Annotated in this window: 61 protein-coding genes and 2 tRNA genes (1 of these 63 running past the window's edge); 36 read left to right on the top strand and 27 right to left on the bottom strand. The window is 65.1% G+C overall.

Features of this window, described 5'->3' with window-relative positions; translation table 11 throughout:
- Window positions 1-763, bottom strand: partial view of a sensor histidine kinase gene (locus RAD04_RS29165; RefSeq protein ID WP_461626564.1) — the 5' portion only. It extends 608 nt beyond the left edge of the window; 763 of the gene's 1371 nt are visible here — the first part of the coding sequence; it begins with the start codon at window positions 761-763; the stop codon falls past the left edge of the window.
- 199 nt (window positions 764-962) lie between these two features.
- On the opposite strand from RAD04_RS29165, the gene RAD04_RS29160 reads away from it, so the two are divergent.
- From RAD04_RS29160 to RAD04_RS29140, 5 genes are all read left to right on the top strand, one after another.
- On the top strand, window positions 963-1760 hold the full coding sequence (locus RAD04_RS29160; protein ID WP_461626563.1) for a MotA/TolQ/ExbB proton channel family protein: 798 nt from the start codon (window positions 963-965) through the stop codon (window positions 1758-1760).
- On the top strand, window positions 1757-2443 hold the full coding sequence (locus RAD04_RS29155; protein ID WP_091965919.1) for a hypothetical protein: 687 nt from the start codon (window positions 1757-1759) through the stop codon (window positions 2441-2443). Before RAD04_RS29160 ends, RAD04_RS29155 begins: the two co-directional genes overlap by 4 nt.
- Complete coding sequence (locus RAD04_RS29150; RefSeq protein ID WP_461626562.1) at window positions 2436-3041, top strand: hypothetical protein; 606 nt, start codon at window positions 2436-2438, stop codon at window positions 3039-3041. Before RAD04_RS29155 ends, RAD04_RS29150 begins: the two co-directional genes overlap by 8 nt.
- Before the next feature lie 131 nt (window positions 3042-3172).
- Window positions 3173-3913, top strand: a complete 741-nt coding sequence (locus RAD04_RS29145; protein WP_461626561.1) for a metallophosphoesterase family protein — start codon at window positions 3173-3175, stop codon at window positions 3911-3913.
- A 5-nt stretch (window positions 3914-3918) separates the two neighbouring features.
- Complete coding sequence (locus RAD04_RS29140; protein WP_461626560.1) at window positions 3919-5358, top strand: serine/threonine protein kinase; 1440 nt, start codon at window positions 3919-3921, stop codon at window positions 5356-5358.
- A gap of 24 nt (window positions 5359-5382) precedes the next feature.
- On the opposite strand, the gene RAD04_RS29135 is transcribed toward RAD04_RS29140, so the two are convergent.
- The 4 genes from RAD04_RS29135 to rpe form a co-directional block, all read right to left on the bottom strand.
- The gene (locus tag RAD04_RS29135) at window positions 5383-5574 is read right to left on the bottom strand and encodes a hypothetical protein (RefSeq protein WP_461626559.1); all 192 of its coding nucleotides are present in this window, start codon (window positions 5572-5574) and stop codon (window positions 5383-5385) included.
- 25 nt (window positions 5575-5599) lie between these two features.
- Window positions 5600-5776 (bottom strand): hypothetical protein, encoded by a 177-nt coding sequence (locus RAD04_RS29130; protein ID WP_461626558.1) that lies wholly within the window; start codon window positions 5774-5776, stop codon window positions 5600-5602.
- 5 nt (window positions 5777-5781) lie between these two features.
- The gene (locus tag RAD04_RS29125) at window positions 5782-5925 is read right to left on the bottom strand and encodes a hypothetical protein (RefSeq protein ID WP_461626557.1); all 144 of its coding nucleotides are present in this window, start codon (window positions 5923-5925) and stop codon (window positions 5782-5784) included.
- Between the two features lie 165 nt (window positions 5926-6090).
- The gene (gene rpe / locus RAD04_RS29120; RefSeq protein ID WP_461626556.1) at window positions 6091-6792 is read right to left on the bottom strand and encodes a ribulose-phosphate 3-epimerase; all 702 of its coding nucleotides are present in this window, start codon (window positions 6790-6792) and stop codon (window positions 6091-6093) included.
- A 255-nt stretch (window positions 6793-7047) separates the two neighbouring features.
- Here rpe and RAD04_RS29115 point away from each other — a divergent pair, with 255 nt between their 5' ends.
- On the top strand, window positions 7048-7845 hold the full coding sequence (locus RAD04_RS29115; protein ID WP_461626555.1) for an EF-hand domain-containing protein: 798 nt from the start codon (window positions 7048-7050) through the stop codon (window positions 7843-7845).
- A gap of 13 nt (window positions 7846-7858) precedes the next feature.
- On the opposite strand, the gene RAD04_RS29110 is transcribed toward RAD04_RS29115, so the two are convergent.
- From RAD04_RS29110 to RAD04_RS29100, 3 genes are read right to left on the bottom strand one after another with little or no spacing between them, the layout of a single operon-like run.
- Window positions 7859-8071 (bottom strand): KTSC domain-containing protein, encoded by a 213-nt coding sequence (locus RAD04_RS29110; RefSeq protein ID WP_461626554.1) that lies wholly within the window; start codon window positions 8069-8071, stop codon window positions 7859-7861.
- 50 nt (window positions 8072-8121) lie between these two features.
- On the bottom strand, window positions 8122-9117 hold the full coding sequence (locus RAD04_RS29105) for a P1 family peptidase (RefSeq protein WP_461626553.1): 996 nt from the start codon (window positions 9115-9117) through the stop codon (window positions 8122-8124).
- Between the two features lie 58 nt (window positions 9118-9175).
- Window positions 9176-11983 (bottom strand): PAS domain S-box protein, encoded by a 2808-nt coding sequence (locus tag RAD04_RS29100; protein WP_461626552.1) that lies wholly within the window; start codon window positions 11981-11983, stop codon window positions 9176-9178.
- Between the two features lie 243 nt (window positions 11984-12226).
- On the opposite strand from RAD04_RS29100, the gene RAD04_RS29095 reads away from it, so the two are divergent.
- Complete coding sequence (locus tag RAD04_RS29095; protein WP_461620392.1) at window positions 12227-12613, top strand: response regulator; 387 nt, start codon at window positions 12227-12229, stop codon at window positions 12611-12613.
- A gap of 81 nt (window positions 12614-12694) precedes the next feature.
- Here the strand turns inward: RAD04_RS29095 and RAD04_RS29090 are convergent, their stop codons facing one another.
- The 5 genes from RAD04_RS29090 to RAD04_RS29070 all read right to left on the bottom strand — a co-directional run bounded on the left by RAD04_RS29090 (window position 12695) and on the right by RAD04_RS29070 (window position 17794).
- Entirely contained in the window at window positions 12695-13813 is a 1119-nt protein-coding gene (locus tag RAD04_RS29090) for a branched-chain amino acid ABC transporter substrate-binding protein (protein ID WP_461620391.1), read from the bottom strand.
- Between the two features lie 162 nt (window positions 13814-13975).
- Complete coding sequence (locus RAD04_RS29085) at window positions 13976-14719, bottom strand: ABC transporter ATP-binding protein (protein WP_461626551.1); 744 nt, start codon at window positions 14717-14719, stop codon at window positions 13976-13978.
- Entirely contained in the window at window positions 14716-15549 is an 834-nt protein-coding gene (locus tag RAD04_RS29080; protein ID WP_461626550.1) for an ABC transporter ATP-binding protein, read from the bottom strand. Before RAD04_RS29080 ends, RAD04_RS29085 begins: the two co-directional genes overlap by 4 nt.
- Window positions 15546-16865, bottom strand: coding sequence for a high-affinity branched-chain amino acid ABC transporter permease LivM (gene livM, locus RAD04_RS29075; RefSeq protein WP_461626549.1), 1320 nt, complete (start codon window positions 16863-16865; stop codon window positions 15546-15548). Before livM ends, RAD04_RS29080 begins: the two co-directional genes overlap by 4 nt.
- Window positions 16866-16876: 11 nt before the next feature.
- On the bottom strand, window positions 16877-17794 hold the full coding sequence (locus RAD04_RS29070) for an ABC transporter permease subunit (protein WP_028142895.1): 918 nt from the start codon (window positions 17792-17794) through the stop codon (window positions 16877-16879).
- Window positions 17795-18071: 277 nt separating this feature from the next.
- Between RAD04_RS29070 and RAD04_RS29065 the strand changes: the two genes are divergently transcribed.
- Both RAD04_RS29065 and RAD04_RS29060 read left to right on the top strand, forming a co-directional pair.
- The gene (locus tag RAD04_RS29065; RefSeq protein ID WP_461620388.1) at window positions 18072-18251 is read left to right on the top strand and encodes a hypothetical protein; all 180 of its coding nucleotides are present in this window, start codon (window positions 18072-18074) and stop codon (window positions 18249-18251) included.
- Window positions 18252-18547: 296 nt separating this feature from the next.
- Window positions 18548-19084, top strand: coding sequence for a hypothetical protein (locus tag RAD04_RS29060; RefSeq protein ID WP_461626548.1), 537 nt, complete (start codon window positions 18548-18550; stop codon window positions 19082-19084).
- Here the strand turns inward: RAD04_RS29060 and RAD04_RS29055 are convergent.
- From RAD04_RS29055 to RAD04_RS29045, 3 genes are all read right to left on the bottom strand, one after another.
- Window positions 19046-19438, bottom strand: a complete 393-nt coding sequence (locus RAD04_RS29055; RefSeq protein ID WP_028142897.1) for a carboxymuconolactone decarboxylase family protein — start codon at window positions 19436-19438, stop codon at window positions 19046-19048. The genes RAD04_RS29060 and RAD04_RS29055 overlap by 39 nt on opposite strands.
- Window positions 19439-19585: 147 nt before the next feature.
- Entirely contained in the window at window positions 19586-20368 is a 783-nt protein-coding gene (gene pcaD / locus RAD04_RS29050) for a 3-oxoadipate enol-lactonase (protein WP_461626547.1), read from the bottom strand.
- Window positions 20369-20396: 28 nt separating this feature from the next.
- Window positions 20397-21752 (bottom strand): 3-carboxy-cis,cis-muconate cycloisomerase, encoded by a 1356-nt coding sequence (locus RAD04_RS29045; protein ID WP_461626546.1) that lies wholly within the window; start codon window positions 21750-21752, stop codon window positions 20397-20399.
- A 173-nt stretch (window positions 21753-21925) separates the two neighbouring features.
- Here RAD04_RS29045 and RAD04_RS29040 point away from each other — a divergent pair, with 173 nt between their 5' ends.
- From RAD04_RS29040 to adhP, 11 genes are all read left to right on the top strand, one after another.
- Window positions 21926-22372: an SRPBCC family protein gene (locus RAD04_RS29040; RefSeq protein WP_461626545.1), complete on the top strand. Its 447-nt coding sequence runs from the start codon at window positions 21926-21928 to the stop codon at window positions 22370-22372.
- A 134-nt stretch (window positions 22373-22506) separates the two neighbouring features.
- Window positions 22507-22992, top strand: coding sequence for a (2Fe-2S)-binding protein (locus RAD04_RS29035; RefSeq protein WP_026201687.1), 486 nt, complete (start codon window positions 22507-22509; stop codon window positions 22990-22992).
- Between the two features lie 27 nt (window positions 22993-23019).
- Entirely contained in the window at window positions 23020-23826 is an 807-nt protein-coding gene (locus RAD04_RS29030; RefSeq protein WP_461626544.1) for an FAD binding domain-containing protein, read from the top strand.
- 62 nt (window positions 23827-23888) lie between these two features.
- Window positions 23889-24812 carry an AAA family ATPase gene (locus tag RAD04_RS29025; protein ID WP_461626543.1) on the top strand — a complete coding sequence of 308 codons (924 nt, stop codon included), beginning with the start codon at window positions 23889-23891 and terminating at the stop codon, window positions 24810-24812.
- A gap of 144 nt (window positions 24813-24956) precedes the next feature.
- Complete coding sequence (locus RAD04_RS29020; protein ID WP_461626542.1) at window positions 24957-26159, top strand: vWA domain-containing protein; 1203 nt, start codon at window positions 24957-24959, stop codon at window positions 26157-26159.
- A 10-nt stretch (window positions 26160-26169) separates the two neighbouring features.
- Complete coding sequence (locus RAD04_RS29015) at window positions 26170-26493, top strand: XdhC family protein (protein ID WP_007602422.1); 324 nt, start codon at window positions 26170-26172, stop codon at window positions 26491-26493.
- A 2-nt stretch (window positions 26494-26495) separates the two neighbouring features.
- Window positions 26496-27197, top strand: a complete 702-nt coding sequence (locus tag RAD04_RS29010) for an XdhC family protein (protein ID WP_461626541.1) — start codon at window positions 26496-26498, stop codon at window positions 27195-27197.
- Window positions 27194-28798: an NTP transferase domain-containing protein gene (locus RAD04_RS29005; RefSeq protein WP_461626540.1), complete on the top strand. Its 1605-nt coding sequence runs from the start codon at window positions 27194-27196 to the stop codon at window positions 28796-28798. Before RAD04_RS29010 ends, RAD04_RS29005 begins: the two co-directional genes overlap by 4 nt.
- Before the next feature lie 195 nt (window positions 28799-28993).
- Window positions 28994-29383, top strand: a complete 390-nt coding sequence (locus RAD04_RS29000; protein ID WP_028142907.1) for a DUF4189 domain-containing protein — start codon at window positions 28994-28996, stop codon at window positions 29381-29383.
- Between the two features lie 72 nt (window positions 29384-29455).
- The gene (locus tag RAD04_RS28995; protein WP_461626539.1) at window positions 29456-29866 is read left to right on the top strand and encodes a DUF2000 family protein; all 411 of its coding nucleotides are present in this window, start codon (window positions 29456-29458) and stop codon (window positions 29864-29866) included.
- 136 nt (window positions 29867-30002) lie between these two features.
- Window positions 30003-31028, top strand: coding sequence for an alcohol dehydrogenase AdhP (adhP, locus tag RAD04_RS28990; protein WP_461626538.1), 1026 nt, complete (start codon window positions 30003-30005; stop codon window positions 31026-31028).
- A gap of 4 nt (window positions 31029-31032) precedes the next feature.
- Here the strand turns inward: adhP and RAD04_RS28985 are convergent, their stop codons facing one another.
- From RAD04_RS28985 to RAD04_RS28975, 3 genes are read right to left on the bottom strand one after another with little or no spacing between them, the layout of a single operon-like run.
- On the bottom strand, window positions 31033-31446 hold the full coding sequence (locus tag RAD04_RS28985) for a GFA family protein (protein ID WP_461626537.1): 414 nt from the start codon (window positions 31444-31446) through the stop codon (window positions 31033-31035).
- 11 nt (window positions 31447-31457) lie between these two features.
- Window positions 31458-31922, bottom strand: a complete 465-nt coding sequence (locus RAD04_RS28980) for an SRPBCC family protein (RefSeq protein WP_461626536.1) — start codon at window positions 31920-31922, stop codon at window positions 31458-31460.
- Entirely contained in the window at window positions 31919-32254 is a 336-nt protein-coding gene (locus RAD04_RS28975) for an ArsR/SmtB family transcription factor (protein WP_461626535.1), read from the bottom strand. The genes RAD04_RS28980 and RAD04_RS28975 overlap by 4 nt, the downstream gene beginning before the upstream one ends.
- 107 nt (window positions 32255-32361) lie before the next feature.
- Between RAD04_RS28975 and RAD04_RS28970 the strand changes: the two genes are divergently transcribed.
- The 6 genes from RAD04_RS28970 to RAD04_RS28945 all read left to right on the top strand — a co-directional run bounded on the left by RAD04_RS28970 (window position 32362) and on the right by RAD04_RS28945 (window position 38331).
- Window positions 32362-33045, top strand: coding sequence for a TetR/AcrR family transcriptional regulator (locus tag RAD04_RS28970; protein WP_091965949.1), 684 nt, complete (start codon window positions 32362-32364; stop codon window positions 33043-33045).
- Window positions 33042-33830: an HlyD family secretion protein gene (locus tag RAD04_RS28965; protein ID WP_461626534.1), complete on the top strand. Its 789-nt coding sequence runs from the start codon at window positions 33042-33044 to the stop codon at window positions 33828-33830. The genes RAD04_RS28970 and RAD04_RS28965 overlap by 4 nt, the downstream gene beginning before the upstream one ends.
- The gene (locus RAD04_RS28960; RefSeq protein ID WP_461626533.1) at window positions 33827-34759 is read left to right on the top strand and encodes an ABC transporter ATP-binding protein; all 933 of its coding nucleotides are present in this window, start codon (window positions 33827-33829) and stop codon (window positions 34757-34759) included. Before RAD04_RS28965 ends, RAD04_RS28960 begins: the two co-directional genes overlap by 4 nt.
- Window positions 34756-35919, top strand: coding sequence for an ABC transporter permease (locus RAD04_RS28955; protein ID WP_461626532.1), 1164 nt, complete (start codon window positions 34756-34758; stop codon window positions 35917-35919). The genes RAD04_RS28960 and RAD04_RS28955 overlap by 4 nt, the downstream gene beginning before the upstream one ends.
- 30 nt (window positions 35920-35949) lie before the next feature.
- A complete protein-coding gene (locus RAD04_RS28950; RefSeq protein ID WP_461626531.1) occupies window positions 35950-37257 on the top strand; it encodes an adenylate/guanylate cyclase domain-containing protein in 1308 nt (435 codons plus the stop codon).
- Between the two features lie 159 nt (window positions 37258-37416).
- Complete coding sequence (locus RAD04_RS28945) at window positions 37417-38331, top strand: PhzF family phenazine biosynthesis protein (protein WP_461626530.1); 915 nt, start codon at window positions 37417-37419, stop codon at window positions 38329-38331.
- A gap of 150 nt (window positions 38332-38481) precedes the next feature.
- Here the strand turns inward: RAD04_RS28945 and RAD04_RS28940 are convergent, their stop codons facing one another.
- Together RAD04_RS28940 and RAD04_RS28935 are read right to left on the bottom strand one after the other, a co-directional pair.
- Window positions 38482-38943 carry a DUF488 domain-containing protein gene (locus RAD04_RS28940; RefSeq protein WP_461626529.1) on the bottom strand — a complete coding sequence of 154 codons (462 nt, stop codon included), beginning with the start codon at window positions 38941-38943 and terminating at the stop codon, window positions 38482-38484.
- Window positions 38944-38951: 8 nt separating this feature from the next.
- Window positions 38952-39788 (bottom strand): DUF72 domain-containing protein, encoded by an 837-nt coding sequence (locus RAD04_RS28935; RefSeq protein WP_461626528.1) that lies wholly within the window; start codon window positions 39786-39788, stop codon window positions 38952-38954.
- A gap of 103 nt (window positions 39789-39891) precedes the next feature.
- Here RAD04_RS28935 and RAD04_RS28930 point away from each other — a divergent pair, with 103 nt between their 5' ends.
- The 4 genes from RAD04_RS28930 (at window position 39892) to RAD04_RS28915 (ending at window position 43518) form a co-directional block, all read left to right on the top strand.
- The gene (locus tag RAD04_RS28930; RefSeq protein WP_461626527.1) at window positions 39892-40272 is read left to right on the top strand and encodes a hypothetical protein; all 381 of its coding nucleotides are present in this window, start codon (window positions 39892-39894) and stop codon (window positions 40270-40272) included.
- 137 nt (window positions 40273-40409) lie between these two features.
- Window positions 40410-40604 carry a hypothetical protein gene (locus RAD04_RS28925; protein WP_091965957.1) on the top strand — a complete coding sequence of 65 codons (195 nt, stop codon included), beginning with the start codon at window positions 40410-40412 and terminating at the stop codon, window positions 40602-40604.
- A gap of 271 nt (window positions 40605-40875) precedes the next feature.
- Complete coding sequence (locus tag RAD04_RS28920) at window positions 40876-42009, top strand: glycosyltransferase family 2 protein (protein WP_461626526.1); 1134 nt, start codon at window positions 40876-40878, stop codon at window positions 42007-42009.
- Between the two features lie 6 nt (window positions 42010-42015).
- Complete coding sequence (locus RAD04_RS28915; RefSeq protein WP_461626525.1) at window positions 42016-43518, top strand: glycosyltransferase family 39 protein; 1503 nt, start codon at window positions 42016-42018, stop codon at window positions 43516-43518.
- A 173-nt stretch (window positions 43519-43691) separates the two neighbouring features.
- Here the strand turns inward: RAD04_RS28915 and RAD04_RS28910 are convergent, their stop codons facing one another.
- Window positions 43692-45578 carry a CHASE2 domain-containing protein gene (locus RAD04_RS28910; RefSeq protein WP_461626524.1) on the bottom strand — a complete coding sequence of 629 codons (1887 nt, stop codon included), beginning with the start codon at window positions 45576-45578 and terminating at the stop codon, window positions 43692-43694.
- Window positions 45579-45654: 76 nt separating this feature from the next.
- Complete coding sequence (locus tag RAD04_RS28905) at window positions 45655-46173, bottom strand: FecR domain-containing protein (RefSeq protein ID WP_461626523.1); 519 nt, start codon at window positions 46171-46173, stop codon at window positions 45655-45657.
- 660 nt (window positions 46174-46833) lie between these two features.
- Between RAD04_RS28905 and RAD04_RS28900 the strand changes: the two genes are divergently transcribed.
- Window positions 46834-47925 (top strand): DUF2778 domain-containing protein, encoded by a 1092-nt coding sequence (locus RAD04_RS28900; protein WP_461626522.1) that lies wholly within the window; start codon window positions 46834-46836, stop codon window positions 47923-47925.
- 30 nt (window positions 47926-47955) lie between these two features.
- Here RAD04_RS28900 and RAD04_RS28895 read toward each other — a convergent pair whose 3' ends face one another.
- The 3 genes from RAD04_RS28895 to RAD04_RS28885 form a co-directional block, all read right to left on the bottom strand.
- Window positions 47956-49305 (bottom strand): caspase family protein, encoded by a 1350-nt coding sequence (locus RAD04_RS28895; protein WP_461626521.1) that lies wholly within the window; start codon window positions 49303-49305, stop codon window positions 47956-47958.
- A 111-nt stretch (window positions 49306-49416) separates the two neighbouring features.
- Window positions 49417-50046: a glutathione S-transferase N-terminal domain-containing protein gene (locus tag RAD04_RS28890; protein WP_461626520.1), complete on the bottom strand. Its 630-nt coding sequence runs from the start codon at window positions 50044-50046 to the stop codon at window positions 49417-49419.
- A gap of 11 nt (window positions 50047-50057) precedes the next feature.
- The gene (locus tag RAD04_RS28885; protein WP_461626519.1) at window positions 50058-50651 is read right to left on the bottom strand and encodes a cysteine hydrolase family protein; all 594 of its coding nucleotides are present in this window, start codon (window positions 50649-50651) and stop codon (window positions 50058-50060) included.
- 131 nt (window positions 50652-50782) lie between these two features.
- Between RAD04_RS28885 and RAD04_RS28880 the strand changes: the two genes are divergently transcribed.
- The 5 genes from RAD04_RS28880 (at window position 50783) to lepB (ending at window position 54363) form a co-directional block, all read left to right on the top strand.
- On the top strand, window positions 50783-51622 hold the full coding sequence (locus RAD04_RS28880) for a LysR family transcriptional regulator (RefSeq protein ID WP_461626518.1): 840 nt from the start codon (window positions 50783-50785) through the stop codon (window positions 51620-51622).
- Between the two features lie 188 nt (window positions 51623-51810).
- Window positions 51811-51882: transfer RNA gene (locus tag RAD04_RS28875), tRNA-Leu, on the top strand.
- 7 nt (window positions 51883-51889) lie between these two features.
- Window positions 51890-51956 (top strand) — tRNA-OTHER (locus tag RAD04_RS28870).
- A 333-nt stretch (window positions 51957-52289) separates the two neighbouring features.
- Window positions 52290-53453: a slipin family protein gene (locus RAD04_RS28865; RefSeq protein ID WP_461626517.1), complete on the top strand. Its 1164-nt coding sequence runs from the start codon at window positions 52290-52292 to the stop codon at window positions 53451-53453.
- A 160-nt stretch (window positions 53454-53613) separates the two neighbouring features.
- Complete coding sequence (gene lepB / locus RAD04_RS28860) at window positions 53614-54363, top strand: signal peptidase I (protein WP_461626516.1); 750 nt, start codon at window positions 53614-53616, stop codon at window positions 54361-54363.
- Window positions 54364-54557: 194 nt separating this feature from the next.
- Here lepB and RAD04_RS28855 read toward each other — a convergent pair.
- Window positions 54558-54860, bottom strand: a 303-nt coding sequence (locus tag RAD04_RS28855; protein ID WP_461626515.1) for a TCP-1/cpn60 chaperonin family protein, incomplete at its 5' end; no start/stop codon positions are given.

Below are 54860 nucleotides of genomic sequence, written 5' to 3'. Positions count from 1 at the left end.
CGCGGCGCTCGTCGTCGCGGATCTCGATCAGGCGCCGCGTCAGCGCGGCGCGCTGCTCGGTGGCTTCCTCCAGCCGGCCGCCGAGCTCGTCGACGGCGCCGCCGATCATCGCCAGCTCCATGGAGCGGAAGCGCGGCAGTTTGGTGCGATACTGCCCGCGCGCCATGCGCTGCAGGGCGGTCACGATCGTGCGCGCCGGTGCCAGCGCATGCGCGATCGCCAGCGAAGCCAGCAGCGCGATCGCCGTCGCCATCAATAGCGCGACGTCAATCACGTTGAGGATGTATTCCCAGGCGAGCGAGACGGCGGCCGCGGCATCCGGCGTCGCGACCACGGTGCCGGCGGTCGCGGCGCGGGGACTGACGGGCCGGACCACCTCGGCGTGGCTGCCGAGGAAGGTCGGCACGATCGCGGCGAACCAGCGCGGCGGGCTCTTGCCCAGCCCCTCGCTCTGGCCGCAGAGCGGCTTCTCGAATGCCGCGGCCGGCTGGAACTCGACGCAGACGCCGGGCGAGATTAGCTTCATGGTCTCCAGGGTGCGCCAGTCCGGAACGGGCAGGAGATGCTCGCGCGCTCTGCTGCTCCGCAACAAAAGCTCGCGCCAATACAGCGCCTGAAGCGCCTGCGCGACCCGCTGCGCCGAGGCCGCAGTCGACCGGTCGACGCTGCGATAGGCGTCGAATGTGGCCCATATGGTTGCTGCGCCAAGGCACAGGGCCACGATAAGCAGCAGACGGGCGACAAGCTGAAGCACGAGGCGCATGCGATCACCCTCGACGTTTGATAAGCTCAGCCTAACAATGCCGCCGCGCCTTGCCAATTGCGGGGTGTGGCGGGATTGCAGCTCGGGCAAATTTCCCAAGCCGGATTGGGCATGGGTCTTTGGACCTGATACGGCGACTTTGATCTAATCGACTGGAAATCTTTGCAGGCCAATCGTTGCGGGCCGGGAGCAATGCAGCATGAGTTCGATCACGATTGGACCGATCGCGGGAACCGCGACCGACCCATCCGAGCGCAGTGCGCTCCTGTTCTGGATGATCTTCACGGGGCTCTCGATCTTCGCCGTCGTGCTGCTGTGGCGGTTCGGCCTGATCCATCTGATGCTGACCTCGGACCGGACCTACATTTCGAGCGTCATCGCGGTGCTCTATGTCCTGACCTGCGGTCACTGCTTCCTGCGCACGCGGGCGATCGCGCGTGAAGGCGCAGCGGCGCGGCGCTGCCGCGAGGCGCTCGCGGCGCCTGACGGCGGCAAGGTGCTCGATGCGAGCGCGGCGGCGCTGCCGCGCGGGCTGGTGCGCGACCACATCCAGAGCCTGCTGACGAAAGCGGCCGCGCAGGGCTACCGCCCGGTCGACCAGACGCTGCTGCTGCGGACGCTCGCGGACCGGCTGCGCGGCTCCAATGGGTTCGGCGCCTTCGTCTCGGATACGCTGATGAAGCTCGGCCTGCTCGGCACCATCGTCGGCTTCATCATCATGCTGGCGCCGATCGCGGGGCTGGATGCCGCCGACAAGGTCGCGATGCGCTCTTCGATGGGGCTGATGAGCGACGGCATGGCGGTCGCGATGTACACGACGCTCGCCGGCCTCGTCGGCTCGATCCTGGTCCGCATCCAGTATTACATGCTGGATGCCGCGACCCAGCGTGTGTTCTCGGATGCGGTCGTGCTGACCGAGACCTATGTGACGCCCGTGCTGGAGCGCAAGGGGGCTGAAAAGGGGGCTGGAATCAAGGGTGCCGGAATCCCGTCATGATGGATGATTTCGGCCTCTATCCGCGCGAGGAGCCGTTCGATCCGCTGGGCGTGATGCTGTTCAAGGCGCTCCAGGTGATCGCGTTCCTATTCTTTCTTGCGCTGCTCGCGGTCTCTCCTGATGCCAAGGAGGGCAAGATCGATTCCAAGGCTGAGTTCATGATCACGCTGGACTGGCCGGACAGCCACCCAGACGATCTCGACCTGTTCGTGCAGGATCCCGCCGGCAACATCGCCTGGTATCGCCATCGTGAGGCCGGCTTCCTGACCCTCGATCGCGACGACCGCGGTGGGGCCAACGACTTCATCATGGTCGCCGGCAAGAAGATCGCCTCGCCGATCCGCGAGGAGATCGTCACGGTGCGCGGCATCGTCGCCGGCGAATACACCGTCAACGTCTCGCATTTCGTGGCGACGACCAGCGAACCCGTCACGGCCAATGTGAAGGTGCAGAAGCTCAATCCGACCGCGCAGGTGGTCTTCGACAACAAGTTCACGCTCGACCACACCGGCGACGAGAAGACCGCCGTGCGGTTCCGGCTCGATGCCGAGGGTAAGGTCATCGACGTGAGCCAGCGGCCGAAATCGCTGCTGGAGACGTTCCGCAGCAGCTGGCGCAACGGGGCCGATCTCGACCCGAGAACCGGTGTGAGCAGTAACGCCAAGAGGATACGCCGTGACTAATCTGCAAACGGTCATCCTCACGCTGTCGGTTGCCTATGCCGTGATCGGCGCGCTGCTGCTGATCGTGCTGGTCTATGGGCGGCTGCACTGGTCGTTCAAGGCGGTCGCGGTGGTGGTTACCAGCGCGTTCTACATCGTCAGCTTCAGCGAGATGCGCGGGCTGCTCGGCTGGGCCAGCACCGACCGGCTGCCGACGACCTTCAAGCTGCTGAAGTCCCGCATCGTCGAGCCGCATTCGCTTCAGGGTGATCCCGGCTCGATTTATCTGTGGGTCGAGCAGCTGGACGAGGACAATCGCCCGAGCGGTATCCCGCGCGCCTTCCGCGTGCCCTACGACGACAGGCTCGCCGACAAGACCCATGCCGCGGAGAACGAGATCGCGTTGGGACATCCGCAAGGTGGCCGCGCCGCGGATTTCGGCGGTGGTGATGGCAGCCTCATCGACATGGTCCGCGAATATGTGACGCCGAAGACCATTTTGGAGACCACCGGCGGCGATTCCTCGACCGGCGAATTCCTCGCCCCGCCGGCCGGCGCGCAAGGCGTGAGCTTCACCCCGCTGCCGCCGCCCCGGATGCCGCCAAAGGACGAGCAATAGGCTCTTCATCATCACCGCAAGATCATCACCGCAAGGCTGCGCTGGTAATCGGCGCGGCGCTGGCGCATGGTTTTGACCTCCCTCAATTTGGCCTTACCGGCCTTCAATAAGAATTGGAGGGTGGAGGGTGCGTGCTCCTAGCTGTCTTTTCGGATATCCATGGCAACAGGCAGGCCTTCGAGGCCTGCCTGAAGATTGCCCGTGCGAGGGGCGCGGAGCGGTTCGTCCTGCTCGGCGATTTCGTCGGCTATGGCGCCGATCCGGAATGGGTGGTGGATACCGCGATGGAGCTCGTTGCCCAGGGTGCGATCGCCGTGCGCGGCAATCACGACCAGGCGGTCAATTCCTCGACCGAGACCATGAACGCCGAGGCGCAAATCGCAATCGAATGGACCCGCGGCCGGCTTGATACCGCGCAGCGGCGGTTCCTGACCGAACTGCCGATGCTGGTGGCGGATAGCGATTGTCTCTTCGTGCATTCGGAAGCCTCCAGCCCGCAGCGCTGGCACTATGTCCGCTCGACGGTGGACGCCGCCAAGAGCCTGATTGCAACGCCCGCTCATGTTACGTTTTGCGGCCACATCCATCGTCCCGCGCTCTATTCGATGTCGGTGACGGCGAAGATGACGAGCTTCGTGCCGAAGACCGACGTTCCGGTACAGCTTCTGCGCGGCCGGCAATGGCTCGCCGTGCTTGGCTCGGTCGGCCAGCCCCGCGACGGCGATCCGTCTGCGGCCTTCGTATTGTTCGACACCGAGACGTGCCAGATCACCTACTGCCGCGCGCCCTATGACATCGGGACCGCGGCGGACAGGATTCGCGACAACGGCCTGCCGCACTGGCTCGCCGATCGGCTCTTGCAGGGGCGCTGAGGGCGATGCCGAAGCCCCTGGTCAAATCCGGCGCGTTGATCGATGGTTACACCATCGGTGAATGCGTTCATGCCGGCGGCATGGCGACGCTGTGGACGGTCACCCATCCCGGCATCGACGTGCCCTTGCTGATGAAGATCCCGCGGGTGTCGGAGGGCGAGGACCCCGCCGCGATCGTCTCCTTCGAGATGGAGATGATGATCCTGCCGCGGCTGGCGGGTCCGCACGTCCCGGCCTGTTTCGGCACCGGCGATTTCGCGCACCAGGCCTATGTCGTGATCGAGCGCATCGGCGGCACCACGCTCTACAAGCGGCTGCCCGACCTGCCGTTGCCTTACGACGAGGCGCGGCAGCTGGTCGCCAAGATCGCAACCGCGCTTGCCGATCTCCACCGCCAGAACGTGATCCATCACGACATCAAGCCGAGCAGCATCATGTTCCGCGATAGCGGCGAGGCGGTCCTGATCGACTACGGCCTGTCGCATCACAACCACCTGCCGGATCTCCTGCAGGAGGAATTCCGCCTGCCTTACGGCACCGCGCCCTACATGGCGCCCGAGCGGTTGTCAGGGGTGCGCGACGATCCGCGCAGCGATCTGTTTTCGCTCGGCGTGCTGCTCTATTTCTTCACGACTGGCGAGCGGCCTTTCGGCGAGGGCGAGACGATGCGCGCGATGCGGCGCCGGCTGTGGCGCGATCCGTATCCGCCGCGAAGCTTGCGCACCGACTACCCGCTCTGGCTTCAGGAAATAGTGTTGCGGTGTCTCGAGATCGAGCCGGTGTGGCGCTATCCGACGGCGTCGCAGCTTGCCTTCGATCTCGCCCATCCGGACCAGGTCAAGCTCACCGCGCGCTCGGAGCGGGTGAAGCGCGACCCCATCGGCGTCGCATGGCGTCGCCGCTTCAACCAGGGCGTCATGGCGCCGCGCGCGAAATCGGATGTTGCCGCCCAGATCGCATCGAGCCCCATCCTCGCCGTCGCGCTCGACACCGTGGAAGGCGCCCCGGAGCTGAACGAGGCGCTGCGCGTGACCACCGAGCGCATCCTTGCCACCTTGCCGTCAGCACGGCTCGCCTGCGTCAACGTGCTCAAGCTGAACCGGATCGCGATCGACCGTACCCTGGACGAGCAGGGGTCCAACAAGCATATCGACCGCCTGGTCGCGCTCAGGCATTGGGCGACGCCGCTCAAGCTGGATGAGAGCCGGCTGTCGGCTCATGTGCTGGAGGCGGTCGATCCCGCCGCCGCGATCCTGGAGTTCGCCGAGGTCAACCAGGTCGACCACCTCATCATCGGCGCGCGGCAGAGCTCGTTCAGGCGCACGCTGCTCGGCAGCGTCTCGGCCAAGGTGGCTTCGGAAGCGGCCTGCACGGTCACCGTGGTACGGCCGCCGCGGATGGCGGGGGAAGCCGGCGAGCCCAATGCCGGCGAAGTGCCGGGATAGGCCGCCTGCCGATTTGAGGCTGGCTCAGGCCGCGTGGGCGGAGTGAACGGTGCGCTTGCGGCGGATCGGCCAACAGAATTGCGGGCCGGGCTCGCCGTGATCCGGACTGCCGCCGAAATATTGGATGATCTCGCGGCAGGGCTCGCAATGGAACAGGTTACGCGACGCGGATGCCTTGGTCATTTCCTTCAGGCAGTTCGGGCAGTGCGGTTTCATGGGAGGTGGTCCGGAAAAGAGTGTCTCAGTGTCGGCGCGACGGAAACGAATGATCGAGGTCCGAATTGTCGAGCCCGGCATCGTCGCCGAGTGCGCCATCGGCACGCTCGAGGCGGCCGAAGAAATAATCGAGGCCCGGATGCGGGCGGCGGGGGATGCGGCACCTGCGCTTCGGCTGGCGCTTCACGAGTGCGATCTGCATGGCGCTCAGCCCCGGCGACGATGAAGGTGGATGATGCGGGCGGAAGCCGCGGTCTTCACCGGTCGTGCGACAAAGAGGCTGCGAGTTGCGATCGCCGCGTTGAACCCGAACCACAACGCTACGCCAGTCCAAACCAGGGTCGTCGTCATGATGTGCTCCCGTCAAAAGCAGGCAGGAGTCACTTGCGGTGATTTGCGCGAATCAGTGAAGTCCGGATGAGTACGGATCAAGAGCGCAATTTTAGGCATTGCGCGTTGCAACACCCGTAAAAGCCGCGGAATTTTCCGCCGTCCGCCTGTGCCGTTTGATCCAGCTCAAATCGCTTCGCCGCGAGCCCCTAGCGCCGCGTTGCGGATCGCGACGATGTTGGTCTTGTAGGCTTCCTGCGTGCCACCCTTGAATACGGATGTGCCGGCGACGAAGGCGTTGGCGCCCGCCGCGGCGAGCGCGCCCGCAACATCGGGACCGACGCCGCCATCAACCTCGATGTCGATCGGGCGTCCGGCCGTCATCGCGCGGATGTCGCGGATCTTGCCGATCGCGGAAGGGATGAAGGCCTGGCCGCCGAAGCCGGGATTGACCGACATCACCAGCACGAGGTCGACGAGGTCGAGGACATATTCGAGCGTGCTGATCGGGGTGCCGGGATTGAGCGAGACGCCGGCCTTCTTGCCGAGCGCGCGGATCGCCTGGAGCGAGCGGTGCAAATGCGGACCGGCCTCCGCATGCACGGTAATGTGGTCGCAGCCGGCTTTCGCAAAGGCCTCGAGATAGGGGTCACAGGGCGAGATCATCAGGTGCGCGTCGAACACCTTCTTCGTGTGCGGGCGCATCGCCTTGATGACGTCGGGGCCGTAGGAGATGTTGGGAACGAAGTGACCGTCCATCACGTCGAGATGGATCCAGTCCGCGCCGGCGGCGTCGACGCTGCGCACCTCCTCGCCGAGCCTGGAGAAGTCCGAGGCCAGGATCGAGGGCGCGATTGCCAGGGGGCGGGGGACGAAGGCTTGGGTCATGGCGCGGTTTCCCGTGGCGGCCGAAAGAAGATTGGGCCTCGCCTAACATGGGCCTCCGCGGTCGGCAATGCAGGGCAGGCGTGCTTCCTGTGGGCGGAAATTTCTGCCGCGACCGGCATGATTTGCCGGTGTTCCCGGGCCGTCGAAGGTGCGGTAGCGGCGGATTTCATTGAACTTTTTGCGCTGGCACGACGCTTGCTGACGTTACCCGACAGAATATTGGCCGCGGCATGCCGCGTCGGTTGGAGTTGTGCAATGCTGTTAGCCCTTGGCGCCGTGTCCAGCGCGCTCGATGCGATCCAGTCGCTGACGAACTCGAAGTCGTCCTCGTCGACGCAGAAGGCCGGGTCAACGCAGAAGGCCGGATCTTCGCAAGGCGCAACCAACCCGTTCGCGATCGACAGCAGCACGGGCAGCATGACGACCTCATTGGTCGGCTCAGGCAGTCCTCCACAGATCGCTCCGGAGACCATGAACGCGCTGCTCGCCGCGCAGAGCCAGTCGACCGACGGCGCGAGCAGTTCGGCGAGCTCGACCTCGTCGAGTTCATCGTCCGCGACGTCGAAGGGCCGTGAGGCTGCGCTCAAGGATCTGTTCTCGCAGATCGATGCGGACGGCGACGGCAGCATTACCAAGTCCGAGTTCGAGGACGCGCTGGGTTCCGGCGGCACCAACCTCGCGCAGGCCGACCATGTCTTCTCGAAGCTGGATGCGAACGCCGACGGCAACGTCAGCCTTGACGAGATGTCGAAGGCGCTGAAGGGCGGCCACGGGCACCATCACGCGCAAGGCGCCGGCGGCGCGGGCGATGGATCGGATTCCTCGTCGAAGTCCGGCGGCGGATCGACCTCGACCACGACGACCGCTGCCGACGGCTCGACCACGACGACCGTCACCTATGCCGACGGCTTCAAGATGTCGACGACGGTGCCGGGCGCCTCCAGCCCCCGCAACTCGGCTTACGATCTGTTCGCGCAGTTGATGCAGCAGCAAGGTGGGCAGGGGCAGGGTTCTTCGGCGGCTGCCGGTTCGTCGATGTCGATGAGCGTGTGAGCGGCATCCGAGATTAGCCGGCATATTCGTGCGTGATGTCACGGTAGGCATACCGGTCGCGGATTTCGTGGTTGAAGAACGCCCCCTTTGTGCGCGCTTCCCTGAACGCGGTGGCGACCTCGGGCGGAACATCCTCGTACACATAGAGCCGTCCGCTGACGAACGACACCGTCAGCTCGCGCGTATCTGGCGCATATCGAAAGAAGCGGATCACGGAAGACGGCATGGCGGTACACCTTGGCCCGCCATGATAACGCCGTATCCGCCGTTTCGTTTCTAGCCGAACCGGTCCATCCAGGCCGGCAGCGCTCCCGGGAACGGTAGCGCGGCTGCGCTATAGACGCCGCGGGCGATTGCGCGCGCGACCACGTTGGCTGCGACGGTGCCGAGTTCGGTGAGGCCGACCAGCGGATCGATCGGCTTCTCACCGGTGGCGGCCGCAAACAGCACGTCACCGTCGGTCGGTGCATGCACCGGATAGATCGCGCGGGCGAAACCGGTATGTGCGATCATCGCCAGCCGCTTGGCCTGGGGCTTGGTCAGCACCGCGTCAGTGACGACGGCGCCAATGGTGGTGTTCTCGCGCGCGTTCGCGGCAGGGCCGCCCTTGATGCGCATGCGGAGCATGTCGTCTGTGAATTTGTCCGGCAGGCCGCGTCCGCCGAACTCGCCGTTCACCTCGAACGGCGCCGCCCAGAACCAAAGTCCGTTGCCGACGGTGACGCTTCCCACCGCGTTGACGGCGACGATCGCGGCGACCTTGACGCCATCAGGCGTCACCGCCGAGGCCGAGCCGAGCCCGCCCTTGAACGTTGCGGTGGTGGCACCGAGGCCGGCGCCGACGCTGCCGATCGCGAAGTCGGTGCCGGCGGCGGCCGCCGCGGCGTAGCCGAGGTCGCGATAGGGCGAGAACCGTCCCCAGGCCTTGTCGCCTCCATTGAGCAGATCGAACAGGATCGCGCCGGGCACGATCGGGATCAGCGCTTCCCGCACCCGGTGGCCGCGGCCCTGCTCGGCGAGCCAGGCCTGCACCCCGCCGCCGGTATCGAGGCCAAACGCGGAACCGCCTGACAGCGCGATCGCGTCGACGCGCTCGACGGTGTTGGCGAGATCGAGCAGTGCGTCTTCGCGCGTGCCGGGACCGCCTCCGCGGACGTCGATCGCCGCGACCGCCGGCTGGTCGAAGATGATCGCGGTCGTGCCGGAGGCAACTTTGGCATCCTCGGCATGGCCGACGCGGACGCCGGCAATATCGGTGAGCAGATTTTTCAAGGCGGCCTCATCGTTGAGTGCAGTTCGCGATCTGCGATAGCGCAGAGAGGACGCAGGCTCAACTGGCGAGTGCCGTCCTGAGCATCTTGGCAAGCTCGGACTTGCGGTAGGGCTTTGCCAGCAGCAGCACGCCGGAATCGAGCCGGCCATGGTGGACGATGGCGTTCTCGGTGTAGCCCGAGGTGAACAGTGTCTTGAGGTCGGGGCGGCGGCGGGCGGCTTCATCGGCAAGCTGGCGACCGTTCATGTTGCCCGGCATGATGATGTCGGTGAAGAGCAGGTCGATGGTCTTGTCGTTGTCGATGATGGTCAGGGCCTCCGCGCCGTTGGCGGCCTCGAGCGCGGTGTAGCCGAGGCTCTTGACCTGGGTCACCACATATTGCCGAACCAGCGCGTCGTCCTCGACGATCAGGATCTTCTCGTCGCCGCCGGTGATGGGCGCGTTCTGGAGCACTTCGATCTCGGTCTCCTGCACGCCGCTCGAGCGCGGCAGGTAGATCTTGACGCTCGTGCCGTGGCCTTCCTCGCTGTAGATCTTGACGTGGCCGCCGGACTGCTTGACGAAGCCGAACACCATGCTGAGCCCGAGCCCGGTGCCCTTGCCAACCTCCTTGGTGGTGAAGAAGGGGTCGAACACCCGGTCGATCAACTCCGGCGGAATTCCGGAGCCGGTGTCGCTGACCGCGATCATCACGTAACTGCCGGCGACCATGTCGGCATTCATGCTGGCATAGCCGTCGTCGAGGAAGACGTTGCGCGTCTCCAGCACCAGGGTGCCGCCATCGGGCATCGCGTCACGCGCGTTCAGCGCGAGATTGAGGATCGCCGTGGAAAGCTGGCCGGGGTCGACCAGAGCCGGCCATGCATCCTCGGTGAGCTGCGGCATGATGGTGATCTGCTCGCCCAAGGTGGGGTGCAACAGCTTGGCGGCTTCGAGCGCCAGGGCATTGACGTCGATCTCGCGGGGCTGGAGCGGCTGCTTGCGGGCGAAGGCTAGCAGATGCTTGGTCAGCTGCGCGCCGCGCTCGGCGGCGTCGTCGATCAGCTTGGTGATCGCAGCCAGCTCGGGCCGGTCGGCGACCGCGTCCGACAAGATGCCGATCGTGCCGGTGATGACGGTCAGCACGTTGTTGAAGTCGTGGGCGACACCGCCGGTCAACTGACCGATGGAATCCATTTTCTGGACCTGCCGGAACTGGGCTTCAGCGGCCTGCTTCTCCGTGAGATCCCGGCCGATGAAGAAGTGACGCTTCACCGGCTCGGACCAGGTGCCCATCCAGTTCAGCGTGACCTCGTGCCCGTCGTAGTGATAGTAGCGCGCCTCGAAGCTGCGCTTGACCGCGCCGCGCCGCGCCGCACGCATCTCCTCCCGGGTTCTATCGAGGTCGTCGGGGTGAATGAACTCGGTGGCGCTGTGCCCGATCAGATCTTCCGGGCTGAAGCCGAGGATGTCCTTCACGCTCGGGCTGACCTGGATGAAATTGCCGAAACCGTCGGTGACCAGGATCAGGTCCTGCGAAGTCTCGAAGATGCGCTGGCGCTCCTCGATCTCGCGGCGAAGCTTTTCCCTGGATTGCTTCTCCTCGGTGATGTCGTGAGCAATCTTGGAGGCGCCGATGATCTCGCCGCTCTCCGCCCGAAGGGGCGAGACGTTGAGGACGACGTCGAGCGCGCGACCATCCTTCCTGAGACGGACCGTCTCGTGCTGGGCAATCGACTCGTTGCTGCTGATGCGATTGAGGATGCTCCTGACTTCCGGCTTGCGATCCTCAGGCACGATGATGTCGATCGGCTTGCCGACGGCCTCTGCGGCGGAATAGCCGAACAGGTGCTCGGCCGCACGGTTCCAGCCGGTGATGGCGCCGTTGAGCGACTGGGTGATGATGGCGTCGTTGGAGGATTCGACGACAGCGCCATACAAAGCGAGGCGCTTGCCATAGAAGTCGCGATCCGATGCCGATTGCTCGCGCAGCCTGCCGACAAGACCCACCGTCCGGGCCTGAAGGCGAACGTTCTCGATCAGCAACACCGCCAGCACGAAGCTCGACGCGCAGAGGCCATAGAGACGGCCGGCGTAGAAACCGAGATCGAAGCGCACGACGTTGACGATCGCAGACAGCGCGATGTCGAACAGCCATGCGCACATCACGACCATGAGCCATATGTCGATCACCGAATGCGGGCGCCGGAACCACAGTGAAACGAGCGCGGCGAAGCTCAGCGACCAAACAAAGGACACGACCCCGATCATGGTCGGTGTGTATCGGCTGTCGCGGAGCAGGACCGGCAACAGATCGTGCTGGGCGGTGACGATCCAGGTGAAGGCAGCCATGGCCACGACGACGCCGAGCACGAGGGCGTAGATCACGTTGCTTGTCTTGCCCCGGACCGTGGGGCCGCCGTCCTTTTCTTTCAGCCAGGCATAGCCCAGCACGAACAGCGGGAAGCCGCCGTGCCAGACCATGTAGAGCCAGACCGTGGTCTGACTGCCGGCGCCAAACAGCCCGGTCGGCGCGAACAGGCCGGGGAAGGTGAGGGCGTGGACCAGCGCTGCCGCGGCGGTGAACAGGTAGCCGGTCGACAGCCACAACAGGGCGCGGGTCCGCAGCACCGAAAACTGCGACAGCAGCAGCACTGCCGTGATGATGTCGCTCACCGCCAGGGCAGATTGGTAGCTCGCGACAAAGGCCGGGACCGGCGGCAGCTGGATCCCTGCGAACGGCACGGCCAGTGCGAACAGGATCGAAGAGACGCCGACGATCCACATTGCCGCGGTCCGGTCGGCCGATGCGGCCGGCAGAGTTGAAAGAAATGTGCTTCGGTCGATCGCAGGCACGTTCATCTCATGCAGACCCGTTTTGAGCATCTCCGCAGTTCCAGGATACGGCAGTCTTGATTCCACGGCCCCCACGGTAGCCCGTTCCGGGCGCGTGTCGTGAACTGTTGCAGCGACGACTCAACCGAAGGTTACAGCTTACTTAATTTTGGTGGGAGCGCGGAATAGGGATGGGTAAGATGCGCTTTACTGGGCGGTGTCATAATGCCCTGCCGCCGCGGCGGGTTCCAGGCTTGAATCATACGATTTGGATCAATCGTGGGGGTTGTTCCCATGCCTCGTATTCTCATCATCGACGACCAGAAGGAAGTGCGCGCGATGGTCGCGATCGTGCTTCGGGTCAACCGTTACGAGGTTGCCGAGGCCGACAGCGGCGCGGCCGGGCTGAAAACCTTCGCGGAAGGCTCCTTTGACGCGGCGATTGTCGATATTTTCCTTGGCGACGTCAGCGGTGTCGACGTCATCGCGACCCTGCGCGAGCAGGCGCCGGGACTTCCCGTCGTTGCGGTGTCCGGAATGACGGCGCTGGATTTCATGGAGCAGTCGTCCCACCTGGCCAACGTGGTCTGCCTGCAGAAACCGTTTCGGCCGAACGATCTCCTGCAAGCGCTTCGGAAAGCCCAGGCCGCGGCCAGCGGCGAGCTGCCTGCGGCCGTCTGAGCCCGCCGCGAAGAGAAACGCCCCGGGCAAGCCGGGGCGTGGTGACGATCGTATGGCGGCCCGAGGGCCCGTCAAGCGGGCTTAGGTGCCGTTGCCCTTGATCTCGGCATAGTTGCCCTTGGCGTCCCATTTGTAGACGACGTAGTCGATCTGCTTGATGTCGCCCTTGGCGTCATACTCGACCGGACCGATCACGGTGTCCCACTTGCCGGCCTTCATCGCCTCCATGACCTTCTTGGCGTCGGTGGTGCCGGCTTTCTTGGCCGCCTGCGACCACACCTGCATCGCCGCGTAGGTGTAGAGGGTGTAGCCCTCGGGGTCGATATTCTTGGCCTTGAAAGCCTCGACGATCTTCTTCGCGGTCGGCTTGTTGCGCGGATCGGGGCCGAAGGTGAACAGCGTGCCTTCGCCGGCCGGGCCGGTGATGGAGGCGTACTCCTTGTCGGCGAGCGCGTCGCCGGCCATCAGCACGGTCTTGAGGCCCTGGTCGCGCATCTGACGCAGGATCAGGCCGCTCTCCTGATGGTACCCGCCCACATAGACGAGGTCGATGTTGTCGCGCTTCAAGCGCGAGACGATCGCGTTGAAGTCCTTGTCGCCCTTGTTGTAGGACTCGTACATCTTCTCGGTGACGCCGGCCTTGTTGAGCGCCTTCTTGGTCTCGTCGGCAAGACCCTTGCCGTAGGTGGTCTTGTCGTTGAGGATCGCGATGTTCTTGCCCTTGTAGTTCTTTGCGATGTACTGCGCCGCGATCAGGCCCTGCTGATCGTCACGACCGCAGACGCGCGCCACGTTCCAGAGCTTGCGCTCGGTGAACAGCGGATTGGTCGAGGCCGGCGTGATCTGCAGCACGTTGCCGTCGGCATAGGCTTCCGAAGCCGGGATCGACGACGACGAGCAATAGTGCCCGGCCACGAACGGGATTTTCGCGCCGGCGATCTTTTCGGCAATCGAGCGCGCCTGCTTCGGGTCGCAGGCATCGTCCTCGACCGACAGCGCAAGCTTCTTGCCGTTGACGCCGCCTGCGGCATTGATATCGGCCACGGCCATTTCGGCGCCGTTCTTCATCTGGCGGCCGAAGGCGGACTCGCCGCCGGTCATCGGGCCTGCGACTGCGACGGTGACATCCTGCGCGAACGCCGCGCTCGACAGCGCGATCGACGCGCCGAATGCCAGACCGATGAGCTTCAGTGACTTCATGAGATACCTCGCGGGTGGTCGCCTGTGGAAGTTGCCGGGCGTGCCCGGTTCAAACCGGCGCCATTCTCGAATGAATTTACCGAGAAGTCACCGGCAAAATACGGGCATCGGCAGAGATATCTCGCCACATGGGGCCGCACGCGGATCGGGCCTGCCGGCCGGTCAGCCGTGCCGGCCACCTTCCAGGTAGGCAGCGCGAATCTCGGGGCGCTGCAACAATTCGGCGCCGGTACCGGCCAGCGTGATCAGGCCATTGACCATGACATAGCCGCGATGGGCGAGCTTGAGGGCGTGGTTGGCGTTCTGCTCGACGATCAGGACGGTCAGGCCGTCCTGCCGGTTCAGGGTGCGGATCGCATCGAAGATCTGGCGCGCGATCAGCGGCGCAAGGCCAAGCGAGGGCTCGTCGAGCAGGAGCAGGCGGGGACGGCTCATCAAGGCGCGGCCGATCGCCAGCATCTGCTGCTCGCCGCCGGACAGCGTTCCGCCGCGCTGGGCGTAGCGTTCCTTCAGCCGCGGAAACAGCGTGAAGACGCGTTGCAGCGTCGCCTCGCGTTCGCCCTCGGTGCATTCGGTGGCATCCGCCCCCATCTGAAGGTTTTCCGCCACGCTCATGCGCGGGAAGACGCGGCGGCCCTCCGGCGATTGCGCAATGCGCAAATGCGCGATCTCGTGGGTGGGGACGTCGGTGATGTCGCGGCCTTCATACAGGATCTGGCCGGCGCGGGCGCGCGGCTTGCCGAAGATCGTCATCATCAGCGTCGACTTGCCGGCGCCGTTGGCGCCGATCAGCGCCACGATCTCGCCGGCATTGATCTCGACGTCGACGCCCTTCAGCGCCTCGATCTTGCCGTAGGCGGCGCGCAAGCCCCGGATCGCGAGCAGAGGAGGGGGCGCCGCGGTCACGACCCGCCCTCCATCACGGCTGCCGCCTCTTCCTCGTCGGCGCCGAGATAGGCGGCGATCACCTTGGGATCGTCGCGGACCTCGCGCGGCGTGCCTTCGGCGATCTTGACGCCATGGTCCATCACCACGATGTGGTCGGAGATCTCCATCACCACCGACATGTCATGTTCGATCAGGAGGATCGAGGTGCCGAGCTCGTCGCGGATCGAGATCAGGAGCTCGCTCAAGGCCGCGCTCTCGCGCGCATTGAGGCCGGCGGCGGGCTCGTCCAGGCACAGAAGCGCGGGCTCGGTGCACATGGCGCGCGCGATCTCGAGCCGGCGCTGGTCGCCATAGGCGAAATTGCCGGCGGCATCGTCGGCGCGGTCGAGCAGATTGACTCGCTTGAGCCAGTCCGTGGCGAGATCAATCGCGCGCTTTTCGGCGTCGCGATAGCCGGGAGCGCCGATCAAGCCGAGGAAGGTGAAGCCGGAGGCGCGCATCAGTGCGTTGTGCTGCGCCACCATCAGGTTTTCCAGCGCGGTCATGCCGGGAAACAGCCGGATGTTCTGGAAGGTGCGGGCCACCTTGGCTTGCTTGGCGATGCGGAAATCGTTCAGCCGCTCCAGCGCGATCGTCCTGCCGCCGTCATGGCTGAGGCGAATGGCGCCGCCGCTCGGTTTGTAGAACCCGGTGATGCAGTTGAAGACGGTGGTCTTGCCGGCGCCGTTCGGCCCGATCAGCGCGGTGATCTTCTTCCGCTCGGCGGCGAAAGAAAGATCCTGCACGGCGACGATGCCGCCGAAACGCATGGCGAGCCGGTCGACGCTGAGAATCTTGTCGCCTCTCATCCGTGCCCTTCCTTGACGAGGTCGGAGGAGATCGCTTTCGCCTTGGTCAGATACACGGTCGGTGCGCGATGGCCGATCAGGCCGCGCGGCCGCCAGATCATGATCAGCACCATGGCCATGCCGAACACCAGCATGCGATAGCCCTCGAGGCTCCGGAACAGCTCGAAGCCGCCGATCATGGCGAGCGCGGAGAGCGCGACGCCGAGCTGCGAACCCATGCCGCCGAGGACGACGATGGCGAGCACCAGCGCCGATTCCTGGAAGGTGAAGGATTCCGGGCTGATGAAGCCCTGCCGGGTGGCGAAGAACGCGCCGGCAAAGCCGCCGAACATCGCACCCGTCGCGAACGCCGTGAGCTTGGTGGTCGTGGTGTTGATGCCGAGCGCGCGGCAGGCGACCTCGTCCTCGCGCAAGGCTTCCCAGGCCCGTCCGATCGGCAGGCGGCGCAGGCGGATCGTCGCCCAGTTGGTGAGCAACGCCAGCGCCAGGATCAGATAGAACAGGAAGACGATGCGGTGCGTCGGCGAATATTCGATGCCGAGCCTGGCGGCGAGCCCGTCATCGCTGTTGTCGAGCGGGATGCCGAAGAAGGTGGGGCGGGGAATGCCGGAGACCCCGTTGGGGCCGCCGGTGAGTTCCTGCCAGTTGATGATGACGAGGCGGATGATCTCCCCGAAGGCGAGCGTCACGATGGCGAGATAGTCGCCGCGCAGGCGCAGCACGGGGAAGCCGAGCAGCACGCCCCAGAAGGCGGCGAGGATGCCGGCGAGCGGCAGGCAGATCCAGAACGACCAGCCGAAATTGGTGGCGAGCAGTCCGTAGGAATAGGCACCGACCGCATAGAAGGCGACGTAGCCGAGATCGAGCAGGCCGGCGAGCCCGACCACGACGTTCAATCCCCAGCCCAGCATGACATAGGTGAGCACCAGGATCGCGAGGTCGAGGATGTAGCGCTGGTTATAGAAGATCACCGGCACCAGCAGCGTGAAGATCAGGAGCGCCGGCGCGAGGTAGCGGCCGATGAACGATATGCCGCTCTGCACCGCCGGCGGCACCAGCTTCTCGGTGCCGGTCGGGCCGATCCATTGCCGAAGCAGCTCGATCACGATCGAACCGCCGAACACGGCGGCGACGATGGAGGCGAGATCGCCGAAGCGGGTCCAATAGGTGAGCTGGCCGGAGGAGCCCGCCTCGGTGCGGATGCCGATCATCAGCGAGAACAGCACCAGCGCGATCAGCGCATTGACGAAAGCCGTCTTCAGGAGAGCGGGGATGCCAGTTGCAGGTTTGGCCGTGTTGGTCGAGGGAGCTGTCACGCGCGCGACCGTCAGACTTTTTCGACTTCGGGACGGCCGAGCAGGCCGGTCGGCATGAAGATCAGCACCACGATCAGGATCGAGAACGCTGCGACGTCCTTGTACTCGACCGAGAAATAGGCCGACCAGAACGTCTCGATCAGGCCGATCGCGAGACCGCCGAGCATGGCTCCCGGCAGCGAGCCGATGCCGCCGAGCACGGCAGCGGTGAACGCCTTGATGCCGGCGACGAAGCCCATGAAGAAATCGACGAGGCCGTAATAGAGCAGGTACATCAGGCCCGCGACCGCGGCGAGCGCGGCACCGATCACGAAGGTCATGGAGATGGTGCGGTCGACGTCGACGCCGAGCAGCGCTGCCATGGTCTGGTCCTGCTCGCAGGCGCGCATGTCGCGTCCGAGCCGGGTGCGCGATACCAGCCAGGTGAAGATCGCCAGCAGCACGATGGTGGTGATCACCACCATGATCTGGATGTTGGAGAGCTGGATCACGAAGCCGTCCGTGCTCTCATGCAGGGTGTAGCCACCGGTGATGAAGGGCGGGATCGGCTTGACGCGCGCGCCCTGCGCAACCTGCGAATAGTTGGTCAGCACGAAGGACATGCCGATCGCCGACAGCATCGGGGCGAGGCGGAAGGAGTGGCGAAGCGGCCGGTAGGCGATGCGCTCGATGGTCCAGCCATAAAGCGCAGTGATCGCCATCGAGACCAGCAGCACGACCAGCAGGATCAGCGGGATAGCGGTCAGTCCGAACGAGATCAGGATCAGGAAGGTGATCAGGGCGATAAAGCCGCCGATCATGAAGACGTCGCCATGGGCGAAGTTGATCATGCCGACGATGCCGTAGACCATCGTGTATCCGATGGCGATCAGGCCGTAGATCGAGCCCAGAACGAGGCCGTTGATGAGCTGCTGGGCGAAGTAATCCATGGGCTGCCGTACCAAACCTGACGCGGGCTCAAAGGGAGCTCTTAGGGAGAGTGGGGTTCTTGGGCCGTTTCTTGGGCCCCGGCAGCCCCTAAGCATTCTTCCGGATTTGTAACAGGAGGGAACTGGCGGCTGCAACAGCTCACGCTTCGACAGAAGGTCTTGTACAGAGCTCATTTAGCCGTCGGTTCCGCAACTGCGAGGAACCGGGTTCCTCGGGCAACCAAAGCGGATGCCGGCCGTTATCTCGCCTCTGACGTCCAACAAGGGAGTTCCCCGAATGACGAAGCAGCAGAATCAGAATCCGGGTCAGCAGAGTCAGAACCCCGGCCAGCGCCCAGGTCAGCAGCCGGGCCAGCAGCAGGGCGGCGGTCAGAAACCCGGACAGCAGCAGCAGAACGATCCGATGCGCCAGGGCGATCGCCCCGGCCAGCAGCAGGGCGGCCAGCAGGACAAGTAATTTGGGAGCCCAAGAACGAAGGGTAGTGAGGAGGGCCCCGCCGCAAGGCGGGGTCTTTTTTGGGGCAGTTGTTTACCGCGTCATTCCGGGATGGCGCGTTGGCACCAGGCCCGGAATCGCGAGATTCTCGGGTGCGCAATTGCCACCATAGCTCAATGCTGCGCATTGCCCCGGAATGACGGGGGCAGGGCAGTTAAGGTAAACAAAAGGTTTAAATTGCCGCCACAGTCTGATGCGAGTTAGCTCCCGGCAAAGCCTTCCCAGCGAAGGCGCGTGGTCGACGAACGGGAAGCGGCATGTTCAGGAATTGGCGGATCGGCTCGGTCAACGGCGCGCTGCTGGCGGCCTATTTCATTCCGGCCTGGACCCTCGTCGCCTTCAACATCATGGTTGCACCGGTGCACGGCCTCTACGAGCGGCCGAGCGTTGCCGTCGCGCTGTTCCTCAGCGACCATCTCCAGATGGCAGGGATGAGCACGGTGCGCGCGGCCTGGCTGCTTGCGCTGGGCCGGCTCACCGTGGTGGCGTTCTTTGCGATCTATCTCGCTCTGCTCTGCGTCCCCCGAATCCGCAAGTCCGGCGGCAGCGACGAGGCGCTCGGGATCGCGCTGGCGATCGGCAGCCTGATCTCGTTTGCCAGCATGGTGATGGCTTCGAAGGTCGGCGAGATGGCCGCGCTCCGGCTGCACGCCACCGAGCTGCTGCTGCTGCTCGGTGCTGCCATCGTGATCCTGATCGAGCGGCCCGAGGCTGCTCCGCAGATCGTCGAGACCCCTGCCGACATCCCTGCGTCGCTAGGTCTTGAGCAGGCCGAGCTCCTGCACAATCGCTGAGGCTTCCTTGACGGCGTGGTTCGCCGCCGGCACGCCGCAATAGATCGCCTGCTGCAGCAGGATTTCCTTGATGTCGTCGGGGGTGAAGCCCCCCTCCGCAAGCGCCGCACGCACATGCAGGCGAAACTCGTCCCATTGCCCGAGCGCGACCATGGTGCCGATCACCAGCACGCGCCGCGTGCGCTCGTCGAAATGCGGCCGGGTCCAGATTTCGCCCCAGGCGTAGCGGGTGATCATGTCCTGGAAGTCGGTGTTGAACGCATTGCGGTTCGCGATCGACTTGTCGACCCAGGCATTGCCCAGCACCTTCCGTCGCACGTTCATGCCGGCATCGCGGCGCTTCTGGTCGTCCATGGTGTTTCTCCGGTGAGTCATTCCGGGGCGCCTCGAAGAGGCGAACCCGGAATCTCGAGGTTGTGAATGCCGATCGAGATTCTCAGGTGCGCAATTGCGCACCATAGTTCGATGCTCCGCATCGCCCAGGAATGACGATGGGGGCGATCAACGCTGCGTCAAAAATCCCACCACCGCGTCGGTGAACGCGTGCGGCTGCTCGACGTTGGAAATATGCGCGGCGTCGATGATGGTCATGCTTGCGCCCGGAATATTCGAGCGGATCAACTCGCCCGCCGAGATCGGCGTCGCCATGTCGTGACGGCCGGCGATCACCAATGTCGGGCTCTTGATGTCAGGCAGCAGCGCGCGCTGGTCGAGCGTCGATAGCGCCTCACAGCAGGCGAGATAGCCTTCGACGGGGGAGGCGAGCAGCATCGATTTCATCTTCGCGGTGATCTCAGGCTCGCGCTCGCGGAAGTCCTGCGTCAGCCATCCCGCGATCACGGCATCGGCGACCGCGGCGATGCCGCCCTTTTTCACGGCGTCGATGCGCTCCAGCCATTTGGTCGGCTCGGCATAGTAGCAGGAGGTATTGGCGAGGATGAGCTTGCCGAAGCGCTCCGGCGCGTTGGCGCCGAGCCATTGCCCGACCATGCCGCCCATCGACAAGCCGCACCAATGCACCTTCTCGATGTTGAGATCGTCGAGGATCGCGAGCACGTCGCGGCCGAAGCGCTCCATCGTGTAGGGGCCGGGCGGAACGTTGGACTTGCCGTGGCCGCGGCGGTCGTAGCGGATGACGCGGAACACCTGCGTCAGCGCCTTCATCTGGGGCTCCCACATCTGCAATGTGCAGCCGAGCGAGTTGGAGAGCATCAGCGTCGGCCCGCCGTCGCGGCCCTCGACGGAGACGTTGAGCAGGCAACCGTCGGCATCGATCATGGGCATGCGGCGTCTCCGTCGTATTCTGCGGTTCTTATTCGTGGTTGAGGCTGTCGAGCAGCCGGTCGATCAAGGCTTGGGAAGCCCCTTGATAGGCCATCGGCTCGAACAATGCCGCAATTTTTTCCGGCGAAAGATGCGCAGTGACCTGCGAATCAGCCGACAGCACCTCGCGCAGATGCTTCTTCTCGGCGACCGCGCGCTTGCTGGCGGTCTCGACGAGATGATGCGCATCGCTCTTGCCGATCTTGTCGGCCAGCGCGAAAGTGACCGCTTCCGCCATGATCAGTCCGTGCGTCGCATCGAGATTGCTGCGCATGCGCGCAGCGTCGACGTCGAGGCCCTCGGCGATGTCGACGATGGCGGCCAGCGCGCCTGAGGCGACCAGCATCAATTGCGGCAGCGTCGGCCATTCCGCGTGCCAGGGGCCCGCGCTGCGTTCGTGGTCCTGCACCTGCGCGGCAAATATCGTCGCTGCAAGCTGCGGAGCCATTGTGGCGGCGCCCAGCGCGCTTGCGGCGGCGACCGGGTTGCGCTTGTGCGGCATGGTCGAGGAGCCGCCGCGGCCTTCGCCGGCGGGCTCGAAGGCCTCGCCGACGTCGGTCTGCATCATCAGCGAAACGTCGCGGGCGATCTTGCCGCAGGTTCCAGCAAGAATAGCGAAAGCCGAAGCGGCCTCCGCGATGCGGTCGCGATGGGTGTGCCAGGGCGCTTCCGGTAGCGGCAGGTTCAGCTCCTGCGCCAGCCGCTCGGCCACTGCCAGCCCCTTGTCGCCGAGGGCCGCCAGTGTGCCGGCGGCGCCGCCAAATTGCAGCGCGAGGCCCTCGCGGGAGAGCCGCCGCAGGCGGCAGCGGGCGCGGGCGAGGCCTGCGGCATATTCGGCCGCCTTGAGCCCGAACGGCATCGGCAGCGCGTGCTGCAGCCAGGTCCGTGCCACCATCGCGGTGTTGCGATGGCTGCGCGCCAGCGCGGCGAATCCCTTGATGGCGCGACTGAGGTCGGCGTCCAGCGCATCGAGGCCGGCGCGAAGCGTGAGCATGGTCGCGGTGTCGATGACATCCTGGCTGGTTGCGCCCCAATGCACGTAGCGCGCGGCCTCGGTGTCGGCCCTGCCGACATTGGCGGTCAGCATCTTGACCAGGGGAATTGCCAGATTGCCCGATCGCGTCGCGGCCTCGGCCAGCGCCGCCATGTCAAAGGAATCGGCCTTGCATGCGGCCTCGATCGAGCCCACCGCAGAGGCCGGAATCACATTCGTGGCGGCCTCCGCGCGTGCCAAGGCTGCCTCGAAATCGAGCATGTTCTGCAGGGTCGAGCGGTCATCGCAGACCACGCGCATGGCGGCGCTCGACAGCATCGGTGCGAGCAGGGGGGAGAGGGAAGTGCTCATATTGCGCGCGACCTAATCATCATGGCCCGGCTGTGCCAATCCCCAACCGCCCGCACACGTCTTTTTGCAGTTGCGAATATGCATTGCACTTGACCGGGTGCCGCTCTTTCCTTTGCCGCGTCCCTGCGTTACTTGATCAGCATTATAAGTTACGCGATCCGGGAGGCACCTTCATGGCCATGACGATGAACGGCGAAGTCCAGCTTGCGGCGTCGCGCGAGGCCGTGTGGGCCAAGCTCAACGATCCCGAGGTGCTGAAGGCCTGCATCCCCGGCTGCGAGGAGCTTGAGAGGACCGACGACGGCGGCTTTCGCGCCACGGCGAAAATGAAGGTCGGCCCGGTGTCGGCACGCTTCAAGGGCAAAGTCACGCTCTCCGATCTCGACCCGCCGAACGGCTACAAGATATCGGGTGAGGGCGAGGGCGGGGTCGCCGGCTTTGCCAAGGGTGGCGCGGTGGTCAAGCTGGCGGAGAAGGACGGCGGCACGCTGCTGTCCTACGAGGTCGAGGCGCAGATCGGCGGCAAGTTGGCGCAGCTCGGCCAGCGCCTCATCAACGGCGCCGCCAAGAAACTCGCCGACGAATTTTTCGCGAACTTCGCCAAGGCGGTACAGGGCTGAAGGTCATCGCCTTCGGCATGGCACCTTGCGTCCCGGGCGATGTTGCCCCGGGGCATAATGGCCCATATGATGGGTTGGAATAATTATAAGAACCGCTTCGACGGGACCCGTCGGGGCGCTGATAGAGAGTGCTTATGGCAAAAATCTCCCTCATCGTGAACGGCAATCCAGTCACCGCCAACGTCGATCCCCGCACCCTCCTGGTGCAGTTTTTGCGCGAGAATCTGCGCCTGACCGGCACCCATGTCGGCTGCGACACCTCGCAGTGCGGCGCCTGTGTCGTGCATGTCGACGGCAAGGCCGTGAAATCCTGCACCACGCTGGCAGTGATGGCCGACGGCCACGAGGTCAAGACGATCGAGGGGCTGGCCGCAGACGGCGCGCCGCTGCATCCGATGCAGGAGGCCTTCCGCGAGCACCACGGCCTGCAGTGCGGCTTCTGCACGCCCGGCATGATCATGACCGCGATCGACATCGTGCACCGCAAGGGCAACGAGCTCGACGATCATACGATCCGGGAAGAACTAGAAGGCAATCTCTGCCGCTGCACCGGCTACCAGAACATCGTCGCCTCGATCTCCGCCGGCGCCAAGGCGATGGCGAAATCCGACCTCGCGTAACGCGCATCCCGCGATCAGGACATTCAGATGTACGAATTCAAATATCATCGCCCCGGGACCGTGCGGCAGGCCGCCAACCTCCTGGTGAAGAACGAAGACGCCAAGGTGATCGCCGGCGGCCACACGCTGATTCCCGTCATGAAGCAGCGCCTCGCCAGCCCTCCGCATCTGGTCGACCTCTCCCACATCGAGGGGCTCGATACGATCGAGATGAAGGGCCGTTCGCTGGTGATTGGCGCCACCGCCAAGCACGCCGAGGTCGCGACGTCCGCCATCGTCGGAGAGGCGATCCCGGCGCTCGCGAATCTTGCCGGCGGAATCGGTGATCCCGCCGTGCGCCACAAGGGCACGATCGGCGGTTCGCTCGCCAACAACGACCCGACCGCGGACTATCCGGCCGCCGTGCTCGCGCTGGGCGCGACCATCGTCACCAACAAGCGGCGCCTCAAGGCCGAAGAGTATTTCCAGGGCTTGTTCTCGACCGCGCTGGAAGCCGACGAGATCATCACCAAGGTGATGTTCCCGCTGCCGAAGAAGGCGGCCTACGTCAAGTTCCGCAACCAGGCCTCGCGCTATGCGCTGGTTGGCGTGTTCGTGGCACGGCGTCCGTCCGACGTGCGGGTTGCTGTGACCGGCGCCGGCTCCGAAGGCGTGTTCCGCGTCACTGCGTTCGAGGAAGCCCTTAAGAAGCGCTTTGCCGCGAAGGCGCTTGACGGCATTGAGGTGCCGGCCGAGGGTCTCAACAGCGATATCCACGGCAGCGCCGAATACCGCGCGCACCTCATCGGCGTGCTGACCCGGCGCGCCGTCGACGCCGCCAACGCCAAGGAGTGAGGTGATCTCACGCCTCGGCCCAAACTTGTCCCCGGTGAGGGTGTAGCGAGACTGGCTTTTTCATGACTTCAGCGGCCAATACTTCCGGGGCCTTGCCGGCATCGGTCGATGCGATGCTCGAACTCCTGACGTCGCGCGGCTATCTCGCGGAACGGTCGCTGGCGACGGTGACGTATCTCTCGCTGCGCATGGGCCGGCCATTGTTCCTGGAAGGCGAGGCCGGCGTCGGCAAGACCGAGATCGCCAAGGTCCTGTCCGCTGCGCTCGGGCGGAAGCTGATCCGCCTGCAGTGCTACGAAGGCCTCGACGTCTCCTCCGCGGTCTATGAGTGGAATAGCGCCGCGCAGATGATCGCGATCCGGATGGCGGAAGCCGCCGGCGACACCGATCGCGACCAGCTCTCGAGCGACATCTTCGCCGACCGTTACATGATCAAGCGGCCGCTGCTGCAGGCGCTGGAGCCCGACGTTGCGGGACCACCGGTGCTGCTGATCGACGAGCTCGATCGCGCCGACGAGGCGTTCGAGGCTTACCTCCTCGAAATCCTCAGTGACTTCCAGGTGACGATTCCCGAATTCGGCACGGTGAAGGCGCCGGCCCCGCCGATCGTCATCATCACCTCCAACCGCACCCGCGAAATCCACGACGCGCTGAAGCGGCGCTGTCTCTATCACTGGGTCGATTATCCCGCCGCAGAGCGCGAGCTCGCGATCGTCAAGACGCGGGTGCCCGGCATTTCCGCAAAGCTGTCGCAGCAGGTCGTGCGCTTCGTCCAGGCGCTGCGCAACCAGGACTTCTACAAGTCGCCGGGCGTTGCCGAGACCATCGACTGGGCCACCGCGCTGTCGGAGTTAGATGCCCGCTCGCTGACCCCGCAAGTGGTCGGCGACACGCTGGGCGCGCTGCTCAAGTACCAGGACGACATCACCCGCATGCAGGGCGACACCCTGCAGAAGGTGCTGAAGGAAGCGACGAGCGAGAATTGACGCGCGTCATTTGAGTTCGTCATTCCGGGGCGCGCGTCAACGCGAACTCCGGTGCGCAATTGCGCACCTGAGAATCTCGCGCTGCAATCTCTGGATTCCGGGTTCGCTGTGCGACGCCCCGGAATGACGGAGCGAGGATAGACCATGGCCATCAACCACCTTGCCCCCGAGCAGACCGAGCAATTCGCCGACAACATCGTCGGCTTCGCCCGCGCTCTGCGCTCTGCGGGCATGCCGGTCGGGCCGGGCGCTGTCATCGACGCCATGAGCGCGCTCCAGGTGATCGAGATCGGCAACCGCGCCGATGTCTTCACCACGCTGGAGGCGATCTTCGTCAAGCGTCATGAGCACGCGCTGATTTTCAAGCAGGCCTTCAACCTGTTCTTCCGCGCCTCGGAAGAGTGGAAGCACATGCTGGATTCGGTGCCGCTGCCGGATGAGGCCAAGAAGAAGCCGCAGGCCGGCTCGCGCCGCGTGCAGGAGGCGATGGCGCGGCCGCGCATGACTGAGACGCCGCAGCACCAGGAGCAGGATCTGCGCCTGTCGGTGTCCGACAGGGAGATTCTTCAGAAGAAGGATTTTGCGCAGATGAGCGCCGCCGAGATCAGCGAGGCGCTGCGTGCGGTCGAGCGGATGCATCTGCCGCAGGCCGAGCTCCTGACGCGCCGGCACCGGCCTGATCCGCACGGGCTTCGCCTCGACCTCCGCCGCACGCTGCGCGCCTCCTTGCGCACCGGCGGCGACATCATCGACATCCATCGTCTCGGGCGGATCGAGAAGCCGGCGCCGATCGTGGCGCTGCTCGATATCTCGGGCTCGATGAGCGAGTACACCCGCCTGTTCCTGCATTTCCTCCATGCCATCGGCGATGCGCGTAAGCGCGTCTCGGTGTTCCTGTTCGGCACCCGGCTGACCAACGTCACCCGCGCGCTGCGCCAGCGCGATCCCGACGAGGCGCTGGCGAGTTGCTCGGCCTCGGTTGAGGACTGGGCTGGCGGCACCCGGATCTCGGCCTCGCTGCACAACTTCAACAAATTGTGGGCGCGGCGCGTGCTGAGCCAGGGCGCCATCGTGCTCCTGATTTCCGACGGGCTGGAGCGGGAGGCGGATTCCAGGCTGGCCTTCGAGATGGACCGGCTGCACCGCTCGTGCCGGCGGCTGATCTGGCTCAACCCGCTGCTGCGGTTCGGCGGCTTCGAGGCCAAGGCCCAGGGCATCAAAATGATGCTCCCGCACGTTGACGAATTCCGCCCGGTACATAATTTGAGTTCGATCCAGGAGCTGATCACGACGCTCTCCCGGCCGCTGCCGCCGCATCACCGCAGCCTGATCCGCTCCGCAGCTTGAGAGGCACCCCATGCTCGATCGCGACGAGGATATTCTGAAGGCGGCGGAGGACTGGCAGAAGGCCGGCCGTGGTGTCGCGCTCGCCACCGTGGTGGAGACCTGGGGCTCGGCGCCGCGCCCGGCGGGCTCCAGCCTCGTCATCAACGACGAAGGCACGTTCCTGGGTTCGGTCTCCGGCGGCTGCGTCGAGGGCGCCGTGGTCACCGAGGCCATGGACGTGATCCAGAGCGGCAAGCCGAGGATGCTGGAGTTCGGCGTCGCCGACGAGACCGCCTGGAATGTCGGGCTGTCCTGCGGCGGCACCATCCGTGTCTTCGTCGAGAAAGTCGGTTAGCCGTGAAGCTCGCAATCCTGCACGAACTCAATGCCGAGCGAGCCGCGCGCCGGCCGGTGATCCTGGTGACCGACACCGAGAGCGGCGAGCAGCGCCTGGTGAAGGCGAAGGATTTTGCAAAAGACCCGTTGCGCGCCGAGCTCGACAAGCAACTCCGTATGGGCAAGAGCGCCAATGTCGAGGCCGGCGGCAAGAAGCTGTTCCTCAACGTCTACGCGCCGACCGCAAAACTCGTCATCGTCGGCGCGGTCCATATCAGCCAGGCCTTGGCGCCGCTGGCGCGCTCGCTCGGCTACGACGTGACCGTCGTGGATCCGCGCACGGCGTTCGCCAGCCCCGAGCGCTTTCCCGACGTTCCGCTGGTGGCCGAATGGCCGGACACCGCGCTGCCGCCGCTCAATGTCGATGCCTACACCGCCTTCGTCGCGGTGACGCACGATCCCAAGATCGACGATCCCGCGCTGCTGCACGCCTTCGAGCGCGGCTGCTTCTATATCGGCGCGCTCGGCTCGCGGAAGACGCACGCCAAGCGCGGCGACCGGCTGCGGGCGCAGGGCGCCAAGGAAAGCGACATCGCGCGCATCCACGCGCCCATTGGACTTGCGATCGGTGCGGTCTCCCCGTCCGAGATCGCGGTGTCGATCATGGCGGAGATCACCGCGGTGCTCCGCCTGCCACCCAAAGAAAAAGAAGAAGCGGCATGAAGTTCGGCCCGGCGAGCCCCAAGGATGCAATCGGCGGGGTGACCGTCCACACCTTGCGCCAGGGACCGCTGGTGCTGAAGAAGGGCACGACGATCGGGCCTGCCGAGGTCGAGCAGCTCACGCGCGCCGGCATCAAGGACATCGTCGTGGTGCGCATGGAGGCGGGCGACGTCTCCGAGGACGTTGCGGCCGCCGGTATCGCGCTGGCCGTCGGCGGCGAGGGCATTCATGTCGAACGCGCCTTCACCGGCCGTGCCAATCTGTTCGCCGCGCGCCCGGGCGTGCTTGTGATCGACCGCGCGGCGGTCGACCGCATCAACAACATCGACGAGGCCATCACGTTTGCGACGCTCACCGCTTACAAGCCGGTGGTCGAGGGCGAGATGGTCGGCACCGTCAAGATCATCCCGTTCGGCGTCGAAGGCAGTTTGCGCGATGCCGCGGTGAAGGCCGCAGGCAAGGACGTGCTGAAGATCGCGCCTTACGTGATCCAGCGCGTCGGCGTGGTTTCGACGCTGCTGCCGGGCCTCTCATCCAAGGTGATCGACAAGACGCTGCGCGTCACCGCCGAGCGGCTCGCGCCCGCGGGGGCCAGCATCATCGCCGAGCGGCGGGTCCAGCACGATGAACGCGAGCTGTCAGCCGCGATCAAGGAATTGCTCGGCTTAGGCGCCGAGCTCGTCATCGTGTTCGGGGCCTCCGCGATCGCCGATCGCCGCGATGTGATCCCGGCGGCCGTCACGGGGATCGGCGGCGAGATCGAGCATTTCGGCATGCCGGTCGATCCCGGCAATCTCTTGCTGATCGCGCGGGCCGGCGACGTTCCGGTGCTGGGCGCACCGGGCTGTGCGCGCTCGCCGGTCGAGAACGGCTTTGACTGGGTCTTGATGCGGCTCCTCGCCGGCATCAAGGTGACGCGCTCCGAGCTGATGGGCATGGGCGTCGGGGGCCTCCTGATGGAGATAGTGACGCGGCCGCAGCCGCGCGCACAGCCCGAGACCGAAGGCAACAGCCAGGTCGCCGCCATCGTGCTCGCTGCGGGCCGTTCGACCCGGATGGGCGGGCCGAACAAGCTGCTCGCCGAACTCGACGGCAAGAAGCTGGTGCGAATCGCGACCGAGCAGGCGCTGGCCTCCAAGGCCTCCGAGGTGATCGTGGTCACCGGCCACCAGACCGAGCTGGTCGAGCAGGCGCTACAGGGCCTGAAAGTGCGGTTCGTCAGGAATCCGGATTTTGCCGGCGGGATCGCCAGCTCGGTCAAGGCCGGCATCGCTGCCGTCTCCGAAACGTGCGACGGCGCCGTGGTGTGCCTGGGCGATATGCCGCTGATCGATGCCGGCCTGATCGATCGTCTCATCGACGGCTTCGCGCCGGACCGCGGCAATCTCATCGTCGTGCCCGTGAGCGAGGGCCGCCGCGGCAATCCCGTGCTGTGGTCGCGCCGCTTCTTCAAGGAGTTGATGACGCTCGACGGCGACATCGGTGCGCGCCATCTGATCGCCAAGCATACCGAGGCGGTGGCTGAAGTGCCGGTGGATGGCGAGAGCGCCTTCCTCGATATCGACACGCCGCAGGCCCTTGAAGCGGCGAGACGGGGATGAAGGTGCCGTAGGGCGGATTAGCCGAAGGCGTAATCCGCCACTGTGTTTCCCCGCGCAAACAATTGAGGCGGATTACGCTTCGCTAATCCGCCCTACGGGACCTCTCAACTCGTCGATTTCAACCACCCGTTCACCATCTGGAAACGACCAGCGCTTAGAGTCGCCTCCACCTGCCTTGGGGGGAGGGGATTTTCCATGGCTTCGAACGTCGTCGCGCGCCGTTGCGCGATGTTTTGCTTTGTCTTGTCTGTTGCCGTCACGGGCGCCCGCTACATCACCGAAGCCCATGCCGCCGGCGCGATCGCAGTCGGCAAATGCGGCGCTTATGGCCAGGCCTTTGATTACGGCCACGAGCACGAGGCGCGTGCCGCGGCGCAGAAGCAGTGCAAGGGCGATTGTACGACCGTGACGATGAAGCGCGCCTGCGCGGCGATGTCGGTCGATCTCGCCAACCCCTGCGGTGCGTATGGCTATGCCGTCAAGCCGAAGATCTCGGCCTCGCTCAACGCCGCCACGCGCGAATGCTACAAATACGGCGGCAAGGAATGCGTGATACGCGCCTGGGCCTGCGACGCCAAAGGGTAATTCCTCTTGCCGTCATTCCGGGGCGATGCGTAGCATCACCCGCAACTCAGGAATGACAGTGGAAGGAACCACATGCAATTCGACACCAAGATCGCGGTCGTGATCCGCACCGATCTTCAGGCCTGGCAAAAGCTCAACGTCGCGTCCTTCCTCACCAGCGGCATTGCCGCGGCTTTTCCGGAGTGCATTGGCGATGCCTATGAAGACGCCTCAGGCACGAACTATCACGCACTGATCGGCCAGCCGATCCTGATCTACGGCGCCGACGGGCCGGCACTATCGCGCGCGCTGGATCGTGCGCTCGCGCGCAACGTCAAGCCGGCGGTCTATACCGAGGACATGTTCAGCACCACGCACGATGCCGCCAACCGCGAGGCAGTGAGGGCCGTGGCGCGCAACGATCTCAATCTTGTCGGCATCAGCATGCGCGCCGAGCGCAAGGTGATCGACAAGATCGTCGACGGGCTGAAGTTCCATAGCTGACACGCCGGCATCCGCGCGGCGTCATCGTGGTGTCATGATGGGGCCGGCCCCGCGCAAACTTTGTGCTGTTTGACGCCCATCAAAGGAGCGCCGCGCGGCGTCGTTATTCTGCTCCAAAGTGCACAGGAGCAGACCGATGCCGACCATGAAAGCCGCAATCGTCAAGCAATTCGGCAAGCCGCTGGTGATCGAGGACGTGCCGGTGCCGCAGCCCGGTCCCGGCGAGATTCTGGTCAAGGTGAAAGCCTGCGGCGTCTGTCACACCGATCTGCATGCAGCCTCCGGCGACTGGCCGGTGAAGCCGGTTCCTCCGTTCATTCCCGGCCACGAGGCCGCCGGTACCGTCGCCGCGCTTGGGCCAGGCGTGAAGAATCTGAAAGTCGGAGATGCCGTCGGCGTCGCCTGGCTGCACGATGCCTGCATGTCGTGCGAATATTGCGAGACCGGCTGGGAGACCCTGTGCGAGCACCAGCATAACACCGGCTACAGCGTGAACGGCGGCTTCGCCGAATATGTCATTGCCTCGGCCGCCTTCGTCGCAAAGCTGCCGGCGACGGTCGATTTCGCCGCCATCGCGCCGATCCTGTGCGCCGGCGTCACCACCTACAAGGGACTGAAGGAGACGGAGGCCAGGCCCGGCGAGTGGGTGGTGATCTCAGGTGTCGGCGGGCTCGGCCATGTCGCGATCCAGTACGCCAAGGCGATGGGGCTCAAGGTCGCCGCCGTCGACATCGCAGAGGACAAGCTGGAGCTGGCGCGCGAAACCGGTGCCGATCTCGCGGTCAATGCCCTCACTGCTGGCGCGGTGGACGAAGTTCTTGCGGCAACCGGCGGCGGGGCTCACGGCGTGCTGGTGACGGCGGTCTCGACCGCCGCGTTCGCCCAGGCGCTGAAGATGGTGCGCCGGAAGGGCACCGTCAGCCTCGTCGGCTTGCCGCCGGGCGAATTCCCGACGCCGATCTTCGACGTGGTGCTCAAGCGCATCACCGTGCGCGGCTCCATCGTCGGCACGAGGCGCGACCTCGACGAAGCCGTCGCATTCGCTGCGGATGGTAAGGTGAAGGCCGAAGTGACGAAGGTGCCCCTCGCGCAGATCAACGATGTCTTCGATCGGATGAAGGCCGGCAAGATCGACGGTCGCATGGTGCTGGATTTCGGCTAGCGCCTCATTCAGGCGGCATGCCTTCGAACTTGACCAGGCTGGGATCGAGGCGATCCCAGCCATGGCCGCGCGCGGTGAAAGTGACCGCCTGCGGCTTGTAGCGGGCAGGCTCGTCGAGGCTCGCAGCGCGGATTGTGAAGACGTCGGGCTGTGCCGCGAAGGTCATGTACACAGGCACGCCGCACTGCGTGCAGAAGCCGCGCGTCTTCACGTTGCCGCTGTCAGCGACCATATCCCAATGCTTCGCCTCGCCGGTTAGCGTGACGCCGGCACGCGCGAACGTCGCGTATGAGCCATGCGCGCTGCCGCTTTCGCGCTGGCAGTCCCGGCACTGGCAGTGATTGCTGAACAGAGGTTCGCCGACAATCGAATAGCGGATCGCGCCGCAGGCGCAGCCGCCGGTATAGGGCTTGTCCATTGCGGTGCTTCCTACTTGTCTTCGCCGGAGATGGCATCGAGCCGCTGCAGCACCTTGACCCAACCGTCGCTCATGTTGCGATAAGCGGTGTCGTTCTTCGGCGTCACGAAGCCCGAATGCACCACGCGCACGCGCGTCCCTGCTTCGACCGGCGTGAGGGACCAGGTGACGACGGTGTCGAGCGCCGAGCCGTAACCGGTGTTACCCTCGTCGCCGCCCTTCCAGGCGAAGGCGAAGCGTTGGTTCGGCACGACCTCCAGAACGCGGCAATGGATCGTGCCATCCCACGCGCCGGCCGGGTTGGTCTTGAACGTGAAGGTATTGCCTTCGACGGCCTCGAAACCGGTGGGCGGCATCAGCCAGCGCGCAATCAGCTGGGCGCTGGTCAGCGCCTTCCAGATCGTCGCGGGGGCGTGAGGGAAGACCTCGTCGATGACGATGTCCTGGGTCTGGATATTGTCAGCAACAGCACTCACGGATCGATCTCCTTCAACAGGTCACGCAGATTCTGGAAGCGCTCGCGCCAGAACACGCCGTAATGGTCCATCCAGGTGACCAGCGGCTCGAGCCCCTGCGGCGCGGCGCGGTAATAGACGTTGCGGCCCTCTGCGCGCTGGCCGACGAGGCCCGCCTGTTTCAGCGACTTCAGGTGCTGGGAGATGGCGCCCTGGGTCACGCCGCTGCCGCGCGTCAGCTCGGCGACGCTGATCTCCTTGCTCTCGAACACGCGCTCGAACACCGCCCGGCGCGTCGGGTCGGCGAGGGCGCGCATCACGGTGGTGACGGGGTTTGGAGCGTCTTCGATCATGTCATTCGATTAGTCGACGCTAATTCATTAGTCAATACTAATTCGTTCGACTCTATCCAGCTCGCCCTTAACTTGACAATGACTGACCAGTCAGTCATATATTTCTGATGATGAAGAAGTCGACCAAGCTCGCCAACAAGTCGGCACAGAGCGCGGAGCCTGCGTCAGCCCGCGGAGAGGTGCCTGCGTCGAACCGTGCTGCGCGCGCGCAGGAGCGGCGCGCGGCGATCGTGGAGGCCGCGATGGAGGAGTTCATCGCCCGCGGTTTCGCCGCAACGCGACTCGACGACATTGCCAAACGCGCCGGCGTCGCCAAGGGCACGATCTACCTGCATTTCAAGGACAAGGAATCGATGTTCGAGGAGCTGGTGCGCATCGTGATCGTGCCTGTCGTGGCGCGGCTGACCGCGCTGCCGCCGCCGACGGGCTCGGTGCGCGACCTCATCGAGGCCTTTGCCAGCAACTTCCTGAAAGAGGTCATCGGCACCAGGCGCGGAGATCTGGTGCGGCTGATCGTGGCGGAGGGGCCGCGTTTTCCGGCCGTCGCCGATTTCTACTACCGCGAGGTCGTCTCGCGCGGGATCGCCGCCATGCGCGCGCTAATCGAGCTCGGCATCGCCCGGGGCGAGATCCGCGAGAAGGACCTCGCGCGATATCCGCAGATCCTGGTCGCGCCCGCGATGATTGCGGTGATCTGGCAAAGCCTGTTTGCGCGGCACGCGCCGCTCGATGCGCAGGACATGCTGCGCGTCCATCTCGATTTGATTTTTGGCGAACGGAGGACGACATGAGGTCGTCACGCGTACTTTCTGCATTTGCATTGGCCATCATCCTCGCAACCGGTCTCGCCGGCTGCCAGGAGAAGCGCGATCCCGGCTTCCAGGGCTGGGTCGAGGCCGACATGATTTTCGTCAGCCCTGATGAAGCGGGGCGGGTGACGAAGCTCAATGTCCGCGAGGGCGACGAGGTCAAGGTCGGCGATCACCTCTATTCCGTCGACGACGACCTCCAGCTTGCCGATCTCAACCAGCAAAAGGCGACGCTCGCCAACGCGCAGCAGACCTATGACCGCGCGGCCTCGCTGAGCAAGACCGGCTCCGGCACGCAGGCCAATCTCGATTCGGCCGTGTCTGCCTTGCGCGTCGCGGAAGCGCGGGTGGCGACGTCGGAGACGCGGATGGCGCGGCGCAAGGGCTTCGCGCCGGTTGCTGGCACCATCCAGCAGATCTATTTCCGCGAGGGCGAGATGGTAGCGGCGCAGCGCCCGGTGCTGTCGATCATGCCGCCCGGCAACATGAAGCTGCGCTTCTTCGTGCCGGAGACCGCGCTACCGAAGCTTGCGATCGGCGACACGGTGCGGATCGGCTGCGACAATTGCGCGGCCGATCTCACCGCAAAGATTTACTTCATTGCGACCTCGGCCGAATACACCCCGCCTGTCATCTACAGCCTCGATGAGCGCAACAAGCTGGTCTATTTGATCCAGGCGAGGCCATCGCGACCCGACGCGCTGCGGGTCGGACAGCCGATCGACGTCTATCTCAATCCGAAGACACCGGTGGCGGACAAGCGATGAATGGCGAGAGCGGCATCGCGATCGACGTCAAGGGCCTGACCAAATCGTTCGGCGGCCGCGAGGTCGTGCACGATCTGTCGATGCAGGTGAAGCGCGGCTCGATCTACGGCTTCCTCGGGCCCAACGGCTCGGGCAAGACCACGACCATCCGTATCCTCTGCGGTCTCCTCACCCCGGATAGCGGCGAGGGCACCTGTCTCGGCTACGACATCCGCCGCGATGCCGAAAAGATCAAGCGCCAGGTCGGCTATATGACCCAGCGCTTCAGCCTTTATCAGGATCTCTCGGTGCGCGAGAACCTCGAATTCGTCGCGCGGCTCTATGGCCTGGCCGATGCGCGCGGCGCCGCGCGCGACATGATCAAGCGGCTTGGGCTCTCGGGACGCGAGGAACAGCTTGCGGGCGAGCTTTCCGGCGGCTGGAAGCAGCGGCTGGCGCTTGGTGCCTGCACGCTGCCCAGTCCGAAACTCTTGCTGCTGGACGAGCCGACCGCCGGCGTCGATCCCAAGGCGCGGCGCGACTTCTGGAACGAGATCCACGCGCTCGCGGCCGACGGTCTCACCGTTCTGGTCTCGACCCATTACATGGACGAGGCCGAGCGCTGCCACGAGATCGCCTACATCGCCTATGGCCATCTGCTGGCACACGGCACCGTGGAGGAGGTGATCGCGAAGTCGGCGCTGACGACCTTCACCGTCACGGGCGAGGACCTCAACGGGCTCACGGCCGCGCTCACCGGCAAGCCGGGCGTGGACATGGTGGCGCCGTTCGGCACCTCGCTGCACGTCTCCGGCCGCGACGTCGCGGCGCTCGAGGCCAGCATCGCGCCGTGGCGGGAAAAAAGTGACTTGCACTGGCACAAATCGTCGCCTTCGCTGGAAGACGTATTCATCGAGCTGATGGGGCGCTCCAAGGACAATTTCCAATGAGTGCTGTCGATCGTCCGGCCCCAGGCCACGAGACCCGCGAGCGCTTCGGCTTCCTGCGGCGCTCCTATGCGATGCTGATCAAGGAGTTCATCCAGCTGAGGCGCGACCGCGTGTCGTTCGCGATGATCGTGATGCTGCCGGTGATGCAGCTGATGCTGTTCGGCTATGCCATCAACACCACGCCGCACCATCTGCCGAGCGCGGTGCTGCTCCAGGAGGACTCCGATCTCGCCCGCTCGATCCTGAAAGCTCTGGAGAACACCGCCTATTTCCGCTTCCTCTACGAGGTGCACGATGTCGAGGATTTCGACAATCTGCTGAAATCCGGCAAGGTGCTGTTCGGCGTCGAGATCCCGCGCGGCTTCGAGCGCGCGGTGCGGCGCGGCGACAGGCCGGCGCTGCTGGTTGCGGCCGATGCCACCGACCCGGTGGCGGCGAGCGCCGCGATCGGTTCGCTCGGCATGGTCGTGCAGACCGCGCTCAAGCACGATCTCTACATCGGCGATCCGCCGGAGATGCCGTTCGAGATCCGTGCGCATGCCCGCTATAATCCGGCAGCTAGCTCCAGCCTCAACATCGTGCCGGGCCTGGTCGGCACCATCCTCACCATGACCATGCTGATCTTCACCGCGCTGTCGGTCACGCGCGAGGTCGAGCGCGGCACCATGGAGAGCCTGCTGTCGATGCCGATCAAGCCGGTCGAGGTGATGTTCGGCAAGATCGTGCCTTACGTGCTGGTCGGCTTCGTGCAGGCGTTCCTCATCATCGGCATCGGGGTTGGCCTGTTCGGCGTCCCCGTGCTCGGCAATCTGTTCCTGCTGGCGCTGCTCTCGACGCTGTTCATCACCACCAATTTGTCGATCGGTTACACCATCTCGACGGTGGTGCAGAACCAGCTCCAGGCCATGCAGATGTCGATGATGTTCTTCCTGCCGAGCATTCTGCTGTCCGGATTCATGTTTCCGTTCGCGGGCATGCCGACCTGGGCGCAATATCTCGGCGAATGCCTGCCGCTGACGCATTATCTTCGCATCGTCCGCGCCATCATGCTGAAGGGCGCGACCATGCAGAATCTGCATTTCGACGCCTTGGCACTGGCGATCCTGATGGCGCTTGCCATGACCATCGCCGTGACGCGCTTCCGCCGCACGCTGGATTGAGGCACAATGCCTCGGAATCGAGGGGCGGGAATGGTCAGATTTGCCAGCAGGAGGACACGGCAGCACGCCGTGCTATCGGAGGATTTCGAGCGCGAGCTGACACGCGAAGTGCTGCGCACCGAGCTGCTCCGGGTGCGGGCGCTGATCATGACGGGCTGCGTCATGATGGTGCTGCTCACCGCGATCTATTTGATCGACCCCAGTGTGGTGAACCGGGTGTGGCGCGGAACGGAAGGGCTCGTCGAGGTCTACGGCCTGCTCGGCGGCTTCATCCTGTTCGAGGTTTGGGTCCACACCCAGATCAGGAAGAACCTCCGGCTCGATCGCGATCTGCCGGTGATTCGGCGCTATATCGGCACGCTGATCGAGACGTCGCTGCCCACGGTGATCCTGATCCTGCAAACCCGGACCATGGGCGCGAGCCAGGCTCTCGGTTTCGCCGTGCCGCTGATGTACTTCATCTTCGTCATCCTCTCGACCTTGCGGCTCGACTTCTGGCTCTCTGCGTTCACAGGCTTCGTCGCCGCAGCCGGGCTTCTGTCCGTCGCGCTGCTCTACAACGCGGCCGACGAAGCCGGCGAGCCCCTGATCTATTTCCACGCTGTGCGCAGCATCGTCATCCTGATCTGTGGGGCGCTGGCGGGCGCGGTCGGCGCACAGCTGCGCCGCCAGTTCGCCGCGAGCATCGCGGCTGCGACCGCGCGTGACCGGGTGACGAACCTGTTCGGCCAGCACGTCTCTCCGCAGGTGGTGGAGCGGCTGATGGCGGCGGGAACCAGCGGTGGCGGTGACGTCCGCCGCGTCGCGGTGATGTTCGTCGATTTCCGCGGCTTCACGGCGGGCGCGCAGTCGCGTACCCCACAGGAGGTGGTCGACCGGCTCGATGGCGCCTTTGCCGTGCTGGTCGACATCCTCGATCGCCAGGGCGGCATCGTGAACAAGTTTCTCGGCGATGGCTTTCTCGCGCTGTTCGGCGCGCCGCTGGAAGCCTCAGATGCCGCGCATCGCGCGGTTGCCGCAGGCCGCGAGATGCTGAGTGCGATGGAGCGCATCAACGCACAGACGAGCTGGCCGCTGCGCATCGGCATCGGCATCCATTTCGGCGAGGTCGTCGCCGGCAATATCGGCTCGCCCCGGCGCAAGGAATACACCGTCATCGGCGACACCGTGAATTTCGCCTCGCGGCTGGAGGCGCTGAACAAGGAGTTCGGCTCGCAGCTCCTGATTTCCGCGACCGTACGCGAGGCGCTGGGCAATGACGGTGACGACGCCGTTGCGCTCGGCGAGGTCGAGGTGCGCGGCTATGAGCAGAAGGTGGCGGTGTTTCAATTGGGGTAGCCGCCTTCACATGCGAGTCGCGGTTCGTTGAAGCATCTAAAATCCCTTCCGCGATTGCTCCGATTGCTCCGAACTTTGGGGCATGACGAGCGATATCGCCGGCCTATAAACTGCCGGCGATGCGGCCCGTGCGGCCGCAACTTGCATGAGGGATCGAAGATGCTGCGCCGCTACATCACCGTCGACGTGTTCACCGACCGCGCCTTCGGCGGCAACCAGCTCGCCGTGGTGCTCGACGCCGGCGGGCTCACGACCGCGCAGATGCAGACGATCGCGACCGAGTTCAACTATTCCGAGACCACCTTCGTGCTGCCGCCGCGCGACAAGGCTCATGATGCCGAGGTGCGCATCTTCACCCCGGTCCGGGAGATGCCGTTTGCGGGCCATCCCAATATCGGCGCCTCCTTCGTGCTGGCGAGCCTTGCGAAGGAGCCGAAGCCGCGCCTGCTGTTCGAGGAGATAGCGGGGCTCGTGCCGGTCGAGATTTTCCGGGAGCAGGGAAAGGTGATCAGCACCGAGCTGACCGCGCCGCAGCCGCTGTCGCGGCTTGCGCAGCTTTCGGCCGCGGATGTCGCGGCCTGCATCTCCCTGACTGCCGATGACATCAGGACCGATCGCCATGCGCCGCAGGTCGTCGGCGTCGGAACGCCCTTCGTGGTGGTGGAAGTGCGTTCGCGCGAAGCGCTGAAGCGGGCTAGGTCCGACGCGGCGGCCTTCGGCAGGCTCCTGCCGCGCGATGGTGCAGTCTCGGTGTGGTTCTATACGCGCGATGTGCCCGCGGCGGAGGCGCCCAGCGAGATCCAGGCGCGGATGTTCATGCGGGGCGCCGGTGGCTTCTCCGAGGATCCCGCCACCGGCAGCGCCACGGTTGCCGCGGCCGCACTGTTCGCTGACCTCGATCCGATACGCGATGGCGAGCTCAAGCTCACGGTCGGCCAGGGTTTTGACATGGGCCGGCCGAGCATCCTCGCAACGCGCGTGCGCAAGCAGGACGGCAAGATCGTCTCCGCCCATGTCGGCGGCAGCTGTGTGCAGATGATGGAGGGGACGTTCAAGCTGGCGGGGGAGGGTTAGGGACCGTCATCCTGAGGCGCGAGCTTTTGCGAGCCTCGAAGGATGCACGGCCGAGGTGCAGCCTGGGGGCACGCCGTCGTCCTTCCAGGGCCGCTGAAGGAGCGGCCACCTCAGGATGACGGCTACGGCTAACACAGGCGCCAACGACGATCAGACCTGCCTCCCAACCAAATTCCGCACCGCAACCCCATCGCGCTCCTCGATGATCTCCGCGATCATCTGGCGGTGGCAATGGGTGTGATCCCTCTCGTAGCAGAGCAGGCACACGGGGCCGGCCTTCTTCACCAGCGCCGAGAGCTCGTCCATCGCCTCCCTGGCCTCGGGCGCCTTCAGGTGCTTTGAGAAAATCTTCTCGAGCACATCGTACTGACCGCTGCGCGCGGCAAGGCGGCCTTCCTTCGGCGTACCGAGCGCGGCGAGATGGACATAGGTGATACCGCGCTCGTCGAGCCCCGCGGCAAGCTGCTTCTTGGAAAAGCCCGGCCGGCGCGAGGATGTCACCGCGCGCACGTCGACCACGAGCTTGACGCCAGCCTCTACCAGCTCATCCAGCACCGCCTTGGGCGGCGTCTGCTCATAGCCGATGGTGAACAGCTTCTTCGCCTTTGCCATGGATCACCTCAGCTCACCCTTGCGATCAGCTCCATGGCGCCGGCGGGTGCGCGCACCTTGCCCTCGTGGATGACGTAGGCGAACACGTCACGCGGCTCCTTCTTCGGCTTGGCCTTGTCGACTTTCGGCAGGTCGTCCGGTTCACCGCCCGAAGCCCAGGCTTCAAAGCGCTCGGCCCAGGCATCGAGCTGCTTGGGCGGGTAGCAGGTCTTGATCTCGTCATTGCCCTTCTGCAGCCGGGCATAAACGAAATCACCGGCGACGTCGGCAATAGCGGGATATTTGCCGTGCTCGGCGAACACGACGGGAGTCTCGAACTCGCGGATCAGCGCCACGAAGTCCGGCGCGCAGAAACTGTCGTGGCGGACCTCGACGACGTGGCGCAGTGCGCGTCCCTCGAGCTTGCGCGGCAACAGTTCGAGGAACTTGCCGAAATCGGCGCCGTCGAATTTCTTGGTCGGTGCGAATTGCCACAGCACCGGCCCGAGACGGTCGCCGAGTTCCAGCACGCCGGAATCATAGAACCGCTTGATGGAATCGCCGGCTTCCGCCAGCACCCGGCGGTTGGTGGCGAATCGCGGTCCCTTCACCGAGAACACGAAACCGTCGGGCACCTCGCTCGCCCATTTGCGAAAGCTCTCCGGCTTCTGCGAGCCGTAATAGGTGCCGTTGATCTCGATCGAGGTCAGCTTCGAGGCCGCGTAGGACAGCTCCTTCGCCTGCGTCAGCTTCTCCGGATAGAACACGCCGCGCCAGGGCTCGAAGGTCCAGCCGCCGATGCCGATGAAGATGTTGCCTGACTTTTTGGACGCAGTTTTTGCTTTGGCCACGGAAGGATCTCGCATCGACGTGGAGGGGATGCCGTCATCCTAATCAAACCAGTTGTGATTGGCCAGTTGCTGCGTCCCGTCTAAGGTCGCGGCAGGATCTGCGAAAAAGGAGAAAAAGATGCGGATGCTGATGGTGGGAGCGGCGCTCGTCATGATGACATCTGCTGCCACGATATCTCCGGTCATGGCGGATGACGACGATGCGAAGGGTGCGCAGAAGCTCGCCATGCAGGGCCGCGACGATTACTGGCATTGCCTGGCGCGGGAATATTCGCGCGACAGCAATCGGGGAATGACGGAACAGGATTTTGGCCGCTCGGTCGCGGGTGCCTGTCCGTCGGAGCGGCAATATTACCGGGTGGCGCTGCTCGACTATCTCACCACGCAATATCCGAACATCGATGCCGGCGCCCATCTCGCTACCGCGAACAGGGCAGTGGAGGCCGCGCAGAAGGACATCGTGACGGCCTTCGTCAAGCAGAGGCCGCCGGCGAAATGAGGGAGTGGCGAATGGCCAATAGCGAATAGGGGAAGAGGCGGCCTTCTCCATTCGCTACTCGCCATCGCCCCGGGCCCTTCCGGCTCCGCGCGCATCCGTGATATCACGGGGCGTATCTGGAACGGGGATGGGTTTCCATGGCGTCTGAGTCGGTAGGGGGCATTTTGGGCGTGATCGTCGCCGCGATCGTGCTTGCAGTCGCCGTCGTGTTCGGGCCGATTGGCCAGTACGGCAAGCCGCCCAAACCGGCGAAAGTCGAGCCGGCCCCGGCTGCGGCACCCGCGGCCCCGGCGCCGCGCGGGCCGATCATCCGGGAAGTGCCCAACCAATAAGACACGAAAATCGTGGTTTTCGCCCCTTGCGAAGCCGTCTTGTCATTCCTATCTAGGCTTTAACGGCGCCGTTGAGCGAAAAACTCCGGCGTTGGAACGACCTTGGAATAGCTTGGGCTCGCGCCGGATGTACGCGCGACCCGCCGTTCCGGGGTCGTTGGCATTTTGGGGCTCCTTTTGGGCCGTTTCCCGGACACCCCCGGCTTCGCAGCATAAAACCTGGCAGCGCAGAACTTGGCAGCGCAGGACGCGGCGGATATACGCTGCCGTCATGAATGAAGCGATCAGACCGGGCTCCGACAAACCGCTGCAGGCTCTCGAAGGGCCGGAACTGTCGGTCATCGTCCCGACCTTCAACGAGCGCGACAATGTCACGGTGCTGTACCGGCGGCTGGAGGCGGTGCTTGCCAACGTCGCCTGGGAAGTCGTGTTCGTCGACGACAATTCGCCGGATGGCACCTGGGACGTCGTGCGCGCGCTGGCGCAGCAGGACAGCCGCGTGCGCTGTATCCGCCGCATCGGCCGCCGCGGCCTTTCGGGCGCCTGCATCGAGGGCATCCTGGCGTCCAGCGCGCCCTATGTGGCCGTGATCGACGCCGACCTCCAGCACGACGAGACGCAACTGCCGAAGATGCTGCTCTTGCTCGCAAGCGACGAGGCCGACCTCGTGGTCGGCAGCCGCTACATCGAGGGCTACAAGAGCGAGGGCTTCAACAAGCAGCGCGCCGGCGCCAGCGCGCTGGCGACCGAGTTCGCCAGGAAGATGCTGCGGGTCGAGATCGCCGATCCCATGAGCGGCTTCTTCATGATCCGCCGCGATCGTTTCGAGCAGCTCGCGCCGAAGCTCTCCGTGCACGGCTTCAAGATTCTGCTCGATGTCGTCGCGACCGCGCACGGCGGCTTGCGGGCGGTCGAGATTCCCTACACTTTCGGCGCCCGTCAGCACGGCGAGAGCAAGCTCGATTCCATGGTCGCGCTCGATTTCCTTGGCCTCGTGCTGGCCAAGCTGAGCAACGACATCGTCTCGCTGCGCTTCATCCTGTTCGCGATGGTCGGCGGTATCGGCCTCGTGGTGCATCTCACCACGCTGTTCATCGGACTTCAGCTGTTCAAGGCGCCGTTCGCGGAGGCGCAGGCCGCCGGCGCCATCGTCGCCATGACCAGCAATTTCATCCTCAACAACTTCCTCACCTATCGCGACCAGCGGCTGAGGGGTTTTGCACTGCTGCGCGGCCTGATCGCCTTCTACATCGTGTGTAGCGTCGGCTTGCTCGCCAATGTCGGCGTCGCCTTCTCGGTGTACGACCAGGAGCCGATCTGGTGGCTGGCCGGCATGGCCGGTGCGCTGATGGGCGTGGTGTGGAACTACGCGATGTCAGGCCTATTCGTCTGGCGCAAGAAATAACCCACGATGGACGGGGCTGACGCGCGGATCGTCCGCAATACCGTGCTGCTGATTCTGGCGCTGGTAGCCCTGCGGCTCGTCGCGGCAGCATTCACGCCGATCACCTTCGACGAAGCCTATTACTGGATGTGGTCGAACAACCTCGCCGAGGGCTATTACGACCATCCGCCGATGGTCGCCTATGTCATCCGCGCCGGCACCATGATCGCCGGCGATACCGAGCTCGGCGTCCGCCTCGTCTCGATCCTGCTCGCACTGCCGATGAGCTATGCGATCTACCGCTCCGCTGCGATCCTGTTCGGCGGCGCGCGCGTGGCGGCGACCAGCGCCGTCCTGCTCAACGTAACCATGATGGCCTCCGTCGGCACGCTGATCGTGACGCCGGATGCGCCGCTCCTGGTCGCATCCAGCTTCGTGCTGTTCTTCCTCGCAAAAGTGCTTGAGACCGGCCGCGGCGTCTGGTGGCTTGCGGTCGGCGCGGCCGTCGGTGCGGCGCTGCTGTCCAAATACACGGCGATGTTCTTTGGCGCCGGGATCCTGATCTGGCTCGCTTGCGTGCCGAAGCTGCGGCGCTGGTTCCTCTCGCCCTGGCCCTATCTCGGTGGTCTCGTCGCGCTGGCGCTGTTCTCGCCGGTGATCCTCTGGAATGCGGACCATCAATGGGTCTCGTTCGCAAAGCAGCTCGGGCGCGCGAAGATCGAGGACTTCCGACCCGTCTTCATCGCCGAGCTGATCCCGACCCAGATCGCGTTCGCAACCCCGCTGGTCTTCATCCTCGGCGCGATGGGTCTGCACGCGCTGACCTGGCGCCGGGCCGGCGCACTGGCCTCGCGCGTGCTGATCGAGGCGATGTTCTGGACCATCGTCGCCTATTTCGTCTGGCATTCGCTGCATGCCCGCGTCGAGGCCAACTGGTTCGCGCCGGTCTATCCGCCCTTCGTCATCGCCGCGGCCGCTGCCGCCAACCTCGTGCAATGGAAGCCGCGCCAGCGGCGCCTCGTGGATTTCTGCCTGCGCTGGGCCGCGCCTGTCGGCATCGTGATGTTTGCCGCGCTCATCGTGCAGGCCAACACCGGCTGGCTGTCCGGTTATCGCCGCGATGCCACCGTGCGTAGCGTCGGCGTCGGCTGGCGCGAGCTCGCTGCCGAAATCGAAGCCGTGCGCGCGCGCCATGGCGCGACCTGCGTGCTCGCGCAGGACTACGGCACCACGGGCTGGCTGGCCTTTTACTTGCCCCGTGGCACCTGCGTGGTGCAGCAGAACCAGCGCATCCGCTGGGTCAACATGGGCGAGCCAGATCCAAAGCTGCTGGCGGGCAAGCTGCTCTATGTCGACGAGCTGCGCCCGGGCGGTCATCCCGTCCTCAACGACCTCTTTGCGAAGGTGACGCAGGTCGCGCAATTGCAGCGCAAGCGCGGCCCGCTCGTGGTCGAGACCTACAGCGTCGATCTGCTGGAGGACGCCAAGGGCGACGTGCTGGACCGTTCACCGCCGCCGGAAGCAAGGTAGTTGTTTGTCATCCCCGCGAACGCGGGGATCCATACCGCGTGATCTATCGATGAGCGCAGGTGCTTGTACCGCGCGAAAAGCTCCCACTAACAGTCTTCGCCAAACTTCTCCCTGGGGTTATGGGTCCCGGCGTTCGCCGGGACGACAGCGGAGTTTTTTGTGGGGCCGACGCCTCAGTCGATCGCCTCGGCCTTAGCCGCGGCCTGCTTCGGCCCGCCCTGATCCCGCCAGAACCACACGGTCACGACCCCGGAGCGGCCACGGACCTGGGCCAGCAGGGGGCCCGACAGGACGCCGTCGGGAGCGCCGTGAAAGTCGGCCGTATCCAGCAGCGTATTGCTCAGTGCGAGTCGCGCATCGTTCTGGACGGCGACTTCCATCAGCCGGCTCGCGACGTTGACTGTGTCGCCTGTCGCTGTGATGTGTTGGTGGGATTCGCCGAGGCGGGAGGCGACGATCTCGCCGAAATGCGCGCCGATCTTGAATCCGAGCTGACCGCCAATCGCTGAGGGCAGCGAGGCGATCCAGTGTTCGACGCCGCGATGCAGGTCGATCGCGCATTTGAGCGCGCGCGCGGCGTCATCGGGCATCGCGGCCGGCAGACCGAACAGGATCATGGCGCCGTCGCCGAGAAAGCCGGTGATCATGCCGCCGCAATTGACCGCGGCCTTGTCGATCCGCGCGTGAAACGCCTGCAGGATCTCCTGAAGCGCGTCCGGATCGATCCGTTCGCTCAAGGAAGTGAAACCGGAGAGATCGATGAAGACGATTGCGGCGTCTTGCCGGACCGGCTTGGACAGGAAATTCGGATCGCGCGCCAGCCATTCCTGCACCGCCGGTGCCTGGAATTGTGCGAGAGACCTGCTCTTGGCGGCGAGATATTGCGTGCGGCGGCCTCCGGCCCACAGCTGCACACCGGCAAAGATCGCAACCGGCGGCACTGCGGCGGCGAGCGTGGTTGCCGCATTCAGCCAGACGCCATGCGTGAACGCGAACGTGTTGAGGCCGGCCCAGGCGATCATCACCGCGGCCGCCGCCATGATGCCGAGCGCGCTGCGCCGCCAGGCCAGCAGGCCGACCAGCAGCATCGGCAGCAGGATCGCAGCGAGCGCGTCGGCGATATGGACCCTGTGGTCGCGCACGATGCCGTCGCCGGCAACGAGATGGGTGATCGCAGTTGAGACCACCTCGACGCCGGGCATCAGGGAGTCGAACGGTGTCGGGTAGAAGTCGCCGCCGCCGGCGACCGAGGCGCCGATCACGACGATCCGGTTCTCGATCGCGGCGCGATTAAGCGTGCCGTCGAAAATGCTCTGCGCGCTCACGGTGCGGATGGTGCGTCGGGGACCGTAATAGGTGATCGGCAGCGCGAAGTCGGTATCGGTCGGCACGGCGCGGTCGCCGAGCATGAGATGATCGGGCGCGATCGTCAGCGGCTTGTCGAGCGCGCGCGTCGCGACGCGCAACGGGAACGACAGCTCGACCTTGTCGCGGGTCCGGAACAGCATCGGCACCGAGAGCGGCGATCCCGATTGTCCGGTCGCGACATTGACGATGCCGACCTCGGCGTGGTCGGCGAACGCAGGCAGCGGCAGCAGGAAACGTTCAGCTTGAGGCAGCGCGGCGAGGGGACCTGCGCTGCCGGACGCCACGTTTTCGCTGGCGGAGGGGAAGATCGCGGCGGCGGCGAGCACCATGGGGCCGGTGGCGAGCGTGTTTGCCAGCGTGGCGTCGCCGATCGCAGCGCTGCGGTCGACCAGCAGGAGATCGATCGCGACGACCTTCGGCTTGAACTGCACGATGGTGTCGACGACGCGGGCGAGATCGGTGCGCGGCAGCGGATAGCTGCCGCCGCGCTTCACCACGGTGTCGTCGATCGCGACGATGGTGACGAGATCGGGCGGACGCTGCACCCCGCGGACCTGGGTTCGCCAATCGGTTAGCGTTGCTTCGAGGCGGTCGAGAAAGCGCAAATGGCCGCCTGCGTGCGCGGCAAAGATGCCCGCGCCCCACAGCGCGGTGAGGGCGAGTGCCACCAGGATCTGAACGCGTCTCGTCATTACGTCGTACTGCAATCTTCTTTTTCTTCGGGGCCTGTGGGCCGAGGTCTATTGACCAGGTCTTATTGACCAAGTCTCATTGACCAAGTCTTGCCATGAGAGCGTCGATGCGCGGCTGGCCCCACTGCTTCACCGTCAAAGGTCCGGTCGCTTCCACGTCGACGCCTTCGCCGGGGCCCAGCACGACGCCGCGCCCACGAGCCCTGCGGGTGACGCCGACACGGCCGTCGGCGACAAAGACGGAGGTCTTGGCCTCAGCGACGTCGACGGCCCATCTGGTGCCGCGCACCGCGGCAATCGCCTGCGGCGTCAGCACCTTGAAGGGATTGCCGCCCGGCTTTCTGGGCACTTCGACCAGCAGGGCTTTGCTGCTCAGCTCGACGGAGTCAATATGTCCGTCGCGGTTGGCGTCCTTTAGTTCAAATCTGGCGCCGTTTTCCGCAACGATGGTGATGCCGTTGTCGCAGCGCCAGGTCTGCGTGCCTGCGGCCGAGGCCGACGATGTGCAAGCTGCATTGGCAGGCTGCGCGGCCGCGTATCCCATCAACAACGACGACGCCAGAGCAAGATATCCGGCGCGCGCGAACCTTCTCATGCCAGCCTCCGTTTGCATGCCCGGCACAGTTCAAGGCGATGTTGATACGGTACCGTATCACACGCAGAGGCTGCTGAAAAGTGCCGTTTTACGAGCTATTTTCTTGCCGAGGCCTTTTCCAGAGCGGTGCGATCAACTTTCGGTCAGGGCGCGGTCGCCGTGAGCGGTCCGAGCGCGCTGTGTGACGTGGCGTGTTCTTTCCCCCGTTCTCGTGTCACCCACGCGCCGGCGGGAAGGCCATTGCACCAGCCTCGCGCAACGCTTCCCCGCTATCTTCCGGGTATCGAAGGCCACGAAAACGACTTGGTTGGGTGGCCCAAGAAAGGCGGCCGGAGACGAACGCTGAATGCGCCGATCCTGCCGAGATTTATGGTTAACAGACGCGGCTAAGTCCGTAGTTCTGCGGACTTTTTTCTCGAAATGGGACGACGTTGACGAGCTGCCGCACATCTGCCCGAACTTAATCCGCATTTAACTAAAAGTCGCCTTAATGACGCTCCGACCCTCTGCGAGATGCTGTTTCCGGATCGTGACCAGCGGCACTTCGAAGGGGGACTGAGTGACACCGTCCTGGACGCAAGGCGAATGAGTACGAGTATCGCTGCGCAGAGTAACGCGGCACGGAAGTCCAAGAATTCTCTTCGGAAGTCTTCCCGGAAAATGACCACGACCAATTGGCTTGGCGCCGCGGCCATCGGCTGCGTCGTGATGGGTGCCGGCTGGACCATTTACAGCAACGTCTTCGGCGCGAGCGTCTATCCGACCGTCGGCGGCATTGGCTACGACGAGCCGGTGATCAAGCGTACGCCCAAGGTCGCGCTGCGCGAGGCCGGCGACGCCATCAAGGAAGCTTTTGCGCTCCTGCCGGACCGGTTGCAGGTTGCCGCCCCGATCTCGCGTGAGATGTTCAACGAGCGCTTTGCTGCCGCTGCGACCCAAGGCGTGGCATCGAACGCGGCCAGCGCGGCGCCAGCGACCCAGGTTGCGGTGGCCAAGGACGCGCCGAAGCAGAGCGTGATCGCGAAGGTCGCGGAAGCACTGAAGCCGTCGGCCCCGGCCAAAATTGCTGAGAAGTCCGCTGACAAGACCGGGGACAAGGCCAAGCGCGCTCCGGATGCCCAGATGCAGCTCGCCTCGGCCGATCCGGCCCAGATCGTGCCGGCGCCGGAAGCGAAGAAGTCGTTCGCCGATCGCGCCAAGGCCGCGGTGATGTCGATCACCGGTCCGCGGCAGTCGATGGTCGAAAAACTCTGGGGCAAGCGCGAGCCGTCAGGCGGGCTGCTGGCCTACGCCTCGGCCGATGCCAGCGTGACCGCGTCCATCGCGCCGAAGGAGCAGAACCCGATGTTCGGCGGCGCGCCGCCCTATGAGCGTGACACCGCGGTCTACGACATCACTGCCAAGACGGTGTATCTGCCCGACGGCACCAAGCTCGAAGCGCATTCCGGCCTCGGCTCCAGTCTCGACGATCCGCGCTCGCAGCGCACGCGCATGCGCGGCGTGACGCCGCCGCACATCTACACGCTGAAGCCGCGCGAAGCGCTGTTCCACGGCGTGCCCGCGTTGCGCCTGACCCCGATCGGCGGCGAGAGCGCGATCTACGGCCGCGACGGCCTGCTTGCCCACACCTTCATGCTCGGGCCGAACGGCGATTCCAACGGCTGCGTGTCGTTCAAGGACTATTACGCGTTCCTCGACGCCTACCGCAACAAGGGCATCCGCAAGCTCGCGGTGCTGGCGCGGGTGGAGTGAGGCGCAGCGCGCCTCACGCTTTCTGCACGATCAGCGTTTGACGAAAACCAGGTTGCAGGCGCGCGCCTCGTTGCGCTTGCCGGTGCCGCGGGTGCGATCGAACTGCGCGTCGACCGTAAAGGCGTAGGGCGAGCCGGGCGCAAGGTTGTTGAGCGTGTACGCGCTTGCCCCCGTTGTGCCGCGCGCGCTCAACGTCGTCTTGCCGTCGGCCGGGATTTGGCCGTCGATCTCCAGGCGGTTGACGCCATCCTTGCTCTGAGCCTCGGCGTGAAACACGCCGTTGGTCACGGTGCCCGCCAAGGGCCTGGTGAAGCCCTGCGCCTTGCCGGAAGCCGGGCAGTTCAGCGTCACGTCCCAAGTGCCGTCGAAGTCCTTGCTGCCGCCGGCGCGGGTGTTGGTCGCAGGCGCCAGCGCCACCTTTTGCTTCAGGGCCTCGATCCGCGCTTTGGCGAGACTGGCGAAGCTGCAGCTGGAAAATCGCGCCAGATGGTCCTCGAAGGCGCTGGCGGTGCCGATGGTGTCGGCCGCCTTCCAGTGCGCCTCCGCGGATGCGCAAGGGTCGGCCCGCGGCAATACTTGCGGAGCCCCGGGTGCGATCGTGACCGACACCGGCCCGTTCAGGTAAAACTTGCCGATGATCGACAGCGACAGCTCCGGAAGCTGCGTCTTGCCGCTGGCATCATAGACGTCGCTGCTGATGTCGCGAAACACATCGCCGATCTCCTGCGGCTCTTCGATGTGCTTGAGGAACGCGGTCGTGTAGGGGCTGTTGCGGCCGACGCCGTCCGCCGCGGTTTGCCCCGACTGCGTCGAGAACGACACGATCGTGCCGCGCGGCGCTTCGACTTTCGACAGGCCGCGCCCGATCGAGGCGGCCCGCGTCGCTGAGCGTTTGAGAGTTTCCGCCAGAGGATTGTCGCGGCAGGAATCGAGCACCAGGATGCGCAGGTTCTTGGCTTGCTGCAGATCGTTCACGATGTCGTCGACCCGCACGAAACGCTTGAGGTCGGCCTCATCGGTGAGCGTGGCGTCGACAGGCATCAGATAGTTCACGCCATTGTACTGCATCGCATGGCCGCTGTAATAGAATATGGCGACGTCAGCTCTGCTCGCGGCGCGCGCGAAGCGGATGGTCAGGTCCTGCATGTCGGCCTGGCGCAGATCGATGCCCTGGAGCACCTCGAAGCCGCTGCGCTTGAGCGAGGCCGCGACGTCCTCGGCATCGTGTGACGGGTTGGGAAGTTGCGCCGTCGAGGCATAAGCGCCGTTGCCGATCACCAGTGCCACCCGCGTGTCCGCAGATGCAGTGTCGGGAGACAGCCAGCCGGCGAGGAGGCCCAGGCAAAATAAAGATGAGCACAATCTGGAAAGAGCACGCATGAATGCCTTCCAAGAAAATATCGAAAAATATCCCTCCAGATTAGCGCATGCCGCGCCGACTTCAATGCCCTCGCCGGGAAAACGCTCAGATTTCGCGACCGTGACGTCCGGTCACGCTGCCATCGCTTTGCGCAGGGCCATCTCGGTCGCAATCGCTTCCCGCACGGTCGGCCGCGCCTGCATGCGCCCGAGATAGGCTGACAGGGGCGGCCATTGCGCGATGTCGACGCCTGCGGGACGGAGCAGCAGCAAGGCCCAGGTGAGGTGGGCATCCGCGACGGTGAAGCTGTCGCCGACGAGAAATTCGCGCTCCGCCAGATGCGCCGACGGCACCGACAATGTCTGCGTGATTCTGGCGCGTGGCTTGGCGAGCGAGCCGTCGTCCTTGTACCAGAAGGTCGGAAACAGAAACGCCTTGTGGATCTCGGCGCCGATGAAGCTCAGCCATTCCTGCAGGCGATAGCGATCAACGTCGCCAGGCCGCGGCGCAAGGCCGCGCTCGGGCTTCGCGTCGGCGATGTATTGCAGCACCGCCGCGCTTTCGGTCAGCCGTTCGCCGTTCTCCAGCACCAGGACCGGCACCGCTCCCTTCGGCGACACGCCGAGGAAATCGCTGCCGTCGTCCACGACCTGCTTGGTCCAGATATGGGCGAGGTGATACTGCGCCTCGATACCGGCCTCCATCAGCGCGATGCGACTCGAGAGCGAGCAGGCCATCGGAAAGAAATAGAGTTGCAGCATCGGATGCTCCGTCAAATCAGCGCATCGCTGCGCGCGATGATCGCGAAGCGGTCCGAGAGCTCGGCCAGCGCGACCGCGTGAATCGTCCGGGCGTCCAGTGTGCCGCCGCGGCCATCCGGCAGGTCACGGGTGGCGCAGGCATCGGCCGCGATCGTCGTCCGCAGGCCGAGGTCGAGCGCGGCGCGGGCGGTCGAGGAGATGCACATGTGGGTCATGAAGCCGGCCAGCACGATGTTCTTGCATCCGGCCGCGGCAAGCCGGGCTTGCAGATCGGTGCCGGCGAATGAGTTCGGCAGCGCTTTCTCGATCACGGGCTCGCCTGCTTGCGGCGTCAGGCGATCAACGATCGCGCCGCGCGCCGCCTCGCGGTCGAACAGGCCGCCGGCGCGGCCCTTGTGCGCGACATGGATGATCGCAGCGCCGCTCTCCCGTGCCCGCGCCAGCAGGCGCCCCGCCGCGGCGATCGCCGGCTGTGCATCGGGAAGGGCCAACGGGCCGGCGCAATATTCATTCTGGATGTCGATCAGCACGAGGCAGGCCTCGTTGAGCTTCGGCGGATCGAGATCGGCGCCGGCGAGTTCGAGCAGGGTCTTGGGAGCGGTCATGCTGGTCAGGCCTTCCAGGGAGATCGGATGGTGTCACATTAGCGCAGCATGGGCCTGCCATTGTGCAGGACTATTGCCAGCTTACGGCTGCAGATTTGCAGGACGCGGCATCGCCTGCTAGGCTCGCCCGGATGAACTGGGACGATCTGCGCATCATTGCCGCGGTGAGGGACGAGGGCACCTATGCCGGCGCCAGCGCGCGGCTGCGCATCGACGAAACCACCGTCGGCCGCCGGCTCGCACGCATTCAGCGCGATCTCGGCGTGCTGCTGTTCGATGCCGTGGACGGCCAGCGCCGTCCGACGCGCCATTGCGAGGCGGTGCTCGAGCATGTCGGCGCGATGGCCGGCCATGTCGCGGCGATCGACCGCATCAAGGAGAGCCAGCCCGGCCCGGTCGGCCGCCTGCGCATCGCCTCGACCAACGCGGTCGCCGAAGAGTTGTTGGCGCCGCACGCGAGCAGCTTCCTGCGCGATCATCCCGGCCTGACCCTGCAATTCCTGACGTCCAGCGGCAACGTCAAATTCTCGCGCTGGCAGGCCGACCTCGCCATTCGCCTGCGCAAGCCGGAGAAGGGTGACTTCACCATTTCCAAGCTCGGCGATGTCAGGCTGTATTTCTTCGAGCCCGCCGACCGCACCGGCGGTGAGCCGGTCGCCTGCATCTATCCCGATGAGCTCGACACCATTCCCGAACAGCAGTTCTTGCGCGCGAAGCGGCTGACGAACGCTCGCTGCATCACCGACAACGTCCGCATCATCAGGACCATGATCCAGTCGCATCAGGCCGTCGGCGTGTTGCCCGAACACAGCTGCGAAGGCTTGTTCGCCGACCGCAGCCTGCGCGCGACGCTGCTGCCGAGGCGGCGCGACGTCTGGCTCTTGGTACAGAACCACCTCAAGCGCGATCCCGCGACACGCGTGACGATCGACTGGGTGAGGGCGTGTTTCCAGGAAACTTCGCGCCCTTGACGTCACATGGCGCTGTGATCATCGCGTCACACTGCGCAAGCTGTGTCGAAAAATCTTCGAGCTCCCCCTTGCAACCCGAACGTGCTTCGTCTATTAGCCCGCTCCTTCGCTAGGCCATGTGTCCGGGCTCTCTGAGATCCCGGCTGGCGCGATCCGGTCTCCGGTCTCGTGTTCCGCCGAATGAAGACGCAGGATGTAGCTCATGGAGAGCGCCGGAGTAAAATCCGGAGGCATCGGTTCGATTCCGATTTCTTGTACCAACCAAAGGATAGCTCAGTTGGGTAGAGCAGGTGACGTTAATCATCGGGTCGCGGGTTCGAATCCCGCTCCAGCGCTACGGGTCAGCCTGAAAAGCTGACACCTCTGACGAGGACCGGACGCGCGCTTCAGTCGCAGTCCGGCCGTTTTTGCCGCAAGGCTTTCCGTCCGAACCTAGACACTGTGAGACCGGCTTTGCGCCGCGGGTAGATACCGCTTGCGTTGATGCCGGGTGGCTCCGCTCGGCCGCGCGACACCCGTAGCGCGATCGCGCGCGTGCGCCCGTCATCATGCGAGCTCAAGCCTCGGTCCGTTGATCTCTCAGGAAGCGTCGTCCGCGTCCTCAAATCCTTTGCAAACGAAACCTGTTGCCCGGCATCCGGCCGGGCGCAAACGAAGGAGGCGTGCCATGACTTCGAACAAGAGCTGGCATTTGCTGATGCTGAACGTGACGGTCAAGGATGGCGAGCGTGCGCTGCTCACGCGCAACGGGCAGCTCGTGCGCGTGCTCGCGCCCGGCAGGCACCGGCTGTTCGATCCCCTGCACGAGCTGAGGGCCGAGGTGCTCGACGTGGTCCGCAGCGAGTTCTCTGCGGATCGCTATGCGGTGCTGAAGGCCGCACGGCCTGATCTGGCCGCCGAGCTGTTCGAGGCAGTCGAGACCAAGGCGGACGAGATCGCCATCGTCAGCCTCGACGGCCGGCCCGTGCATCTGATGACGCCCTGGCAGGTGCGCGTCTACTGGAAGGTCGCAACGAGCGTCGATGTCGAGCGCATTGATGTGTCCAGCGATGTCAGGGTCGGCGCGCGGCATCTGGCCATGATCGAGCGTAACCGCTCGGCCGTGACGTCGGAGACGGTGGTCGAGAACCACGAAGCGGGCCTGCTCTATGTCGAGGGCCGGCTCGTGGAGCGGCTCGCGCCCGGCCGGCACGCCTTCTGGACCGTCGGACGCAAGATCGAGGTGAAGCGCCTCGACCTGCGGCCCCAGGCGGTCGAGATCACCGCGCAGGAGATGCTGACCAAGGATCGCATCGCGCTGCGGGTGACGCTGACCGCCTTCCGTAAGGTGGTCGATCCCGAGCGCACGGTTGCGACCGTGCCCGACGTGGATGCGTGGCTGTACCGCCTGGTGCAGTTCGCGATCCGCGAGGCGGTTGCGGGCCGGACGCTGGACGAGGTGCTGTCTGCGAAGGCGGCGCTGGATGTGGAGCTGCGCGACTATGTGCGCGCACGCGTCGCGGAGTCCGGTGTCGAGGTCACCGAGCTCGGCGTCAAGGACGTGATCCTGCCCGGCGAGATCCGGGAGCTGGTGAACAAGGTGGTGGAGGCGGAGCGGGTCGCCAAGGCGAACCTGATCCGCCGGCAGGAGGAGACCGCGGCGACGCGTTCGCTTCTGAACACCGCCCGCCTGATGGAGGAGAACCCCCTGCTGCTGCGGCTCAAGGAGCTGGAGTCGCTGGAGCGGCTGGTCGAGAAGGTCGGCCGCATCGATCTCCACGCCGGGAACGGCGAGGGTCTCGATGCTCTCCTGACCCGGCTCGTGCGCCTGAAGGCGCCCGAGAGCGCATGAAACGAAGGGCCGCCCACGGGCGGCCCTTCACATATCCGTCGTCGTCGCTTGCAATGAACGCGGAACCGCGCCTGTGCGACCAAAATCACGGAGCCGGGATTGCGCGCGCGCGAAGGTTGCGTAATCTCGCGATGACCACGGGTTTGATCAGGGCAGGCGCATGACGATTCTTCAGGACTCCATCCGGCCGTCGCGAGCGCAATCGCGGGAATGGAAGGTGATCGTCATCCTGATCCTGCTGGTCCCGGTGCTGTGGTCCCCGCTGATCCTGTTTCGCTTCGTCCTCTATCAGCCGTTCAGCATCCCCTCCAATTCGATGGCGCCGACGCTGATGGTCGGTGACTACGTCTTCGCCGCGAAATATGCCTATGGCTACGGCCGGTATTCATTGCCGTTCGCGTCGTCCTGGATCTCGGGCCGCGTCTTTGCTGCCGACCCGGAATACGGCGACATCGTCGTGTTCCGGACGGCAAAGGACAGCTCGGTCGACTACGTCAAACGCGTGGTCGGGCTGCCCGGCGACCGCATCCAGATGCGGCAGGGCCAGCTCATCCTCAACGACCGGCCGGTGAGGCGCGTCGCGCTCGAGGACGGGCTCGCCGACAACGCCTGCGGTGGGGATGGCGGCGTCAGGGTCAAGCGTTGGCGCGAGACGCTGCCGAGCGGCGCGTCCTATGTCACCAACGACTGCCTCGACAACGGTTTCCTGGACAATACCAACGTCTTCACGGTGCCGCCGGGCCATTTCTTCGTGCTCGGCGACAACCGCGACAATTCCACCGACAGCCGCATGATGTCGACGTTCGGTTTCGTGCCGATGGACAATCTCGTCGGCAAGGTGACGCGGATCTTCTGGTCGCTCGACGAAGACGGCGAGCCGCACATGGAGCGGCTGGGGAAGGTGGAGTGAGGCTCGGAATGACGGAGGTTCGTAGCCCGGATGGAGCGCAAGCGTAATCCGGGAAGGCTGCTTGCGTCGCACGATGTCCCGGATTGCGCTTCGCTCCATCCGGGCTACGGGCCGCCGTTCCGCGAGAACGTTCGCCCCAAACAAAAACCCCGGCATCGCTGCCGGGGTTTCGTAGTTCTTGAGGTGCTTGGACTTTAGAAGTCCATGCCGCCCATGCCGCCGCCCGGGGGCATCGCGGGACCGGCGCCGCCCTTCTTGGGCAGCTCGGCGACCATGGCTTCCGTGGTGATCAGCAGGGCCGCAACCGAGGCTGCGTTCTGGATCGCGGTACGGACCACCTTGGTCGGGTCGATGATGCCCTTCTTGACGAGGTCGGCATATTCGCCGGTCTGGGAGTCGAAGCCGTAATTGTAGGTCTTGTTCTCCAGGATCTTGCCGACGATCACCGAGCCGTCTTCACCGGCGTTGATCGCGATCTGGCGAGCGGGAGCCGACAG

The sequence above is a fragment of the Bradyrhizobium sp. 25ACV genome (genome assembly GCF_054863005.1).
This window is presented reverse-complemented; position numbering and strand designations above follow the sequence as displayed.

Coding starts and splice junctions, on each gene's coding strand:
- RAD04_RS28960 (WP_461626533.1), top strand. CDS start 33,827: ATGAATGGCGAGAGCGGCATCGCGATCGACGTCAAGGGCCTGACCAAA.
- RAD04_RS29000 (WP_028142907.1), top strand. CDS start 28,994: ATGGCTTCGAACGTCGTCGCGCGCCGTTGCGCGATGTTTTGCTTTGTC.
- RAD04_RS29140 (WP_461626560.1), top strand. CDS start 3,919: ATGCCGAAGCCCCTGGTCAAATCCGGCGCGTTGATCGATGGTTACACC.
- RAD04_RS29015 (WP_007602422.1), top strand. CDS start 26,170: ATGCTCGATCGCGACGAGGATATTCTGAAGGCGGCGGAGGACTGGCAG.
- RAD04_RS29100 (WP_461626552.1), bottom strand. CDS start 11,983: ATGCTCAAAACGGGTCTGCATGAGATGAACGTGCCTGCGATCGACCGA.
- RAD04_RS28880 (WP_461626518.1), top strand. CDS start 50,783: ATGAACTGGGACGATCTGCGCATCATTGCCGCGGTGAGGGACGAGGGC.
- RAD04_RS28950 (WP_461626531.1), top strand. CDS start 35,950: ATGGTCAGATTTGCCAGCAGGAGGACACGGCAGCACGCCGTGCTATCG.
- RAD04_RS28865 (WP_461626517.1), top strand. CDS start 52,290: ATGACTTCGAACAAGAGCTGGCATTTGCTGATGCTGAACGTGACGGTC.
- RAD04_RS28970 (WP_091965949.1), top strand. CDS start 32,362: ATGATGAAGAAGTCGACCAAGCTCGCCAACAAGTCGGCACAGAGCGCG.
- RAD04_RS29090 (WP_461620391.1), bottom strand. CDS start 13,813: ATGAAGTCACTGAAGCTCATCGGTCTGGCATTCGGCGCGTCGATCGCG.
- RAD04_RS28885 (WP_461626519.1), bottom strand. CDS start 50,651: ATGACCGCTCCCAAGACCCTGCTCGAACTCGCCGGCGCCGATCTCGAT.
- RAD04_RS28940 (WP_461626529.1), bottom strand. CDS start 38,943: ATGGCAAAGGCGAAGAAGCTGTTCACCATCGGCTATGAGCAGACGCCG.
- RAD04_RS28925 (WP_091965957.1), top strand. CDS start 40,410: ATGGCGTCTGAGTCGGTAGGGGGCATTTTGGGCGTGATCGTCGCCGCG.
- adhP (WP_461626538.1), top strand. CDS start 30,003: ATGCCGACCATGAAAGCCGCAATCGTCAAGCAATTCGGCAAGCCGCTG.
- RAD04_RS29065 (WP_461620388.1), top strand. CDS start 18,072: ATGACGAAGCAGCAGAATCAGAATCCGGGTCAGCAGAGTCAGAACCCC.
- RAD04_RS28920 (WP_461626526.1), top strand. CDS start 40,876: ATGAATGAAGCGATCAGACCGGGCTCCGACAAACCGCTGCAGGCTCTC.
- RAD04_RS29020 (WP_461626542.1), top strand. CDS start 24,957: ATGGCCATCAACCACCTTGCCCCCGAGCAGACCGAGCAATTCGCCGAC.
- RAD04_RS29135 (WP_461626559.1), bottom strand. CDS start 5,574: ATGAAACCGCACTGCCCGAACTGCCTGAAGGAAATGACCAAGGCATCC.
- pcaD (WP_461626547.1), bottom strand. CDS start 20,368: ATGCCCATGATCGATGCCGACGGTTGCCTGCTCAACGTCTCCGTCGAG.
- RAD04_RS29115 (WP_461626555.1), top strand. CDS start 7,048: ATGCTGTTAGCCCTTGGCGCCGTGTCCAGCGCGCTCGATGCGATCCAG.
- RAD04_RS29060 (WP_461626548.1), top strand. CDS start 18,548: ATGTTCAGGAATTGGCGGATCGGCTCGGTCAACGGCGCGCTGCTGGCG.
- RAD04_RS29095 (WP_461620392.1), top strand. CDS start 12,227: ATGCCTCGTATTCTCATCATCGACGACCAGAAGGAAGTGCGCGCGATG.
- RAD04_RS28900 (WP_461626522.1), top strand. CDS start 46,834: ATGACCACGACCAATTGGCTTGGCGCCGCGGCCATCGGCTGCGTCGTG.
- RAD04_RS28955 (WP_461626532.1), top strand. CDS start 34,756: ATGAGTGCTGTCGATCGTCCGGCCCCAGGCCACGAGACCCGCGAGCGC.
- RAD04_RS29030 (WP_461626544.1), top strand. CDS start 23,020: ATGTACGAATTCAAATATCATCGCCCCGGGACCGTGCGGCAGGCCGCC.
- RAD04_RS28915 (WP_461626525.1), top strand. CDS start 42,016: ATGGACGGGGCTGACGCGCGGATCGTCCGCAATACCGTGCTGCTGATT.
- RAD04_RS28895 (WP_461626521.1), bottom strand. CDS start 49,305: ATGCGTGCTCTTTCCAGATTGTGCTCATCTTTATTTTGCCTGGGCCTC.
- RAD04_RS28905 (WP_461626523.1), bottom strand. CDS start 46,173: ATGAGAAGGTTCGCGCGCGCCGGATATCTTGCTCTGGCGTCGTCGTTG.
- RAD04_RS29025 (WP_461626543.1), top strand. CDS start 23,889: ATGACTTCAGCGGCCAATACTTCCGGGGCCTTGCCGGCATCGGTCGAT.
- RAD04_RS29155 (WP_091965919.1), top strand. CDS start 1,757: ATGATGGATGATTTCGGCCTCTATCCGCGCGAGGAGCCGTTCGATCCG.
- RAD04_RS28890 (WP_461626520.1), bottom strand. CDS start 50,046: ATGCTGCAACTCTATTTCTTTCCGATGGCCTGCTCGCTCTCGAGTCGC.
- RAD04_RS29005 (WP_461626540.1), top strand. CDS start 27,194: ATGAAGTTCGGCCCGGCGAGCCCCAAGGATGCAATCGGCGGGGTGACC.
- RAD04_RS29160 (WP_461626563.1), top strand. CDS start 963: ATGAGTTCGATCACGATTGGACCGATCGCGGGAACCGCGACCGACCCA.
- RAD04_RS29110 (WP_461626554.1), bottom strand. CDS start 8,071: ATGCCGTCTTCCGTGATCCGCTTCTTTCGATATGCGCCAGATACGCGC.
- RAD04_RS28975 (WP_461626535.1), bottom strand. CDS start 32,254: ATGATCGAAGACGCTCCAAACCCCGTCACCACCGTGATGCGCGCCCTC.
- RAD04_RS28910 (WP_461626524.1), bottom strand. CDS start 45,578: ATGACGAGACGCGTTCAGATCCTGGTGGCACTCGCCCTCACCGCGCTG.
- RAD04_RS28945 (WP_461626530.1), top strand. CDS start 37,417: ATGCTGCGCCGCTACATCACCGTCGACGTGTTCACCGACCGCGCCTTC.
- lepB (WP_461626516.1), top strand. CDS start 53,614: ATGACGATTCTTCAGGACTCCATCCGGCCGTCGCGAGCGCAATCGCGG.
- RAD04_RS29055 (WP_028142897.1), bottom strand. CDS start 19,438: ATGGACGACCAGAAGCGCCGCGATGCCGGCATGAACGTGCGACGGAAG.
- RAD04_RS29070 (WP_028142895.1), bottom strand. CDS start 17,794: ATGGATTACTTCGCCCAGCAGCTCATCAACGGCCTCGTTCTGGGCTCG.
- RAD04_RS29040 (WP_461626545.1), top strand. CDS start 21,926: ATGGCCATGACGATGAACGGCGAAGTCCAGCTTGCGGCGTCGCGCGAG.
- RAD04_RS29035 (WP_026201687.1), top strand. CDS start 22,507: ATGGCAAAAATCTCCCTCATCGTGAACGGCAATCCAGTCACCGCCAAC.
- rpe (WP_461626556.1), bottom strand. CDS start 6,792: ATGACCCAAGCCTTCGTCCCCCGCCCCCTGGCAATCGCGCCCTCGATC.
- RAD04_RS29045 (WP_461626546.1), bottom strand. CDS start 21,752: ATGAGCACTTCCCTCTCCCCCCTGCTCGCACCGATGCTGTCGAGCGCC.
- RAD04_RS29130 (WP_461626558.1), bottom strand. CDS start 5,776: ATGCAGATCGCACTCGTGAAGCGCCAGCCGAAGCGCAGGTGCCGCATC.
- RAD04_RS28965 (WP_461626534.1), top strand. CDS start 33,042: ATGAGGTCGTCACGCGTACTTTCTGCATTTGCATTGGCCATCATCCTC.
- RAD04_RS29125 (WP_461626557.1), bottom strand. CDS start 5,925: ATGACGACGACCCTGGTTTGGACTGGCGTAGCGTTGTGGTTCGGGTTC.
- RAD04_RS28985 (WP_461626537.1), bottom strand. CDS start 31,446: ATGGACAAGCCCTATACCGGCGGCTGCGCCTGCGGCGCGATCCGCTAT.
- RAD04_RS28995 (WP_461626539.1), top strand. CDS start 29,456: ATGCAATTCGACACCAAGATCGCGGTCGTGATCCGCACCGATCTTCAG.
- RAD04_RS28930 (WP_461626527.1), top strand. CDS start 39,892: ATGCGGATGCTGATGGTGGGAGCGGCGCTCGTCATGATGACATCTGCT.
- RAD04_RS28935 (WP_461626528.1), bottom strand. CDS start 39,788: ATGCGAGATCCTTCCGTGGCCAAAGCAAAAACTGCGTCCAAAAAGTCA.
- RAD04_RS29080 (WP_461626550.1), bottom strand. CDS start 15,549: ATGAGAGGCGACAAGATTCTCAGCGTCGACCGGCTCGCCATGCGTTTC.